The organism is Aurantiacibacter odishensis, assembly GCF_003605195.1.
Lineage (GTDB): Bacteria > Pseudomonadota > Alphaproteobacteria > Sphingomonadales > Sphingomonadaceae > Alteraurantiacibacter > Alteraurantiacibacter odishensis.
Window position 1 is genome coordinate 437890 of sequence record NZ_QYOS01000024.1, and the last position, 56277, is coordinate 494166.

Consider the following 56277-nt stretch of genomic DNA (forward strand, 5'->3'; position numbering starts at 1 on the left):
CGGGCGTGGGCGGCAGCGCCTTTGCCGGTCGCCTGCCGGGCGAACTGCGCAGTTGGACGGCGTTCGGTTGCCTCGCCTCTGCGCTCGCCCTGGCTGGGCTGGCGATCGGGGCGCAGGTGGGGCCTGGCTGGCCGATCGAGGCCAATGTCTTTGCGCTGGGTTTTGCCAACGGACTGTTCGCCGTCTCCGCCATCGGTTCCATGATGGGCCTTGCCGGAGCGGGCGAGCGAACGCGCGAGGGCGTGCGCATGGGCGTGTGGGGTGCAGCGCAGGCGATTGCCTTTGGCACGGGCGGGCTGCTGGGTGCACTGGGCGTCGATTTCGCGCGCCGCGCGCAGGGCCACGATGCCGAGGCATTCCAGCTGATCTTCGCGATCGAGGGCGGACTGTTCATCGTGGCAGCTTGGCTGGGCCTGCGCGCTGCGGTGCGAAAAAAGTTGGTGGAAGCGGAGGTGGCGGGAACATGACAGAAGAGCTTTTCGATGCGGTGGTGGTCGGCGGCGGGCCGTCGGGTGCGACGACCGCGTGCGACCTCGCCAACATGGGGCACAAGGTCCTGCTGCTGGACAAGGCTGGGCGGATAAAGCCGTGCGGCGGCGCCGTGCCGCCGCGCCTGCTCGCCGATTTCGACGTGCCCGAAAGCCTGCTGGTCGCGCGCGCCCGCTGCGCCCGCATGATCGCCCCTTCTGACCGCAAGGTGGACATGCCGGTGGGCGAGATCGGTTATGTCGGCATGGTCGACCGCGACGTGTTCGACGAATGGCTGCGTGATCGCGCAGCGAATGCCGGGGCAGAGCGACGCACGGGTATTTTCGAAAGCGTAGAACGCGATGGCAGCGACGCGCCGCTGGTCTGCTACCGCGAAGGCCGCGGCGGCGAATTGCGCAAGGTGCGCGCCAGGGTGGTGATCGGTGCCGACGGTGCCCGCTCTGCCGTGGCGCGGCAGAACATTACCGGGGCGGAGAACATGAAATGCGTGTTCGCCTACCACGAGATCATCCGTTCGCCCGCAAGCACGGCAGAGGGCTTCGACGGGGATCGCTGCGACGTTTTTTATCAGGGCAAGCTCTCGCCCGATTTCTACGCCTGGGTGTTCCCTCACGGAGAGACCGCCAGCATCGGCGTCGGCAGCGCGAACAAGGGCTTTTCCCTGCGCGGTGCGGTGAAGACGATGCGCGGGGACCTGGGCCTGACGCAGTGCGATACCGTGCGCACAGAAGGCGCGCCGATACCGCTCAAGCCGCTGAAACGCTGGGACAACGGGCGAGACGTTCTGGTGTCCGGCGATGCCGCTGGCGTGGTCGCCCCGGCTTCGGGAGAAGGCATCTACTACGCCATGACCTGTGGCCGGATCGCCGCCGGTGCAGCCAACGATTTCCTCGTCACCGGCAATCCCGCCATGCTGCGCCGCGCCCGGCGTGATTTCATGCGCGAGCATGGCCGCGTGTTCTGGATCCTGGGGATCATGCAGCACTTCTGGTATTCCAGCGACAAGCGGCGTGAGCGTTTCGTGGAGATGTGCGCCGATCCCGACGTGCAGCAGCTCACTTGGCAGGCCTACATGAACAAGCGGCTGGTGCGGGCCAAACCGATGGCGCACGTCCGTATCTTCATGAAGGATTGCGCGCACCTGCTGGGGCTGCGCCCGGTTGCGCAATGAGCCGTAGCTGGGTCATGCCGGTGATCGTTGCCGCGCTGGCCGCGGTGGGGATCGCCATGCTGGGTGCCACGATCACCGATCTGGGGCCGTGGTACCAGTCGCTGGAGAAGCCGGCCTGGACGCCGCCCGGGCCGATGTTTCCCATCGCCTGGACGGTCATTTTTGCGCTGGCAGCGTGGTCTGCGGTGACGGCGTGGCGCGCTGCGCCGAACGCGCGGCAGGCGGATTGGCTGATCGGCCTGTTCGCCCTCAACGGCTTCCTCAACATCCTGTGGAGCCTGATGTTCTTCCGCATGCAGCGGCCCGACTGGGCCTTTGCCGAGGTCATGCTGCTGTGGCTCTCGATCCTCGCGCTGGTGGTGGTGTGCTGGCGCCATTCGCGCCTCGCCGGGGTGCTTTTGCTGCCCTATCTCGCGTGGGTCAGCGTCGCCGCCGCACTCAACTGGCGCGTGATCGAGCTGAACGGGCCGTTCTGATCCGTCATGGCTGAATTCTTCGCCAGCGGCCACGCGGTGGATGTCGTGCTGGCGGTGCTGATGCTGGAGTTTCTCTGGCTGGCCTTGCGTCAAAAGCGCGCGCTGGAGGCATTGCTGATGCTCCTGCCCGCTGCGCTGATCCTGCTGGGATTGCGCGCGGCCCTGACCGGCGCGGCGTGGTACTGGGTGGCCATCCCGCTGACGCTGGCCTTCCCGGCGCACCTGGCGGACCTTGCCCGCCGGATGCGCCGCTGAGGCTTTTTGCTTACTCGGTGCTGGCTACGCCGTCCTCCGGCTCGTCGGCGCCCGTGCCCATCACCATGTCCATCGCGGCCTGCGAAGGCAGCCAGCCCGATTGCGGAGCGCGCTGCAGGGCAGGGTAATCCGCCACCATCGCCACGCCGCCGAGTGGCAGGTTCTGTCCCTGGTGGCAGGTGGTGCAGTTGACCTTGTAGGGATCGCCCATCGGACCGACGCGATTATCCGGGAAGATCGGTTGCAGCGGCGTGATGTATCCGCCGTTCAGGTTGCGAACCATGCGGATGCCGTGCCACGCGGTTGCGCGCGGCGGGGTGGAGATGTTCCAGTCCGCGAAGCTTTGCGTGTTGTGGCAGTAGGTGCAGTTCACGCCGAGCGAATCCGACATGTGCATCATCAGGGCATAGCTCTGCTCGGTTTCCATCGTGCTGAGCGTGTTGGCCTCGGTGGGATGCATGGTTTTCGAGACAACCCGGATATCCTCCGGTTCCACTTCGCCCAGCAGGTAGCGTGCGACGGAGTATTGCGGCAGTGAGGAGTAGGCCGTGTTGCTGACCGGCTCGTTCTGGCCGTTGCGGTTGCCCACGATACCGCGCTGCGGTTCGCCCGGCAGCGTCCATACCGCTTCGGGAATATTGTTGCCCCGGTGGCAGGTCCAGCAGGTGACGCCGGTGGTGCCGACGTGGTCGGACCAGTTGGTGTTCGCCGCCTGCGTCATCTGGATCATGCTGCGGGCAACGGACTTGGTGTAGATCTCGTCCGAGGCCATGTTGGCCGGGTTGTGGCAGTAGTTGCAGCCCTGTTCGGGCGAGACCCATTCGGTGAGCGCCGCCATCAGGTAGTTGAACTCGTCCACCGACACGTTGGAAAGCACCTGCACGTTCTCGTAGAACTCGCCTGCCGTCTGGCCGCCGGGTGGCGGCAGTTCGTAGGGCGGGCCCGGCACTTCCTCGCGGATCTCGCTGTCGGCGACATAGATCTGGTCCATGCCGGTGCCGCGATAGCCGTTCTGCTGCGACACCTTGGGTGCAAGCTCGCACCCGCCCAGTGCCAGGGACCCCGCGACCACGGCCAGCGCTGCCAGCGGAAGCCGTGTGCGTGTCAAATCACCATCCTGGGTCATTCCACTATACTCCCTAGCCCGGCGGGATCGGCTATCCCGCTGTCGGGATAGGCGGGCGCGTAGCCGTGTTCCTGCGCCCAGAGATACCAGTTATCGACCACCGTGCCGGTGAGCAGGATGCCGATGCCGCCGGTCAGCGTTACCAGCACCGCGAACCACCAGGCCCAGCGGTGGATCGATTCCATCGTGGCGTTGAAGCCCATGGTCCAGCGCCAGAACAGCGCCGCGCGTTCCGAGGCGGTGCCGCGATCGGTGATCTGCTCGATCTCGCGCTCCCCGCCGTAGCGGCCGACCGCGAGGATCGTCGCCCCGTGCATCGCGAACAGCAGGGTAGAGCCGTAGAGGAAGGCGATCGAGAGGGCGTGGAACGGGTTGTAGAAGAGGTTGCCGTACCGGATCGAGAAGGCCGCGGTCCAGTCGAGGTGGGGGAAGATGCCGAAGGGCACCGCTTCCGACCAGCTGCCCATGAAGCCAGGGCGGATGAAGCCTAGAACCAGGAACAGCCAGATGGCGGAGAGGAAGGCCCAGGCAACATGCGTGCCCATGCCCAGCGCGCGGGCGCGGCGATAGGTGCGCACCCACCACAGCAGCACGGACGCCGTCAGCAGCATCCCGGCCATGATCCACCAGCCACCCTCTGCCAGCGGCACGAAGGGGCTGAAGCCGTATTGCGGCCCCGGCGGTTCCAGCGCCAGCCAGGGCAGTTGCCGCATGAACTGGATCGGGTCCCAATTGACGGAGGCCAGCATGTTGAGGCCGATGATCTCGAATGCCAGGAAACCGCAGATCAGCGAGGCAACGCCCAGCCAGCCGAGGTAGATCGGCCCGATCTGCGCCTGGCCGATGATCCCGGCCCAGTGGTTGAAAGTGGTCCCGCCGCTGCGTTCCTCGTCGCCGGCGGGAAGGGCGATGCCCGTCTCCGGTGCCGAGCGCAGCTGGACCTGGGTGAAAATGTTTTGATAGCGTGCCATCGTCTATTCCTCCCTCAGGACCAGATCGGCAGGTTGAGCCACCAGGTCCACCACTCAGGCCAGCCCTTGGTCCACAGCGGGCCGCTGATGATGATGCAAACCGCGCTCCAGAAACCGGCGTTCAGCGCCAGCAGCAGGCCCAGGCGGTGAATGCCCAGCGTGCCGATGGAATAGCCGATCAGGTCGCGGAAGAAGGTGTCTTCGTATTCGGGGCTCTTCACGTCTTCTCCCGGAGCGGGATTGACCGCCGAGAGCACGAGCGCCCCGTGCAGTGCCAGCGCCAGCGCGGTGGTGAAGAAGAAGCTCACCGCCAGCATGTGCGCCGGGTTATAATGGAAGTGCAGGTATTGGTATCCGGTGTTGGATACCCAGTCGAGATGGCTGAAAATGCCGTAGGGAAAGCCGAAGTGCCAGCCGCCCAGCAGCACCGGGCGGATCACCACCAGCGAGACATAGGCGAAAATCGCCACGCCGAAAGCAACGGGCACATGGTATCCCATGCCCAGCTTGCGGCATATCTCCACTTCGCGCAGCGCCCAGGCAGTGAACGATATGATCGCGCACACGGTGATGACTTGCCAGAAGCCGCCCTCGCTGAGCGGCGCGAAGCCGAGGCCGTAGCTGAGGTCTGGCGGGGCGATCGATATCAGCCAGGGGTTCCAGGTCGGCCCCTGCGAGGCCGCGTAGAGGATAAGCGCCGTACCCAGCGAGGCGAAGATCGCCGTCACCACACCGAAAAAGCCGACGTAGAAAGGTCCGACCCAGAAGTCGAACAGGTCTCCGCCAAGCAGCGTCCCTCCGCGCACACGATACTTTCGCTCGAAACTCAGGAGCGCCATAGCCCTATCCTCCCCCGACGCATGGCGACGGGACTAAAGTTGCCAACCGGTTGAGCCGGCGGCGACCGAAGCCGCCGCCCCTCGCAAAGCCGGTATGTCTACGGTGTGGCCACAGCGGCCGCAGCGGCGCCCTGCGCCGAGTTGGGGCCATCCAGCCAGTTGTAGGTGTCTGTGCTCAGCAGGATGAAGTGAATCACCAGTGCCAGCACGAAGAGGAAGATGAACAGTGCCACCAACGCCCTTCGCGGATCGAAAATAAGCCACATTCTCCACATGGTATTTTTCCTTGTTCTAGTTCTTGTCGGGCCGCGCCGATTTGCCGTCAGGCGTCACCGGCAAGGCGTGCGAAGTGAGCGTCAGAGCCAGGGGCGCCAGGCCCACACGAGGATGTGTGCCACCACTGCCACGGCGGTGAAGCCGAGGAAGCTGCCCATGAAGAGCTTGTGGAATTCCTTCGCTTCCTCCGGGGTGAGGTAGGTCCTCAGCCCGAGGCGATCGTCGGGATCACTCATAGCGTTTTCTCCAGTCTTGCTTTGGTTGCGAGGGGCGACGTGCCCCGGCGAGTACCCACGCAGGAAAGCCTGCGAGGATGGCGTGTCCCGGCGGTCCGGGCGGAAAGGTTGGCCGCGCTCATGCGAGTTGGCTTTCAAGCAGGGCGTCGGCGAGGTGATCGGCGCTGACGCGGGCCTCCCCGGCGAGGCGCGCGGCGCGCTCGGCCGCATCGCGCAGCCGCTTGGCGGCGGAAATTCGCACGAGGACGGGCTGGGCCTCGATCAGCTGGTCGAGGCGGGTCTTGGCATCCTCGTCCCAGGCCAGTTCCTCGTGGCTGCGCACGGGCGTGGGATCCACGCGGTCGAGGTCGGTGCCCAGTGGCAGGATGTGGAACAGCGCATCGAACAGCGCATTGCACACCTCCTGCACCAGGTAGGTCGCGCCGGAATAGCCCATGAACGGGGTGCCGGTGTGGCGGCGGATCGCCGCGCCGGGGAAGCTGGCGGGAATGTAGGTGCCGCGCGCCCCGCACTCGGCCATGTACATCCGCTCGTTATAGCTGCCGAACACCACCAGCGGCGGGTTGGCGTGAATGGCGGCGCGCACGTCCTCGTTCTTCGGCTTCACCCCGGCAGAGCGGGAGAAGGCGAAGGAGCAGGGCAGGCCCATGTCGGTTTCCAGGAAATGGCGGATGCCGCGGGAATAGGTCTCGGTGGCGACGATGCCGAAGCTGGCGGTGCCGAAGAAATCCTGCGTGACGGAGCGCCACAGGTCCCACAGCGGCTTGATTGTCGTATGCTTCTCGCGGGTGATAAAGGGCTCGGGGTCGAGGCCGAGTTCTTCACCAAGCGCGCGCAGGAAAGCGGTTGTCGAGGACAGGCCGACGGGTGCCTGGAAATAGGGCCGCTCCATCAGTTCCGACAGGTTGCGGCCGTATTCGCGGTACAGGCAGACGTTCGCCTGCGCGTTGGAAAGCTGGCGGATTTCCGCGAGATGCGTGCCGAGCGGGAACACCATGTTCACCTCGGCACCAATGCCTTCGATCAAACGCCGGATTTCGGCGAGGTCGCTCGCCATGTTGAACATCCCGTAGGCAGGGCCAATGATGTTGACGCGCGGCTTCTCGCTCTCGCGTAAGGCCTTGATCGCGGGCACTTTCTTGGGGCCGAACTCGGTCCACAGCCACGACAGCGCGCGATCAGCGCATTCCCACTGGTCCTCGTCGATGGTGCGCGGCAGGAAGCGCTTGATGTTCGTGCCCTCGGGCGTCACGCCGCCGCCGATCATCTCCGCGATGGAGCCTGTCACGACTACGGCTGGCAGGTCCGGGTCGAGCGTCTGCCACGCGCGTTTCATCGCGCCTTCGGTGCCGGTCTTGCCCAGCTCTTCCTCACCCAGGCCGGTGACGACGATGGGCAGTTCGTGCGGCGGCAGGCCGTCCGTGTAGTGGAGCACGCTGGTAACGGGCAGGTTCTCGCAGCCCACGGGTCCGTCGATTACCACCTGTAATCCCTTCACCGCGGTGAAGACATAGACAGCGCCCCAATATCCGCCTGCGCGATCGTGATCGAGGACGAGAGTCATGACCCCACCGCCTCCGCCGCCTTGCGTGCTGCTTCATTCTGCGCGGCGTACTTGGCCTTGAACTTGGGATGCGCGGTGGGGACGTCTTCCCAGACACCCGCATTGTCGCCGCTGCCCACGTCGCCGAAAAATTCGTGCATCGCGGCAAAGCGTTCGCGGTTCGCCAGCGCGCCGTTGATGACCTGTGCCAGGCTTCCCGCTCCGGCCGGGCCCATCAGCGGACGGGCCGAAATCAGGTTGGTGAAATAGAGCGCCGGGATCGCCGCCTGCTTGGCGTGCTGCACGACCGGCGTGGTGCCGATGGCAAGGTCCGGCCTGTATTCATCGACGGCGGCAATGTCCTGCTCCAGGCTGGCGCGGTACTGGATGTGCACGCCCTTTGCTTCCAGCCATTCACGGTCAGGGTCCGACCACTGCGTGCGCGGGCAGGCGGTACCGACGTAGGGCACGTCTGCGCCGCTCTCCACCAGCAGGCGGGCAACCAGCAGTTCCGATCCTTCGTAACCGGCTACGGTAATGCGTCCGCGGATGGGGTTGGCGGCGAGCGCGCCACGGATGGCGGCGACAAAGCGGTCCTTCGCGCCATTCACCGTTTCTTGCTTGATACCGCAGGCCGAGCCGATAGCGTCCAGCCACGCCGCCGTCCCCTCCGCACCCACGGGTGCAGATCCGATGATGGGCCGCCCGGCACCGGCAAATTCGCGGATGCTGGCGGTGTAGAAGGGATGAATCGCGGCGACTGCGGCGCAATCGAGCGCGGAATAAAGCTCGCGCCACTCGCGCGTGGGAACGACAGGCCCTGCCGCGAGGCCCAGCGGCTCCAGCATCATGCCGATGCCGACAGGATCGGCGGGGAACATCTCGCCAAGCAGGCTGATCGTCGGTTTGTCCGAACGTTCTTTCGGCGCGGCGACGGGTCCCTGCTCCACCTCCTCGCGCGCATAGGCGAGCATGGCGCCTGCCAGCACGTCCTTGGCCTCGGCATGGGTCGGGATGCCGAATCCCGGCACGTCGATGCCGATGATGCGCACGCCGTTGATCTGCTTCTTCAGCAGCCGCAGCGGCACGCCGCTGGCGGTGGGCACGCACAGGTTGGTGACGACGATAGCGTCGTAGTTTTCAGGATCGGCGAGACCTTCGACCGCTTCCTTGATATCCTCGAACAGCTTGCCGGTAACGAGCGTTTCGGAGTTGAACGGCACATAGCCCACGGTGCGCCGTGCGCCGTAGAAATGGCTGGTGAAGGTGAGGCCGTAAACGCAGCAGGCGCTGCCCGAGAGCACCGTCGCCGTGCGCCGCATCCTTAGGCCCACGCGCAGCGAGCCGAAGGCGGGACACATGCTTTGCGGCTGGTCATGCGGGCCGACCGGGTAATCCTGCTCGTAGCGGTCGAGCACTTCGCTCTTGCCCGCCTTGCGCGCGGCATCCTTCAGCGTTTCCCCGCTGGAACACGCGCCGCCTCCCACGCTCCCGATATCGAGAGTATCGCGTTCGCGGACAGGCGTGCCGAGGTCGGTCATGCCGCCCTTACCTTTGCCGGGAGCAGGCGATCAGACCTCGTCATAGATAACCTCCAGCGAGGGCTTGGGTTCGTACGAACCGCCGCGCATGTCCGCCTGGGTGGCGGGCACGAGCTGCACGTTGCCGCCGGTGTCTTCCGGGCTGAACAGTCCGAGCAGGTCTTCCTGTTCCAGCGGGGTAGGCTGCTGCGGCGGGGCCTTGGCGACGTTTTCCGCCAGTTCCTCGAACAGGCTGGCCCATTCGCTACCGGGCTTGCCGATGATCTGGTAATTGGCCGACTTGCGGCGAATGTCCTCGTCAGCCGGAATTGCGCAGAGCACGGGAATGTCGACGGCCCTGGCGAAAGCCTGCGCTTCTCCGGTGCCATCGTCCTTGTTGACGATCATACCGGCCACGCCGACGTTGCCGCCCATCTTGCGGAAATAGTCGACCGCCTTGCACACGTTGTTGGCCACGTAGAGCGACTGCATGTCGTTGGAGCCGACGACGATCACCTTCTGGCACATGTCGCGGGCGATCGGCAGGCCGAAGCCGCCGCACACCACGTCGCCAAGGAAATCGAGCAGCACGTAGTCGAAGCCCCATTCGTGGAAGCCCAGCTTTTCCAGCAGTTCGAAGCCGTGGATGATGCCGCGCCCGCCGCAGCCGCGGCCTACTTCGGGACCGCCCAGTTCCATCGCGAACACGCCGTCGCGCTGGAAGCAGACATCCTCGATCGTCACTTCCTCGCCAGCCAGCTTCTTCTTCGAGCTTGTCTCAATGATCGTAGGGCAATTCTTGCCGCCGAACAGCAGGCTGGTGGTGTCGGACTTGGGATCGCAGCCGATCAGCAGCACGCGCTTGCCCTGCTGCGCCATCATGTAGCTGAGGTTGGAAAGCGCAAAGCTCTTGCCGCTGCCGCCCTTGCCGTAGATCGCGATGATCTGCGTCTCGGACTTTACCTCGCCCGTGTGCACGGGATCGGGTTCGATGCCCGCTTCCTCGCGCAGGGCGGCATCATTGCTTGTCTGGATGTCGAGCATGTTCATGCGCTTGCGCTCCAATCGAGAACCATCTTCAGGCATTCAGGCTCGAGCAGCGCCTTGCGATAGGCACAGGGTGCTTCGGCAGCAGGCCGGATGTCCGAGACGAGGCCGGTAAGGTCGAGCGCGCCGCTTTCGATCAGCGCGCGGGTGGCGGGCAGGTCTTCGGCCTGCCATTCGGCGGCGACCCGCATCCGTGCCTCGGCCTGGAAAGCGGGCGCGAAAGCGAAGTTGATGCGGTTGGAATAGAAGCCCGCCAGCACGATCTCGCCGCCTCTCGCCAGCTTGCCGACAAGGGTATCGATCCCGTCGGCATAGCCGCTGACGTCGTAGATCGTGCGATAGTCGCGGCAATCGTCGTCCTTGGGCGCGATCACGCTGTAACCTTGCGCGCCTTCGCGGCGGCATTCCTTGTTGTCCCACACCACCGGTGCGGGCGCACCCATGGCGATGGTCATGCGGGCGAGCAAGCGACCCAGCACACCGTGGCCGACAATAAGGTCGGGCGGGGCACCTCCGGCCAGCGCGTGCCTGGCGGTGGCGGCGAGGGCGAACAGCACACCGTTCGCCCCCAGCGACTCGGAAACGGCGAAAGCGCGGGCGGAGGGGACGATAAGATGCGCGGCGGAACCTCCGAACAGGCCGCGCGCATCGGCAAAGCAGGTGGAGCCGGGCACGAACACCCAGTCGCCGATCCGCTCGCGGACGTCGTTTCCGGCATCGACCACGCGGCCTACCGACTCGTAGCCGGGAACCAGCGGGTATCCCATGCCGGGAAAATTGGGCATGTGGCCGCTCCACAGCAGCTTTTCGGTGCCTGAGCTGATGCCGCTCCAGAGCACTTCCACGATTACGTCGGATGGTCCCGCCGGCTTGAGAGTCAGCGGCCTTACGGCAATCTGCCGCGGGGCTTCCATAATGACAGCCAGTGCATCCATCCTCCGAGCCGACTCCCTTCGGTTCTTGTCTCGGTGCCAATCCCGAAAGGGGATTTGGCGCAAGCATACCTTAGGCTAGTTGACCAAAGTGTCAAACCAGAATGACATTCAGGAGTGTAAAGGCGATGCGACAATAAGCGAGCAGACGACCGGTTGCGACGTAGAAATCTGTCGGAAAGAGTCGAACCCCGCAGCCTGAAGCATGGATGCGATTTCCTTCCCGCTGCGCGGTCGGCCGGATCGCATCGCCCAGAGATAAAGGCCGAAATACGCATCGCCCATCGCTTCGGCATGAGGAGTTGCTGCCATGGGTTCGGCAATGATCAGACGTCCGCGCGGCGGCATCGCCTGCCGTATCCGGGCGAGCAGTTTTATCGCAGGCTCGTCATCATGATCGTGCAGGATCCGTACCAGGGTGAGGCAATCGTAACCTTCGGGGATCGGGTCGGTGAAGAAGGTGCCTGGATGTAGCGCGAGTCGTTTCTCGGCAATCAGGTCGGCGCAGGCCTCTTGCGTGTTTGCAGTAACGCCCGGCAAATCCATCAGCCCCAGCTGCGGCTTGCGGTATAACTGCGCCAATGCGCGCACAAAAGCGCCGTGCCCGCCGCCGATGTCGAGCACACGGGAATGACGGTCGAAGTCATAGGCGGCCATGACCTGCTCTGCGATCATGGCCTGCGATGTCGCCATCAGTTCGGAGTAAGGCGTGACGCTATCGGTCCCCTCGATTGCCGGGTCGTCACTTGCGGCATAGCGCCAGAAGTCGCTCAGCGCCGTGGGGCTTCGGCGGTCGTCGCGCAGCAGGCCGAGCGGGTCGGCAAGATCGGCGTAGAGCAGCTTGTGATGCCGGATCATGGCCTGTGCCCCGGCATTGCTGCTGAGCGCCGCACCCTGTTGGCCCAGCGTCCACCAGCCCGGCTGCACTTCTTCGGCAAGGTCCAGCGCCGCGGCGGCACGCACGAGTCGCTCGGTTGCGGACGCGGAAAGCTGCGTCCGGGACGCGATGGCCTCGAAATCGAACGGCCCTTCGCGCAGCAATTCGAGCAGCCCGCTCTCCACGCTGGCGAGCAGCACTTGCGTGTAGGTGAACCCCGCCACCAGGTCGAAAAGCGCGGTGGCTTTCCTGCGTGCAACCGGACGCAACAACGGCATTCGCGCTGCGAAGGACTGGAACCGCTTGCTGGCCAGCAGGCGATTGCGCCAGGCCAGCCACCGGACGCGCCATCCCGAAGGGACGCCTGTCTCGAGTGAAGGAATCTCGCGGCTCATATGTCAATTGAACTGGACATATGATATGTAAAGGTCAACTGATTGCTCATCGGGAGCAGGAAACGATGACCGCGCGGACCATCATCATCGGAGCAGGAATGGGCGGTCTCGCCTGTGCCGCGCGGCTGGCAAGCGCCGGGCACGATGTCACCGTGCTGGAAAAGGAAGGCTGGGCGGGCGGCAAGGCCCGTCAGGTCGCGATCGACGGTGCGATGGTGGATGCCGGGCCGACCGTGTTCACCCTGCGCGACGTATTCGATGATATCTTCCAGACCGCAGGGCGTGATCTCGACGATTACGTCACCGTGCGCCCTGCCGAGGTTCTGGCCCGCCACGCTTGGGACGCGGACGGCCAGCTCGATCTCTTCGCGGACCCGGAGCGCAGCGAGGACGCCATTGGCGCCTTCGCCGGCGGGGATGCCGCCCGCGGATACTGCGCCTTCCGCAAGGAAGCGGCGCGCATCTATGGCATTCTCGAGAATTCCATGCTGCGCGCCAGCAAGGTTTCGTGGCCGCTACCGCTCATGTGGCGCATCGGCCTCTGGCGCGTGGGGGACTTGCTGGCGATTCGGCCTTACGAGTCCATGTGGAAAGTGCTGGGCGAGCATTTCGCCGACCAGCGCCTGCGGCAGTTGTTCGCCCGCTACTCCACCTATTGTGGCTCCTCGCCCTTTTCGACGCCCGCTACCCTGATGCTGATCGCCCATGTCGAGGCACGGGGCGTGTGGTTGATAGAGGGCGGGATGAGCGCGATGGCCGACGCCCTTCGCCGGCTGGCAGAGGAGAAGGGCGCGCGAATACGCTTCGGCGCGAAGGTCAGCAGGATCGAGGTGGACCGAGGCCGGGCATGGGCCGTCACTCTCAATACCGGAGAGCGGATCGCCGCAGATGCCGTGGTCGCCAATGCCGATCCCGCCGCTCTTGCCGATGGCCGGTTCGGCCAGGCTGCCAGTGGCGCCGTCAACGCCCCCAGGGCGAAGAATCGCTCGCTTTCGGCGATGGTCTGGCTGGCGCACGCTCGCACGTCCGGCTTTCCCTTGTCGCGCCACAACGTGATGTTCTCGCCCGACTACCCGCGCGAATTCGCCGAAATTCGCGATGGACGCCCGCCAGCAGATCCCAGCGTCTACGTCTGCGCGCAGGATCGCGATGCGAACGGCGGCCCGGCCCCGCGAGGCCGGGAGCGGCTACAGATCATCGTCAACGCGCCCGCCAACGGCGACACCCACAGCTACACCCAGCAGGAGATGGAACAATGCACCACGGCCATGATGCGCAGCTGCGCCCGGGCGGGCCTCATGCTGGAGGATCCGCTGCCGCATTCGCTGGCAACGCCGAATACCTTCGAGGGTCTGTTCCCGTCGACGGGTGGGGCCCTTTATGGACGGGCCTCGCACGGCTGGGCGGCGTCCTTCCTCCGGCAGGGGACACGAACCCGGATCGCTGGGCTCTACTGCGCGGGTGGAAGTACCCATCCGGGGGCGGGCGTCCCGATGGCCGCCTTGTCGGGCGGCCTGGCAGCGACGGCCGTGGCGCAAGACCTCGCTTTGATGCGCCGGTTCCACAAGGTGGTTATGCCTGGTGGTATGTCGACGCAGTCAGCGACGACGGGAAGCACGGCCTGACGATCATTGCCTTCCTGGGCAGCGTATTCTCACCCTATTACAAACGTAGCGGACGCGCCGAGCCGCTGGACCACAGCGCGCTCAACGTGGCGCTTTACGGACCGCGCGCCCGCTGGTGCATGACGGAACGGGGCCAGGGACAGGTCTCTCGCGAGCAGGACCGTCTGCAACTGGATGCCAGCTCCGTCCGCTGGGAAGGCGATGCGTTGGTGATCGAGATCGTGGAGCGGGACAAGCGCCTCGGCATCCCCTGGCGGCGCGCCGTTCGAGGCACCGTTACCGTCAGGCCGGAGGCGCTGAACGCGCGCAGCTTCGCGCTCGATCCGGAAGGCAGGCACGTGTGGCACTGCATCGCCCCGCGCGCCCGGATCGAGGTGGAAATGGAGAAGCCGGACCTCTGTTGGACAGGCGCCGCCTATTTCGATTCCAATCGAGGCGAAGAGTCGCTGGAAGAGGGCTTCCGCATCTGGCACTGGTCGCGCGCGCATCACGGGAAGGAGGCGTCCGTCTGCTACGAAGGCGTGCGGCGAAACGGTTCCCATTTCGCCAGTGCCCTGAAGTTCGATCGGCACGGCACTCCGGAAGACGTGGACCTGCCGCTGGTCGCTCCGCTGCCCAACACCCTGTGGCAGATGGAGCGCAAGACCCGGGGCGATCGCGGCCACGCCAGCGTTATCCGGACCTGGGAGGATGCGCCGTTCTACGCCCGCTCCACTCTTTCCACGCGCCTGTTCGGGCAGGAAGTCGTCGCGGTGCAGGAGAGCCTCGATCTCGACCGGTTTGCCTCACCGATCGTCCAGTTCATGCTCCCCTACAGGATGCCTCGCAGGACCTGAATCGCGCTCCTTCTTCTCCTTGTCGCGGGCAATCTCACGGTTGACCGACCAGAGCTGGTAGAAACCGAAGCCGAATGCGACGAGGGCAACGAAGACGATCTCGATCCAGCCGAAATTCTCGGTGAAGTTTTCCATGTCAGCCCTCCCTGCTCGCAGCTTCGGGCGCGACGATAGCATGGCGGGCGGCGAACCGGCGAATGCGCCGGACCGCATCCTCGGGCCGCTCCTCGTGCGCGAGATGCCCAAGACCCGCCAGCTCCTCGACATCGCACCGGGGCAAGGCCCGGCAAGCCTCCTTGACGGACGACAGCGGCACCGCGCTGTCACGGGAGCCGTGGAGGAGGTGCACGGGCACTGTCACTTCGGAAAAGCGCTCCGCCAGCGCCTCCAGGTCCCAGTTCGCCATCAGCGCCAGCGCCCCTTCGCAATGCCGACTATTGCCGAGCAAGACTTCGTAGCAATGCACGCCCGCTGCATCGATGCGCGAACTGGTGGCGCGGTAGAGGAAACGCCCCGTCTCGCCCGATTGCCGCGCCATGTGCGCGAAGATGCGCGGAACGAACGGATTGACGAACAACACCTTGGCCATGGCCGGAAACAGCCGGGCGGCAAGGCCGGGGAAGGGCATGATGGCGGGGCTGAGGCCGACGACGGGGGCTGCCGATCCTTCCAGCGCAAGCTGGATGGCGATGGCCGCGCCTGCGGAATGGCCCACGACGAGGCTCGGCGAGGTTTCGAGCTGGTCGAGCAGCCTCGCCACTTCGCGCGCCACCGCAGGCAGGCTCGGCCCGCCGGGCACGCGCCCTTCGGTGAAGCCGTGACCGGGGAGGTCCGGCGCGATCACGGTGAAGTCTTTCGCCAGCAGCGGCATCACGTCCCGCCAGCTGTGCGCGGAGGCACCGGTGCCGTGGAGCAGCAGCAATGTCGGGCCGCTGCCCATCTGCTGCACGTGCCAGGTGAGCGACCCTGCCTTGACGAAGCGGCTTGCCTCGCGGTGGGGAAAGACGCGTCCCTCGCGCTCCCAGTCCAGTGGGCCGCTCATGCCGCCATACCCTTCGGCCGCGCGGCATCGACTGCGGCGCTGAGCGTTCTCGCGTCGGCCATGGGTAGCGGCAGGTAGCGAGCGGCCATGGCCGCGGCGAGGTCCCGCGCTTCGGGACGCGGGCGCGGCGCGATGTCGACCACGACGGCGGGCAGACCGGCACTGGCAATTGCGCTTGCAGCCTTGTGCGCGTCCGCCTTCGCCTGCGCGCGTCCCGGCGATCCGTCCGCCGCCACGTTGGCGCTGCCATCTGTCAGGAAGACGAGGAACGGCGTGCTGCCTTTCGCGGCTACGCTCTCGCCCAGCTGGCGCGCGGCGGTAAGCCCGGTGGCCAACGGCGTGCCGCCTCCACCCGGCAACCCGGCCAGTGCGCGGCGGGCGCGGGTGAGGGAGCGGGTGGGCGGCAGCAGCATTTCCGCCCCGTTGCCGCGAAAGGCGATCAGCGCGACTTCGCTGCGCGTGACGTAGGCCTGCGCCAGCAGCATCTCGACCGCGCCCTTGGCTTCCGCGAGCCTAGCCATGGCCGCCGAGCCGGAGGCATCGACGGCGAAAATGGTGACACTGGTGCTGCGCTCCTCGAACCGGCGGACTCGCAGGTCCGACTTGCGCACCAGCACGCCTTCGCGCGGCTCACTTAGTTCGCGCTGGCGTAGCGCCTGCCACGGCACGGCGGCACGCAGGGTATCTACCAGCGCCAGCCGCGCGCCGCCGCGCGGCATTCCGGGACGCGCGCCCAGAGGCTTCCCGCGCAGCTTCGACTGCGCCTTGCGGCCGCCGCCACCACCCGCGCTGCGGCGCGTCTTTCCGCTTGCCAGCATGGCCAGCACACCGGGGGGGATCGCCGCCAGCGCGGCTTCCAGCACCATGTCTTCGGGCGGCTGACCGCTGGTCTGCTGCTCGCCCGCTGCTTCGTCGGGGGAGGGCGCCTCTTGGGCGGGCGGGGCTTCGGGTTCCGCCTCCGGCAGGCGAGTGGCGCGCGGGGCAAGGACGAGGCGGGCTGCGGCGTGCAAGTCCTCGTCGGCCACCTTGCCACGGCCATGCAGAGCAGCATGGGCACGCGCGGCGTTGTGGGCGAACAGCGGTGCGCGCATCGTATCGACGCCCAGTGCCATGGCGGTGACCGCGAGCGTTTCGAGCTGGTCCCTGCTGGCGGGCCGGACTTCGGTGAAGGGCAGGAGAACGTCCTCGCCGGGCGACGGCGGATCGAGTGGACGGATCGTCGACAGATCGACGTGCAGTGCCGTTCTCTCCCGCAGCGAATCTGGCGCGCGTTCGTCCGGCGTGGTCCCGTCGTCCAGCAGGACAAGACCGAAGCCGCCATCGTCGCCATCGATGGCCTGCGCGATCTTTCCCGCCACGTCATCCCGCAGCCGCTCGGCCATCGGCACCAACAGTACGCCGCCGCGCGCCTCGCGCAGCAGGCCGCTCTGGCGCACGCTTTCGCCAGCGGTCAGGCTGGCGGCGATATCGATGCCGCCCATCAGCCGCTCGTCGTCGATGTTGGCGGGCAGGCGGCGGAAGGCTCGGTCCGGCATGGCCTTGCCCATCGCATCGAGCAGCAGGTCGCGCGCCGGACCTGCTCCGCGCAGGGTGATGCCGCCGAGTTGGCGCGGGGCGAGAGCGAACAGGCGGACCGCGAGCAGGGCATCGGCGAGCGGGTCCATTGCCATTGCCGACCTAACCGAACAGCTCTTCGATCGCCCGCTCGATCCGCACAGTGGAGCCGGTTTCGTCCAGCACGTCGCGCCGCAGGCGGTGGCGCAGCGCCATCGGGGCGACCTCGAGCATGTGCTTGCGCTGCACCGATTTCGCACCCTGCAAGGCGGCCGAGGCCCTGGAGGCGCGCATCAGCGTGAGTTCGCCGCGCATCCCGTCGGCATTCACCGCGCGGCACAGGCTGGCGGCATCGCGCAGCACCTCTTCGGGCACTGTCAGGCTCGCCAGCTTCTTCTGCCCTCGCGCGATCTGGCGCAGCACCTTCTGGTCCTCTTCGTGCCAATCTTGCGTAAAGCCATCGGGGTCCGCCTCCTGCGCGGCGCAGCGGCGCATGATCTCCACCCGGTCGTCCAGCTCCACGGGCGTGCGGACCTCCACCGAGAGGCCGAAACGGTCGAGCAGCTGCGGGCGCAGTTCGCCTTCTTCCGGGTTGCCGCTGCCGATCAGCACGAAGCGCGCGCGGTGGCGCACGGACAGTCCCTCGCGCTCCACCAGGTTTTCTCCCGATGCAGCGACATCGAGAAGCAGGTCGACCAGGTGATCTTCCAGCAGGTTGATTTCGTCGATGTAGAGGAAGCCGCGGTGGGCCTTGGCCAGCAGCCCCGGCTCGAACGCCTTCTCTCCAGAGCGCAGCGCGCGTTCGAGGTCGAGCGCGCCGACGACGCGGTCCTCGGTCGCGCCGAGCGGCAGGTCGACGAAGGGGACGGGCACCTTGCGGGTACGGCCCGAGGTGCACGGGTCCGGGCAGGTGCCCTGCTGTTCGGGCAGGCAGTGATAGCGGCAGCCCTCGGCCACCGGCATGGGTGGCATAAGCGCGGCAAGGGCGCGCGCGGCGGTGGACTTTCCGGTGCCGCGGTCGCCGAACACCATGACCCCGCCGATGGCAGGCTCTATCGCTGCGATGAGCAGGGCCCGCTTCATCTCGTCTTGACCGACAATCGCGGAGAAAGGAAAGCGAGCCATAGGCCGGGCAGTGTGGCCAAGCAGGGGCATCAGGGCAAGCGCCATTTTCGCGCATTCGAACGCCGGGGAATTCAGTGGATCAGGACACCGTTCCCGGCGCGCCAACTGCCGAGTAGAGATCGATGTAGGAGGCAGCCAGCGCCGCCTCACTATCAATCAGCGACTGGCGACTGCTGATGAGCTGGCGCTGGGAATCGAGCACGTCGAACAGGCTGGCAAGGCCCTCGCGGTAGAGCGCGTTGGACTGTTCGAATGCGCGTTCGCTTTCGGCGATGGCCTGCTGCAAATCCGCATTGCGGTTGGAATAGGCCTCTATCCCCACCAGCGCGTTCTCGACTTCAGCCATCACGCCCAGCACGCCCTGCCGGTATTCGAGGAACCGCGCCTGCAATTCGTATTGCGCCGCGTCCACTTCCGCGCGCCTGCGCCCGCCGTCGAACAGCGGCAGGTCGAGGGCTGCACCAAGGCTGCCGAGAAAATCGGAGACGATGCCCCCGAACGATCCGTCGCCCAGCAGCACCTGCCCGCTGATCGTGAGCGAGGGCAGCAGGTCCGAACGCTCGATCCCGACATCGGCGGCAGCTTCCAGCAGGTCGGCCTCGGCCACCAGCAGGTCCGGACGGCGGCGCAGCAGGTCGGCAGGCATGCCGATGGTAGGGCCACCGTCGAAAGCGGGCACGTCGCCCGATTCCTCGTCCACCGGCGGTGCTTCGCGCGGCATGTCCCCTGTCAGCACGGCAAGCGCATGGGCGGCGCGGGCGCGTTGCAGTTCCAGCAAGCCGCTCTGCGCGCGCGTCTGGGCAAGGTCGGCAGCGGCGCGGCGCACGTCGAGATTGGCGGAGAGGCCCGCTTCGAAACGCAGGGTGACGATCCGCAGCGTCTGTTCCTGAAGCCGCGTGGATTCGCTCAGCAGCACGAGGCGTTCGCCGGTGCGCCGCAGTTCGATGTATTGCCGGGCAACTTCGGCGGCGACCAGCCGCTCCCGGTCGGCGACAAGATATTCGGCAGCGGCGGCGCGGGCGGCAGCGGCTTCGATCTGGGCCGAGAGGCGGCCCGAGACGTCGGGGTCGAACAGTGCCACCGCGCCTGCGGAAAGCGAGTCTCCCACGTCGCCCGAGGTCGCATCGATGCCCACATCGGCCACCCCGTCCACCGATGGCAGCCGGTCTCCGCGGGCCGCGCGAAGCAGCGCGCGCGAGGCGGCGAGGCGTTCGCGCGTGGTGGCAATGTCGAGATTGGCGGCAAGCGCACGCTGGACCAGTTCATCGAGGCGGGGATCGCCAAATCCTTCCCACCAGCGCGCATCTTCGTCCACCGGCGGGCGATAGTCGGCTGCGAATTCTTCCGGCATGGCGATATCGGCAGGGCCGGGCGCGTCCGGCACCGTCGTGGCGCAGGCCGAGAGCGCCAGGGCGCTGGCAGGTGCAAGCAGGAAAGCGCGCATCATGTGGCCGACAGCGCCGCTGCCTCGTCCGCGCTGTCGATCTCCTCGCGCACCCGGTCGAGGTCCACGCTGCGCGGCTTACCGAAGCGGGCAATGCCCATGTAGATTACCGGCGTCAGGAACAGGGTGAAGACGGCGGCGATGCCGAGGCCGCCAAAGATCACCCAGCCGATCGACTGGCGCGCTTCCGCCCCGGCACCGCTCGCCAGGATCAGCGGTACGGCGCCGATCACCGTGGAGACCAGCGTCATGGCAATCGGGCGCAGGCGGATGGCGGCGGCTTCCTCGATGGCCTTGCGAAGCTCGCGCCCTTCCTGCCGCAACTGGTCTGCGAACTCCACGATCAGGATGCCGTTCTTGGCCATCAGGCCGATCAACATGACAAGGCCGATCTGCGAATAGATATTGAGCGAGGTGCCGGAGATGAAGAGCGCGAAGACGGCGGCGGCGAGGGCGAAGGGCACGGTGAGCATCACCACCAGCGCGCTCGTCACGCTTTCGAACTGGGCCACCAGCACCAGCAGCACGATCACCAGCGCGAAGAGGTAGGTCAGCAGCAGGTCGTTGCCGGTCTCCTCCAGCGACTGAGCCTCGCCTTGCAGCAGAACGTCGACATCGTCGGCCACGGTCTCGTCCGCCAGCTGTTCGATTTCTTCCACGGCATCGGCCAGCGCCACGCCGGGCGCGATGGCGGCTTCCAGCTCGATGGCGCGGCGCTGCTCGGTCCGGTCCAGCTCCGCGGCGATGCCCTGTTCCACGATGGTGGTGACGCTGGAAATCGGCACGAGAGCCCCGCCGTTGCCGCGCACGTAGAGGCTGCGCAGGTCTTCGGGATTGCTGATGGAGACCGTTTCGGCGGTGAGGAAGATCGGGATGGACTGGTCGCCCACGTTGAGGTCCACCACCTCGTCCCCGCCCACCATGGCGCGCAGGGTGAGCGAGAGATCGTCTAGATCGACCCCCACGTCTGCGGCGCTGCGGCGGTCGATCTGCATGGAGATCTGCGGCTGGGTCGGCTGATAGGAAATGTCGGGGTTGGAGAGGATATCGGATTGCGCGTCGATGGCTTCGGCCAGCGCGCGTGCGGATTCGTAGATGCCCTCGTATTCCGCGCCGGTCAGCGCGACTTCAACGGTGTCGTTGCCGCCCCCGCCGAAGCTGAGTGTGCCGCGCCCGCTGGCATTCACTCGGGAGCCGGGCAACTGGTTAAGCGGTTCGCGCAACTGCTCGACAACCTCGGTCTGCGTAAGATCGCGCTCACCCCAGTCGACGAGTTCGGCGTTCACCTGCACGCGGTTGGGATCGTAGCGCCCCACGATGGACAGCATCGAGGTGATGACGCCTTCGTCCACCAGCGGCTGGAGCACGGCTTCGACCTCGTCCAGTTCTCGGTCCATGAAGTCGAGGCCCACGCCGTCCGGCCCCTGCGCCCACACGCTGACGGAACCGCGATCCTCGTCCGGCACCAGCTCGTTCTGAAGCTGGGTGTAGAGCAGGCCCGCGGCTCCGGCGACCACGACGGAAATGCCCACCGTCAGCCACGGCCTGCCGAGGCACCGGCCAAGCGCGCTGGAATAGTTGTCGCGAATGCGCCCGCCGACATTGGCCGTCCATTCCCGCAGGTCGTGCAGGCGGCCTTCCGGGGCGTCGTCCTTGCCGGTGAGGTCGATGCGCGCGGCAAGGGCGGGGACGAGCGAGAGAGCCACGAAGGAAGAGAGGATTACCGCGACGGCAAGCACGAAGCCGAATTCGCGGAACAGCCGCCCGGCCTGCGAGGGCAGGAAGGATATCGGCACGAACACCGATACCAGCACGGCAGTGGTGGCGACCACGGCGAAGAACACCTGGCGGGTGCCCAGCACGGCGGCGGCGCGCTTGCCGAAGCCCTTCTTCTGCAATCGCTGGGCGTTCTCCAGCACGACGATGGCATCGTCCACGATCAGGCCGGTAGCCAGTACCAGCGCCAGCAGGGTGAGCAGGTTGACCGAGAAACCCATCAGCCAGATGCCCGCGATCACGCCCATCAGCGCGACGGGGATGGAGGTGCTGGGGATGATCGTGGGGCCGAGCGCGCCGAAGAACAGCAGCATCGTCAGCACCACCACCAGGATGGTGAAGCCCAGCGTGATCAGCACTTCGGTGACGGACGTCTTGATGAATTCGGCATCGTCGGAGATCACGCGGATATCGATGTCCTCGAACCGCTGGTTCACGTCCTCGACCGCTTCGTTCACCGCCGTGGAAATCTCGATGGTGTTGGAACCTGCCTGGCGGATCACGCCAAGGCCGACAACGGGCTCTCCATTGAGGCGCACGAAGTTGGTGGCATCGGCGGGCGCGAAGTAGGCCTCTGCCACGTCGCCCACGCGCGTGTTGCCCTGGATCACCACGTCCTTCACCTGCTCGGGATTGGCGGCCGTGGCTTCGGCGCGCACGATCAGTTCCTGCGCGTCGCTGCGAAAACTGCCTACCGGCACGTCGAACGGCGCGCGTTCCAGCGCGGTGGCAACGTCGGAAATGGTGAGGCCGAAGCGGTTCAGCCGTTGCGGATCGATGGCAACGCGCAGTTGCAGCGGCCGGGCGCCAAACTCCTCGATGCTGGCAACGCCTTCCGCCGTCAGCAATTCGGGGATGATGTCGTTCTGCACCATCTGCGTGAGCCGCGCCGTGTCATAGGCCCTGCTGGAGACCGCCAGCGTGAGGATGGACTGGGCATCGGAATCGGCTTTCACCACCCGCACCTGCTCCACCCGGTCGGGCAGGTCGCGGGTCACGCGGGACACCGCCTCGCGAACGTCGGAGGCGACGGCATCGAGATCCGTTCCGGGGTTGAACTCCACCCGGATGCGCGAATTGTTCTCCTCGCTGGAGGAGCGGATCTCGCGCACGCCGCTGACGCGCGCGACGGCGTTCTCGAGCACGCTGGTGACTTCGGCATCCATCGTCTCGGGCGCGGCACCTGGCAGGTTCGCGCTGACGGTGACGATGGGCCGGTCGACATCGGGCAGCTCGCGCACCTCGATGCCGAAATAGGCGGCGACCCCCGCCAGCACGATCAGCAGGTTCATCACGCCGATCAGCAGCGGGCGCTTGACCGCTAGCAGCGGGAGGTCGTTGACGTCGGCCTTCATTCGGGCGGGCTTTCCGTCTCGGCCTGCTCCCGTAGCTCGACCGGCTGTGCGGCCTGCTCCAGCGGCTGTACGATTTCCACGGCCTGTCCCTCGCGCACCTTCTGCACGCCTTCCACGATCACGAGATCGTCCTCGCCGATGGCCGCATCGACCAGCGCCATGCCATCGCGGCGCGAGACGATGGTGAGCGGCACGCGCTGCGCCGCCCGGTCCACCACCTGCCACAGGTACGAACCCTCGCCACCCCAGACGATCGCCTGTTCGGGTACCGCCGGGCGCACTACGCCGGAACCGGCGAAGCGGACGCGGAAACTCATGCCGGGGCGCAGGGTGTCGTCCGAATTGTCGATGGCCGTGCGCACGGTGAAGGTGCGCTGATCGGTGGCGATGGAACTGTCGACCGTCACGATGCGCGCCTCCACTGTACGGTCCGGGTCGGAGAACGGCGTGACTTCCACCACGGTGCCCGGTGACAGGCGCGAGAAGGCGGCTTCGGGCGCGGGAAAATCGACGTAGAGCGTGCCGCGCTGGTCAAGCTGCGCGATCAGGGTGTCCGGGCCGACCCGGTCGCCGATGTCGATTTCGGTCAGGCCGATATGACCGCTGAAGGGAGCGCGCACCGTGCGATCGGCGAGCGCTTCCTGCGCTTGCTGCAATTCCACGCGGGCGGAGGCGAGGGCGGTTTCGCCCGCCTCGATCTGGCTATCGGAAATCGCCCCGGTATCCTCGATCCGGCGATAGCGGGCGAGAAGCTGCGAGGCTTCCTGGACCTGCACTTCGGCGAATTCCACCGCCAGGCGCTCCTGGCGGCTGTCGAGCACCAGCAGCGGCTGTCCGCGCTGCACGTAATCGCCTGCCGCAAAGCGCACGGCACTCACCCTTCCGGCAGTCTCCGGATAGATATCGGCAGAAGTCGCTGCCCGCGCGGTGCCCACGGCTTCCACCTGCAACACCTCGGACAGCATCACGGGATTGTCGGCAACTACGGCCACGGCCTCGTCACCGCCGCGTTCTTCGCGTTCGGAACAGGCGGACAGGACCAGCAGCGCCATGAAAAAACAGGCTTTGCGAATGTTCATTGGCTGGGCTTGTAAAGACATTCCCTGCCAAAGAAACCCGCACCTTAGGTCTTGGTACTCTTTGTTACAATTGGGCCGGGATGGGCCATTCCGGACTTTGGGCAGGCCAGCTCTGAAAGCCCCTGACCCAAAGGCCGGGCTTGTCTTTGTTCAGTCGAACGAATAACAGGCTGGAATGCGCGACAAGCTTATCCACGCGGCCATCGAACGATTCGGCAAACGCGGCTTCGATGCCGTGGGAACGCGGGAAATTGCGGCGGCTGTCGATACGCCCATGTCTTCAATTACTTACCACTTCGGCGGTAAGGAGGGGCTCTACCTCGCGGCGGCGGAGCATATCTTCGATCACATTCACGACGTCGTGGGTATGGCGGGCCACGAATTTCCGGGCGAGGGCGCAACCCGCGAAGAGCGGATCGCGGCCATCTGCGCCATGATCCGCTCCGTCGGTACCTTCATGCTGAGCGAGACGAGCGCGCCTTTCGCTCTGTTCATCGGACGTGAGCAGCAGGCCCCTTCGCCCGAAGTGCTGGCGCTGATGGAAGCGAAGATCATGCCGATGATGCAGGCGCTCGCCCGTCAGGTGGCGATCCTGCGTCCCGAGCTTTCGGAAAGCGAGGCGAAGGCGGTGAGCGTATTCCTGTTCGGCATGGCCATCACGCTGCGCCATTCGCATGCTTCGCTCGGCCTGCTGATGAACTGCAAGACTTTCGACGCGCCGACGCGCCAGATGCTGCTCGATCAGCTTGAGCAATCGGCGCGCGCGGTGCTGGCGGGAGGCGGAGCATGAAGCGCCTCACAGCTCTCGTCCTGTTCGCCGCCCTGGGTGGTTGCGTTTCGCTTGCGCCGGAGCCGGAAGTGCCCGCCGTCGTCGCAGACCTGCCACCTGCCTTCCCGGACACGGACACGCCCGGCGACTATCGCCCCGCCGCGTGGTGGACGGGCTTCGAGGACCCGGTGCTCGATACGCTCGTCGCCGATGCGCTCGATGCCAACCTCGACATTGTCCAGGCCGCCGCGCGGGCGGAGCGGGCTGCGGCGCAGGCGCGGGTGGCCCGCGCAGGGCTGCTCCCCTCTCTGGAAGGCAGCGCGGGCGCCAGCTATTCGGACACCCCCGTTTCCGGCGGGGCTTTCGCCAACTTTCCCGGCGCGCCGTCGCGTATTGTCAATGAGACCTATTCGCTCGGCCTCGCCGCCGCCTACGAACTCGACCTGTTCGGCAGGGTCCGCAACGACCTTGGCGCAGCGCGGTCGGACGCGGTGGCGGCGGAGTATGACCTGCGCGCAGTGCGACTGGCGACGGCGGCGGAAGTGATCTCTGCCTATTTCGACATCGTCGATGCGAGATTCCAGATCGAGAACACGCTGCAAAGCGTTGATATCCTTGCAGAGCGAACCGACAGGACCGAGGAACGCTACCTGCGGGGCCTGGCCCAGAGTTTTGAGCTGTACCAGGTGCGCGAGCAGCTACGCGCCGCAGAAGCCAGCCTGCCCGCGCGCGAAGTGGCGCTGACCAGTGCGGAAGGGCGGCTTGCCACGCTGCTGGCGCAATATCCCGAAACGCTGTCCGAAGCCCTGCGGCGACCATTGAAGCCGGAACTGGTGTTCGATCCCGTGCCCGCCGGACTTCCCGCCGAATTGCTGGCCCAGCGCCCCGATGTGGCAGCAAGCTGGCAGCGGCTGGAGGCGGCGCGCCAGCGTATAGGCGCGCGCCGGGCGGAACGCTTCCCCGCGCTGCGCCTGTCTGCCAGCACTGGCACGCAGGGGGCATCGCCCGTTGACGTGGTGGACGTTGGTCAGAACTGGCTGCTGTCGCTGGGCGCAAACCTCGTCGCGCCGATCTTCGACGGTGGGCGCATCTCCGCGCAGGTCGCCGCCGTCCGCGCTGCCTATGACGAAGCCGCTGCCGCCTATGGTCAGTCCGTCCTCACCGCCTATCGCGAGGCGACGGTCGCCATCGAGACTTACGAGGAACAGCGCCAGCGCTATCGTCTGATCGCCGCGCAGGCGACGGAGGCGCAGGCCGCGCTGGACCTGCAGGCACGGCGCTTCAACTCGGGGGTTGGCGACTACGTCGGCTACCTCGATGCGCTGCGCAGCTACACCCAGGTGGAAAGCAGCCTTTCGGCCGCCGGGCGCGATGTCGCGCTGGCGCGGCTGGGCGTTCACCGCGCGCTGGGCGGGGACTGGTTCCTGCGTCCTGAATTCGAAGAGGAAACGAGCGAATGAGCAAGCAGGCACGTTGGGCAATCCTGCTGTTGGTGGGTGCGGTGGCAATCGCTGCGCTGATGATCGCGCTGCGACCCGAGCCGGAGGAGCAGGAAGTGGTGACAGGCGCTCCGCTGGTGCAGACGGCCGCCTACGAAGTCACCACCGGGGCCATCGAGATACAGGGTTCGGGCACCGTGCAGCCGCGCGAGGAAGTGACGCTTGGCGCGGAAGTTTCCGGCAAGCTCGTTTACGTGAACCCGGCATTCCAGGAAGGTGGCCGGGTGCCGAGCGGCGCCGTACTGTTCCGCATCGACCCCTCCGACTATAACAACCGCGTGCGCAGCGCCCGCGCCGATATCGCGGCGCAGGACGTGGCAGTGCTGCAAGCGCAGGAGGAAATGGCGATTGCCGAGGCGGAACTGGAGCGGTTTGCCCAGCGCCAGTCGTCGCGCGAGGCGCTGAGCCAGTCCATCGACAGCAACGATTACGCCGCACGCATCCTGCCGCCCGAGGGGCTTCGCACTTCGTCTGCGGCGCGAGCCTCTGCGTCGGCCGAGGAGCCCAACATCCTCGCCACGCGCGAACCGCAGCTACGCTCTGCCCGCGCCGCGCGTGAACGTGCCGAAGCGCAGCTCGCCGATGCCCGCCTGGCGCTGTCCCGCACGGTGGTGCGCGCACCATTCGCGGGCATCGTGCGCAGCGAGAGCGCGTCGGTCGGCACGCTGGTGCAGCCCGGCCAGTCACTCGGCACAATGGTGGCGAGCGGGGCCTACGAAGTTCGCATTTCGCTGACGGAAGCCGAAGCCGCGCTGGTGCCTGCGCTGTTCAGTGCAGGCAGCACCCGCGTACCCGCACAGGTCATGCTGGACTACGGCGATACCACCTGGCGCTGGGACGCCTATGTCGACCGGGTGGACCCGATCCTCGACCCCGAAACGCGCACGATCGACGTTTTCCTGCGCGTGAACAATCCGATGCGCGGCGGTGTTGCGGTGGGTTCTGACGCCGAGGCCACCACCGCCGGCCCGCCGTTGCTGCTGGGCAGCTTCGTCAATGCAACGATTACCGGCGGCAGCGAGCAGCCCTATGCCCGCATTCCGCTCGCCGCCCTGCGCACCGATAACCAGGTCTGGGTATTGCGTAGCGGCAAGCTGGCGATTGTGCCGGTGGACGTACTCCAGCGCACCGACGACTACGCATGGGTCAGCGGCGAGGGACTGGGAGAGGCAGGCCATGTCGTCACCAGTCCGCTGCGCACGCCGGTGGAGGGCATGGCCCTACGCCGTGAGGGCGGCGCGCAGTGACCGAAGGCGCTTTTCCGCCAGCTGAGGGAGCAGGCGAGTCTCCCAAGGACCGCTTCGGCAAGCCTGCCGGAGACCGCGCCCGCGACCGCAAGGGCGTGATCGCCTTCATGGCGCGCAACGGCGTGGCCGCAAACCTGCTGATGGTGTTCATGCTGATCGCGGGGATCGCCTCCTACAACACCATCGTGCAGGAGGTTTTCCCGGAGATCAGCCAGGACGCGATCACCGTCTCCGTCACCTATCCCGGCGCAACGCCGGAGGAGGTGGAGGAATCCATCGTCCAGAAGGTTGAGGAAGCCGTCCAGGCCATCGACGATGTGAAGAAGGTGATCGGCACGGCAGCCGAAGGCGTCGGCACGATCACGGTGGAGCTGGAGAACGGCGCCGACGTGAACCGTGCGCTGGACGACGTGAAGAGCGAGGTCGACCAGATCCAGACCTTCCCCGTCGATGCCGAGGAACCCGACGTGCGCGAGGTGACCACGCGGCAGAGCGTGATGCGCATCGCCCTCTACGGCGACGTGCCCGAGCGCACGCTGAAGGAAACCGCCTACCAGCTGGAGGACCAGCTCGCCGCCCTGCCGGAGATCAGCTATGTTTCCACCAGCGCGGTGCGGCAGTACCAGGTCTATATCGACGTGCCGCAGGAGCGGTTGCAGGCGCTCGGCCTCTCGCTCACCGATATCTCCCGCATCGTCTCGCAAAGCAGCCTCGACAGTCCGGCAGGCTCCATCGAGACCGACCGCGAACAGGTGCGCGTGCGCACCGTGGGGCAGAACTACAACCAGCAGGATTTCGAGAACATCGTCCTGCGCACTCGGCCCGACGGCACGATCCTGCGGCTGGGCGACGTTGCGACCATCACCGACGGGTTCGAGGACAACGACCTCATCACCCGCTTCAACGGCGAACCTGCCGCTTTCGTGGACGTGTACCGTACATCGGACGAGCGCGTGCTGGACGTGGCCGATGCCGCGCTCGCCTACATGGAAGAGGATGCTCAGCGCATCCTGCCACAGGGCGTCGACTACGCGATCTGGGACGACAGCTCCGAACTGTTCGACGACCGCCTGTCGCTGCTGGTGAAGAACGCCGGGATCGGCCTGGTGCTGGTGCTGGCGGCGCTGACCCTGTTCCTCGACGTGCGGCTGGCGTTTTGGACGGCGCTGGGCATCGGTGCGACCTTCGTCGGCGCGATCTACGTGATCGAGCTGATGGGCACCTCGATCAACATGTTCTCCCTCTTCGGGTTCATCGTGGCCCTCGGCCTCGTGGTGGACGATGCCGTGGTGGTGGGCGAGAACATCTATGCGGAGCGAGAGCGCGGGCGGACGGGTGTGGGCGCGGCCATCGCCGGGGCGCAGCGCGTGAAGGTGCCGGTGATCTTTGCAGTCGCCACCACCATCGTCGCGTTCTCTCCGCTGCTTGCCGTGGGCGGCACCATCGGCAAGGTGCTGGCCGATATCCCGCTGGTGGTGATCGCCGTGCTGGCGCTGTCGCTGGTGGAGGCGTTGCTGATCCTGCCCTATCACCTCAGCCACCTTCCTGCCGCGGGCACGCAGACGAAGAACCGGTTCCTTGCACGCTTTGAGAGCGTGCAGCGCGGTTTCGACAAGCGCCTTCAGGCGTTCGTCGACGGCCCGCTCGACCGCGCGCTGAATTTCGCGGTGAACATGCCCTACCTCGTGCTTTCGGGCGCGCTGGCGATCCTGATTCTGATCGTGGCCCTGGTGCCCGCCGGGATCATCAAGGTGCAGTTCTTCCCCGAGATCGAGGCCGACGTGATCTCCGCCCAGCTGGAAATGCCTGCCGGGACGTCGGTGGAGAGGACGGCAGCTGTCACGCAGCGTATCGAGGAAGCAGGGGAGAGGGCGCTCGCCCGGTTCTCCGAGCAGGAGGAAGGCTATGACGACGTGTTTGTGGCCTCCTACACCACGATCGGACTGATCGGTAGCGGTGCCAACCCGATCAACAACAACGCAACGGTTCGCCCCGATGTCGCCAATATCCAGTTGAGCCTTGTTCCCGCAGCCGAGCGTGAGTTCTCGGCCAGCGAGTTCGAGCAGGTCTGGCGCGAGGAAATGGGCGAATTCCCCGAAGCGCGCTCGGTCTCGCTCAACTCCAGCCTGATTTCTGCAGGCGCGCCGGTGAACGTGCGCGTGTCGCATCAGGATCGCGAAGTTCTGGAGGAGGCGACGACCAGGCTCATGAACGAGATGGGCACCGTGGCAGGCGTCTTCGATATCGAAAGCGACCAGGACGACGGCGTGCAGCAAGTGGACCTGACGCTGAAGCCCTCGGCCCGCACGCTGGGCATCACCCTGCAGGATCTGGCCGGGCAGGTGCGCGCTGCCTTCTTCGGCGCAGAGGCCGTGCGCGTGCAGCGCGGGCGCGAGGACGTGCGCGTCTACGTGCGCCTGCCCGAGGAACAGCGCGATTCCGTGCCTGATATCGGCAATTACCGCGTGCGCGTGCCCGGCGGGCAGGTCCCGCTGTCCAGCCTTGCCGATGTCTCCATCACCAGCGCGCCGACCTCCATCCAGCGCGAGGACGGTTTCCGCATCCATACCGTCACGGCGGACCTCGATACCGACACCATCACCAGCCAGGAAATGGCGAACCTGCTGACGAACGAGATCATGCCCGAAATCACTGCAGACTATCCCGGTCTGCAGTTCGAATTCGGCGGGGAGCAGGAACAGCAGCAGGAAAGCTTCGGCGATATCGGCGGGGCATTTCTGCTGGCACTGGCGGGTATCTACGCACTGCTCGCCATCCCGTTCAGGTCCTACGTGCAGCCAATCATCATCATGGCTGCCATCCCCTTCGGAATGATCGGCGCATTGATCGGGCACCTCCTGCTCGGCATATCGCTGGGCATCGTTTCGCTGTTCGGCATCATCGCGCTGTCGGGCGTGGTGATCAACGGGGCGCTGGTCCTGATCGATTTCATGAACGAGAACCTGGAATCGGGCATGGACCGTGAGGACGCGATCATCGATGCCGCCAAGTCGCGCTTCCGCCCGATTATCCTGACCGCGATCACCACGTTCCTGGGCGTTGCGCCGATCACCTTCGAGACGAATCTACAGGCACAGTTCCTCATCCCGATGTCCGCCAGCCTCGGTTTCGGCATCCTGTTCGGCACGGTGATGCAGCAGTTGCTGGTGCCCGCCCTTGCCATGTTGCAGATGCGCGCGGTGGACCGGATCAAGGGCTGGTTCACCAGCGACGCCCGGGACGAGGGCAGCGAGCCCGAGCCGCGTACGGCGTGACCCTGGCGGATAGGCGATTGAGAGATGGGCGCTAAATTGCTAGCGAAGAAACATGGCTGCTTGTGACACCTGTGTCGTGCGCAATCGCGCAATCTGCGCCGGACTGGCGGGCGACGAGCTTGCCGCGCTCAACGCTATCGGCCGCCGCCGCACGCTGGAAGCGGGCGAACCGCTGATCTGGGAAGGCGACGAGAGCGTGCTGGTCGCCAATGTGATCGAGGGCGTGCTGAAGCTTTCCTCCTCTACCGAGGACGGACGCGAGCAGATCGTGGGCGTGGTCTATCCCTCCGATTTCATCGGCAGGCCCTTTGCGGGTGCTGCGGGCCATTCGGTCACGGCGCTGACCGATGCGCGCGTGTGCGTGTTCGCCCGCGCCGATTTCGACCGTTTCGCCAGCGAGCACCCCAAGCTGGAGCACAAGCTGCTGGAGCGCACCCTGGGGGAGTTGGACCGCACCCGCAAATGGATGCTGCTGCTCTCGCGCAAGACCGCGCAGGAAAAGGTCGCCACTTTCCTGCTGGAAATGTCCGACAGGCTGCTGGAAACAGGCTGCGAAGGCCCCTCCATCGGGCCGCTGCGCAAGTTCGACCTGCCGTTCTCGCGCCAGCAGGTGGCAGACGTGCTGGGCCTGACGATCGAGACGGTCAGCCGCCAGATGACCGCACTGAAGCGCGATGGCATCATCGGCCTGCCGACGCGCCGCTCGGTCGAGATCATCGACCGAACGACGCTGGAGGATATTGCCGGCTAGGCGGCAGTCAGCCCGTCAGAAGCGATAGCCAACGCCCGCGCTGATTACCCACGGATCGAGGTTGTGCTCGGTCTGGATCACCGGCGCGCCATTGGCGAACCAGGTGGCCGTGGTGTCGATGAAGTAACGCTTGGCATCCACGGAAACGAGAAAGCTCTCGCTCACCGGCACATCGAAGCCTGCCTGCAGTACGAAGCCGAATTCGTCGCTGAGCGAGAAATCGTCCGCACCAAGGGCCACCGCCGTTTCGCCGGGCTCGTCGTCCAGCCAGATGAAATAGGCAACCCCCGCGCCGACATATGGCTTCACACCGCCTGCGTTCAGGTGAAATTTGCCCGTCACGGTCGCGGGCAATAGCAGACCGTCCGCGACCAGCTCCGTCCCGGCGGCGCCATCCACCCCGTCGACATCGTGCTGGGTCACGCAGCAGATCGTCTCGATCGAGAAATTGTCGGCCACGAAATACTCGATCGCGACGGTGGGCACGACATTGTCGTTCGCTTCGGTCTGGGTGCCAGCGGGCAGGCCGACCAGGTCGAGATTGACGGTGTCGATCTCGCCATCCGGCAGGACGGCGGTGGCCATGATCTTGGCCTGGAAATCTCCGGCTTCCTGCGCAGCGGCAGGCAGGGCAGCAAGGCCGGCAGCAGCGGCGAGGGCCATCGCGCTCGCCTTCGAAACCATAGCAGTTTTCATCGATACTTCTCCATCATCGCCGCCACGGTTGCCCGGTTGCTGGCCCCTTCAAGCGGCGTGAGGCTCATCTGCGCCCGACATACCCGACGCGCTTTGACCAAACGCAATTTTCGAGCACGAAAATTTCTTTTCGGCGAAACGATGTTTTTGACGCAGGTCAACGAATCCGGTGCTGCACTGCGGCAAGGGCCTCTTGTTCTGAAGGGGTCAAACTATGGACGCTACACTCTCCCGCACCGGCATGTGGTTCGCGATACTGCTGCTGTGCCTCGCCGCGCTGGCGGGCGCGCAGGACGCGGCTTTTTCCGCGCACATGCTCGTCATCTCGATCGCCGCCTTCATCGGGCTGGTCGCCACAGTCTGGAACACCGAGTTCGACGCGAAGACGCGCGACGTGTTGCGCCTGCCGGTGGACGATTCCCGCTATGACGATGCGCCGGTGCGCTGGGGCGTCATCGCCACGGTGTTCTGGGGGATAGCCGGTTTCCTGGCCGGGCTGTTCATCGCGCTACAACTGGTCTGGCCGGAACTGAATTTCGAGCCCTACCTGAATTTCGGCCGCGTTCGCCCGCTGCACACTAGCGCGGTGATATTTGCCTTCGGCGGCAACGCGCTGATCGCCACCAGCTTCTACGTCGTGCAGCGCACCTGCCGCGCGCGGCTCGCGTTTCCGGGCACGGCACGCTTCGTGTTCTGGGGCTACCAGCTGTTCATCGTGCTGGCGGCGACAGGCTACCTGTTGGGCGTCACCCAGTCGAAGGAATATGCCGAGCCCGAATGGTACGTCGACTGGTGGCTGACCATCGTCTGGGTCGCCTACCTCGTCGTCTTCGTCGGCACGATCCTGAAGCGTAAAGAGCCGCACATCTACGTGGCGAACTGGTTCTACCTCGCCTTCATCCTGACCGTGGCGATGCTGCACGTGGTCAACAACCTCGACGTGCCCATCAGCCTGCTCGGCTCCAAGAGCTATCCGCTGTTCGCAGGCGTGCAGGGCGCGCTGGTGCAATGGTGGTACGGCCACAACGCGGTGGGCTTCTTCCTCACCGCCGGCTTCCTGGCGATGATGTACTACTTCGTGCCCAAGCAGGCGGAGCGGCCGGTCTATTCCTACCGCCTGTCGATCATCCACTTCTGGTCGCTGATCTTCCTCTACATCTGGGCAGGGCCGCACCACCTCCATTACACCGCGCTGCCCGACTGGGCGCAGACGCTGGGCATGGTGTTCTCGATCATGCTGTGGATGCCCAGCTGGGGCGGCATGATCAACGGCCTGATGACGCTGAACGGCGCATGGGACAAGATCCGCACCGATCCGATCATCCGCATGATGGTGATGGCGCTGGCCTTCTACGGCATGAGCACTTTCGAAGGGCCGATGCTGTCGATCAAGAGCGTGAACAGCCTTTCGCACTACACCGACTGGACCATCGGCCACGTCCACTCCGGCGCGCTGGGCTGGAACGGCATGATCACCTTTGCCGCGGTCTATTTCCTCGTGCCGCGCCTGTGGAAGCGTGAGCGGCTTTACAGCTTGCGCATGGTCAACTGGCACTTCTGGCTCGCGACCGTGGGCATCGTTTTCTACGCCGCCAGCATGTGGGTGGCGGGCATCACCCAGGGCCTGATGTGGCGTGAATACGGCATCGATGGATACCTGGTGAACAGCTTCGTCGACACCGTGGCAGCCTTGCACCCGATGTTCCTGCTGCGTGCGCTGGGCGGCCTCATGTACCTCGCCGGTGCCCTGATCATGGTCTTCAACGTCTGGATGACCATCGCCGGCAAGCTGCGTGACGAAGCTCCCATGAACGATGCGAAATACGACGAAGCGGCGGACCGCCCGTTCGTCGCTACGCCTGCCGAATGAAAGAGACGGACATGACCGACAAAGACAATGTAACGTCCGCACCGCCGCTCTCCGAAGTGCCGCCCGATGTCGCGGCGACGGTGAAGGGCCACCAGCGGCTGGAGCGCAACGTCACCCTGCTGGGCGCGATTTCGCTGGTGGTGGTCGCCATCGGCGGCATCGTGGAAATCGCGCCGCTGTTCTGGATCGACAACACCATCGAGGAAGTGGAGGGCATGCGTCCCTACACCCCGCTGGAGCAGGCCGGACGCGACATCTACGTGCGCGAAGGGTGCTACACCTGCCACAGCCAGATGATCCGCCCCTTCCGCGACGAGGTGGAGCGCTACGGCCACTACTCGCTGGCGGCGGAATCGATGTACGATCACCCCTTCCAGTGGGGCTCCAAGCGCACCGGGCCGGACCTGGCGCGCGTGGGTGGCCGCTATTCCGACGAATGGCATGTGCAGCACCTGCAGAACCCGCAGAGCGTGGTGCCGCAGTCGATCATGCCGCAGTACGGCTTCCTCTCGGAAACGAGCCTGAAGGTGCCCGATCCCGAGGGGATGCTGAAGGCGCTGCGCATCGTCGGCGTGCCCTACACCGATACCGATCTGCAAATGGCGGAGCAGGACCTGATCGCGCAGGCCGATCCCGACGTGCCCGCAGGGGACCTGGAGGAACGCTATCCCGGCGCGCAGGTGCGCGATTTCGACGGCGATCCTGGCCGCGTCACCGAAATGGATGCGCTGGTCGCCTACCTCCAGATGCTCGGCACGCTGGTGGATGTGAACAGCGCGGCTGCGCAGGAAGAACTGGCCACGGAGACAGGGCGATGAGCGACCACTCCACCTACGAATTCCTGCGCCAGCTGGCCGATAGCTGGGGCCTCCTGGCCATGGTCCTGCTGTGGCTGTTCTTCGGCCTGTGGGCCTTCCGCCCGGCTGCGAAGCCGCACCACGACAATGCCGCCAGGATGATCTTCAAGGACGAGAACGATGGGTAACAAGCGTATTGACGAGCCCACCGGCACCGAATTTGTCGGCCACGAATGGGACGGCATCGAGGAACTGAACACCCCTCTGCCGCGCTGGTGGCTGTGGACCTTCTACGCCACCGTCGTGTGGGCGATTGGCTACGTGATCCTGTTCCCGGCCTGGCCGCTGATCGAGAAGGGCACCGAAGGCGTGCTCGGCTGGACCAGTCGCGGCCAGTTGGCCGAGGAGATGGCCGTTGCCGACCAGGCCCGCGCCACGGTGCGCGAGGAGATCGCTCGTATCCCGCTGGAGCGACTTTCCGAGAACGCCCCGCTGATGCAACAGGCTGTCGCCGGTGGCCGCGCCGCGTTCCAGATCCACTGCATCCAGTGCCACGGTTCCGGCGCGGCGGGCAGCCAGGAACTCGGCTACCCCAACCTCAACGATGACGACTGGCTGTGGGGCGGCGATATCCGCGCCATCGAATACACGCTGACGCATGGCATTCGCCAGCCGGGCGATAACCAGACCCGCTTCAGCGTCATGCCGGCCTTCGAGGGAATCCTGAGCCAGCCCGAGGTGAACAGCGTGGTCGATCACGTGCGCTCGCTGAGCGGGCTGGGCGAACCCAATGCCGCAGGCGCGGCGGTGTTCGAGCAGAACTGCGCCGTCTGCCACGGCCCGAATGGCGAGGGGATGCGCGAATTCGGCGCGCCCGACCTTGCCGACGCTATCTGGCTGCGGGGCAGCAGCAGGGAAGCAATCACGGCGCAGATCCTGAACCCGAAGATGGGCATGATGCCCAAGTGGGAAGGGCGTCTCGACCCGGTCACCATCTCGATGCTGGCCGCCTATGTCCACTCGCTCGGGGGAGGTGAGGACTTCATCGAAGTTGCCGAGGATCCCGAGGTAGAGGTCGATGAACAGCCCTGATCCCAAGCTCCACCACAGCCTGTTGGGCACTTACGAGGCCCGCAGGACCGTGCATCCCAAGCGGATCGACGGGTTTTTCCGCCGCTTCAAGTGGCTGATCATGCTTGTCACCCTGGCGATCTATTACGGAACGCCGTGGATCCGCTGGGACCGGGGCCCCTACGCGCCGGATCAGGCGGTGCTGGTCGACCTGGCGAACCGCCGGTTCTACATGTTCAATATCGAGATCTGGCCGCACGAATTCTATTTCGTGGCGGGCCTGCTGATCATGGCGGGCGTGGGCCTGTTCCTCGTCACCAGCATGGTGGGCCGCGCGTGGTGCGGCTATGCCTGCCCGCAGACGGTGTGGACCGACCTGTTCCAGCACGTCGACCGCTTCGTGGACGGGGACCGCAACAAGCGCATGAAGCTGGACGCCGCGCCGTGGACCGCTAGCAAGATTGCGCGGCGATTGTTCAAGTGGACGATCTACCTCGTGATCGCCTTCTGGACCGGCGGCGCGTGGATCATGTATTTCGCCGATGCGCCCACACTGGTGCGCGATTTCTGGTCGCTGGAAGCGCCCTTCGTCGCCTATGCCACCGTCGGCATCCTGACCGCGACCACCTTTATCTTCGGCGGTTTCATGCGCGAGCAGGTGTGCATCTACATGTGCCCCTGGCCGCGCATCCAGACCGCGATGATGGACGAGAAATCGCTGACCGTCACCTACAAGGACTGGCGCGGCGAACCGCGCGGCAGCCTGAAGAAGGCCGAGAAGAACCCCGGCGAATTCGGCGACTGCATCGATTGCAACCAGTGCGTGGCCGTGTGCCCGACGGGTTGGGACATCCGCAAGGGGCCCGACATCTCCTGCATCACCTGCGCGCTATGCATCGATGCCTGCGACCGGGTAATGGACGAGGTGGGCCGCCCGCGCGGGCTGATCGACTATCTCACGCTGGAGGATTCCGAAGGCGAGATCCGCGGACAGGACCATCGCCCCACCTGGAAGAAGGTTCTTCGTCCACGCTCGGTCCTGTATTTCTTTGTCTGGGCAGGCATTGGCCTCGGCCTGCTGTTTGCACTTTCCGCCCGCACGCACACGGAAATCAGCGCCGCGCCCGATCGTAATCCGCCCTATATGCTGATGAGCGATGGCGAGGTGCGCAACAACTTCACCGTGAAGCTGCGCAACATGGAAGCCCGCCCGCGTGAAATGCGCGTGGGGATCGAAGGGCTGACTGGTGCCGTCATGTGGTCCGACACGATGTCGGGCGACGATGCCGCCCGCACGATCGACGTGCCCGTTCCTGCCGACGCCACCCAGACCGTGCGCCTCTACGTGCGCGCTCCTCAGGGGACGGCGGCACAGGATTTCAGCCTGTCGGTCGTCTCGCTGGACGAGCAGGCAGAAACCGACGCGGTGGAAGTCCGCTTCGTGACCCCCGGAGACGAATGATGGCCCATAACCCTCGCAAGCAGTTCACCGGCTGGCACATGACCGGCATCCTCGTCGCCTTCTTCGGCAGCGTGGCTGCGGTGAATTTCACCATGGCGAGCTATGCCAGCTCGACCTTCGGCGGCATCGTGGTGGAGAACTCCTACGTCGCCAGCCAGGAATTCAACGGGTGGCTGGAACAGGCGCGCGAAAGCGAGGCGCTGGGCTGGCAGGCGGTCACGACATGGAGGCCCGACGGGCGGCTGGTCGTCTCCGTCGACGGCGCGCCGGATTACCTGTCCGTAACGGCAACGGCTCGCCACCCGCTCGGACGCAAGCCCGACCAGGCGCTCGGCTTCACGCGCATCGGCGAGGGCACCTACCTCTCCGACCAGGCTCTGCCCGAAGGTCGCTGGACCCTGCGACTGGAACTTGCCGACGGCGTCTCGACCTGGCGGCGTGAGGATGACCTGTCATGAACGCAGCCCGCCAGATTACTGAAGAGCATACCAGCGTCCTGGCTGTCCCGGCGATGCATTGCGCCGGCTGCATGAGCAAGATCGAACGCGGTCTCCTGCGCCGCGAGGGCGTGATCGCGGCGCGCGTGAACCTGTCCTCGCGCATGGTCACGGTCACGCACGACGAAACCGTCGACGAGAACGACCTGACCCGCTTCATTGCCGAGGCCGGGTTCGAGGCGCAGCCGCGTCGCAGGCAGGCGGAGCGGCCCTACAGCGCAGTGAAGCCGCTGCTCGCCCCGCTGGCCGTGGCAGCATTTGCGGCAATGAACGTCATGCTGCTGTCGGTCAGCGTGTGGTCCGGTGCGGAAGGCTCCACCCGCGAGCTGTTCCACTGGATTTCCGCGCTGATCGCCTTGCCCGCCATCGGCTTTGCCGGGCGGCCCTTCTTCAAATCCGCATGGGGCGCGGTGAAGCGCGGCACCACCAACATGGACGTGCCGATCTCGCTCGGCGTCATCATCGCCAGCGGTCTCAGCCTCTACGAAACATGGGTCGGCGGCCAGCACGCATGGTTCGACGGCGCGCTGATGCTGCTCACCTTCCTGCTGGCGGGCCGCGTGCTCGATGCGATGATGCGCGACAGGGCGCGCAGCGGCGTGGAAGCACTGGTGAGCCAGGCGGCCAAGGGCGCGCAGGTCGTTGGCGCGGACGGAACGCTGACCTACCTTGCCGCAGAAGAATTGCAGCCCGGGATGGTGATGCGCATTGCCACGGGCGAACGCCTTGCTGCCGACGGGGAGATCGTTTCCGGCTCCAGCAAGTTCGACCAGTCGCTGCTGACGGGTGAAAGCCGCCCCGTTGCGCTGGCACAGGGCGAGATGGCGCTGGCAGGCACGCTCAACTTGGAGGCGCCGGTGGACGTTCGCGTCAGCAGTGCAGGGCACGACACCACGCTGGCCGAGATCGCCCGGCTGATGGAAGCCAGCACGCAGGACCGCAGCCGCTACGTGCGTTTCGCGGACCGGGCCGCGCGGCTCTATGCACCTGCCGTCCATTCGCTCGCGCTGCTGACGGTGGTGGGCTGGCTGGTGGCCGGGGCCTCGCTTTACGAGGCGCTGGTGATTGGCGTGGCCGTGCTGATCATAACCTGCCCCTGCGCGCTGGGTCTTGCCGTGCCGGTGGCGCAGGTGGTGGCCAGCGGCGCGCTGATGCGGGCGGGCGTCATGGTGAAGGACGGCAGCGCTTTCGAACGGCTTGCCAGCGTGGACCGCGCGCTGCTCGACAAGACAGGCACGCTGACGCTGGGGCGGCCCGTGCCCGATGCGGTGGCTCTCGCTGCGCTGAGCAACGAGGAAGCCGGAATAGCGCTTGCACTCGCCTCGCACAGCCGCCACCCGCTTTCGCGCGCAATGGCGAAAGCGCTGGCCACCAGGGGCCTAGCACCCGTCGCGCTGGAGAACGTGGTCGAGCGTGCGGGAGAGGGCGTGTTTGCCACCAGCCATGGCCGGGCGGTTGCGCTGACGCGCCCCGAAAGCTCCGGCACCACCGCCGTCCTGCTGCGCACGGGCGACGGCGCGGATCGGCTGATCCCGATTGCCGACACCCTGCGGCCCGACGCGCGCGAGGCGATTGCGCAGATGCGCGGGCAGGGCATCGAATGCTCGATCCTGTCCGGCGACACCGCGCGGGCGGTTGCCGCCGTCGCGCACGAGACGGGCCTCACCGCGCAGGCCAATGCGCGGCCCGAGGACAAGCAGGCGCTGGTGGGCCGCCTGCGCGCGTCCGGTCACAAGGTGCTGATGGTGGGCGATGGGCTGAACGATGGCCCAGCGCTCGCCGCCGCCGATGCCTCGATCGCGCCCGGCTCCGCGAGCGATGTCGGCTTGCAGGCTGCCGACTTCGTCTTCGTGCAGGATTCGCTCTCCGCCCTGCCGCGCACGGTGCAGGTGGCACGGCGCACAATGCAGGTGGTGAAGCAGAACTTCGCGCTCGCGATCGTCTACAACGTTTTCGCCGTGCCGCTGGCGATTGCCGGGCTGGTCACGCCGCTGATCGCCGCTGTCGCCATGTCCGCCAGTTCGCTGCTGGTGGTGGCCAATTCGCTGCGGCTGGTGAGGGCGGCGAAATGAACGGCGTGCTCATCCTCCTGCCCATCGCCTTGCTGCTGGGCCTTGCGGGCCTGGCGGCCTTTTTCTGGGCGTTGCGCAACAACCAGTTCGACGATCCCGACGGGGCTGCCGCGCGCATCCTGATCGACGAAGAAGAGGATGGCGCCGCATGAGCATTCTGGGCGAAATGCTCGGCATTGCCGCGCTGGTTCCTGCCATGGCGGGATCAATTGCCTTGCCCGACGATGGCGGGCCGAGCCAGCTGGTGCTGGCCATGTGCCGAGGCGGCGCGCTGGCCATTCCAATGGACCGCGACGAGCGCCCGGCGATGCCTGCCACCATCTGCTGCGCCAAGGGGTGCCGGCGGCGCGACAAGCGCAATCCTCTTGATCCAGAACAATGAAACCGCGCCCCGAAAGGCCGAGGGACAATCGCATGTGGCCCTATCATCCAGACCTGCTCGCGGTGCCCGTTCCGCGCTACACCAGCTTCCCAACCGCTGCCGAATTCGGTGACGACATCGGCCCGGCAGACCTTGCCGATGCCATTTCCATGGCGACGGGCGAAGTCTCGCTCTACGTCCACATCCCGTTCTGCGAGAAGATCTGCTGGTATTGTGGGTGCAACACCGCCGCCGCCAACCGCAAGCAGCGGCTCGACAGCTACATGGACGCGCTGCACCGCGAGATCGCGCTGGTCGCCGCGCTGCTGCCCGCCAATGCACGGGTGACGCGCATCGCCTTCGGTGGCGGCAGTCCCAATGCACTGGCGCCTGTCGATTTCGTGCGCCTGTTCGAGCAGCTGGTGATCAAGTTCCCGCTCGATGCGCCCACCGTTTCCATCGAACTCGACCCGCGCACGCTGACGGGCGAGTGGCAGGCGGTGCTGCGCGGCATCGGGGCGACCCATGCCAGCATGGGGGTGCAGACCTTCGCGCCGCGCCTGCAGGAAGCCATCGGCCGCGTGCAGCCGGTCCAGATGATCGACAAGGGCGTGGAAATCCTGCGCGCCGCTGGCATCACCTCGATGAATTTCGACCTGATGTACGGCCTGCCCGGCCAGACGATGGACGACCTCGAGGACTCGCTCGATAACGCGCAGCGTTTCGGCGCGGATCGTATCGCGCTGTTCGGCTATGCCCACGTGCCCGGCATGTTCCCGCGCCAGCGCCAGATCGACGCGACGGACCTCCCAGGCGGCAAGGCGCGCTTCAACATGGCGGCCATGGGTTACGAGCGGCTGCTGGCGGCAGGCTATCAGGCCATCGGCTTCGATCACTTTGCCCTGCCTGACGACCCGCTGGCCGTGGCCGCGCGCCGAGGCAGGCTGCGGCGCAATTTCCAGGGCTTTACCGAGGATCAGGCGACCGCGCTCATTGGCATGGGCGCATCGGCGATCAGTTCCTTCCCCGGCTTGCTGGCGCAGAACGAGAAGAATTCGGGCCGCTACCGCATGATGCTGTCGCAGGGAGAGCTGACAGCCACACGCGGCAAGCGGCGCAGTATAGAGGATCGCCGTTGCGGCGCGATCATCGAGGAACTGCTGTGCCGTGGCCGCGCCCGCGTCGATGCCGCCACGCTGGACGGCGCGCACGAAAGGCTTGCACCCTATCTGGAGGCGGGGCTGTGCTCGCTCGACAACGGCCAGGTCGTGATCGGCGATCACGCGGTGCCCTATGCCCGCAGCATCGCCGCCGCTTTCGATCCCTATCGCCAGCACAGCGCCCGCAAGTTCAGCAGCGCGATCTGATCCGTCCCGAAAAAAAAGGGCCCCGCAAGCAGCTTGCGAGGCCCGTGAAGGCGGGAGATGTCCGTGTTGTGTCAGGCGCGGACGGTCGCCCGGTTCTCCAGCAATACCGTTGCCGCCGCCGTGTTGGAGATCGGCACGTGGTAATTGCTGGAAAGTTCTCGCACGCTGCCGCGCAGGGCGCCGCGTGCGGCAATCCAGTTGAGAATCTCGACCCCCTGGCTCCCGGCCAGTTCGACGATGTCGAGCGTATCGTGCTGCAACAGCGCCTCCGGATCGGGAGCGAGGTTGCGCAGGCAGAACTTGTCGTAGTCCACGTTGATATGGCCCGCCCGCTCGCCTTCCAGCTGGTGCGAAAGGCCGCCGGTGCCGAACACCACCACCTTCTGGTCGCTGTCGAAGCTCTCGATGGCGCGGCCCACGGCCTTGCCAAGCTCATGGCAGCGTTTCGGGCTGGGGAGGGGGTGCTGTACGGTGTTGATGGCGATGGGCACCAGCTTGGTGGTGAAAGGCGCATCGCCCGGCCAGCACAGTTCGAACGGCACGGCAACGGCATGGTCCACCAGCATGGACTGGCACATGACGGGGTCGAACTCGCTTTCCACCACCTGCTCGATGATGTGCCACGAAAGGTCCTGATGGCCGGGATAGGGGCGCTTGAAAGCGATGCCCCAGCCTTCGTCCTCGTGCCGGTATTCTGGCGCTGCACCGATGGCGAAGGTCGGCATCTTGTCGAGGAAGAAGTTGAGGCCGTGATCGTTGTAGAACACCACCGCGACGTCGGGCTTCTCGGCAGCGAGCCACTTGTGCACCGGACCGAACCCGTCGAAGAACGGCTTCCAGTACGGGTCCTGCTGCAGGCCCTTGGCAATGGCCCCGCCGATGCCGGGCACGTGGCTGGTGAAGATACCTCCGCAAATCCGGCTCATGCCACGATCCTTTCATCGTCTCCCACGCGAGTCTCGGTCATCGAGTGGTCCATCAGCGCGGCCTTGAAATCGTCCACCGACATACCGGTTTGCAGCGCGCCGAGGTCCTGCACGTTCAGCCCGAGGATACCGGCCAGCTTGGCGAGGTAATAGACGTTGCCGCCCGCGTTCAGCATCGCGATCACGTCGCGCGCACGCACGGCCCCGCGCTGGGCGGGGGTCAGGCCGAAGCGGTCCATGTAGGCTTCCTCGTCCGCGGCGAAGGCCGCGCGGTTGGCGACATCGTTGAACGAATAGCACATGGCGTTGAGGGCATAGCCCGCCTGCGCCGCATCGCCATCGAACACCAGCGTGCCGGGAATGGCTCGCTTCCCACCGCCGGCATTTCCTGTCTGCTTGAGCATTGTCATGTCTCCTTGCGTGAGGATACCTCTGCCGCGCCGTAAGAAGGCGCGCATTGTGCAAAATCAAATTTCGGCGAACGGATCGGCTATGCGCTGGCAGCGCCGCAGCGATTGCGATAGCCTCCCTTGGCAAAGGGGAGGACGGCATTGGACGAGACTGACAACGAAGCGGAGCGGCTTGAGGCAGCCAAGAAGGCCTACTGGCGCGCCAACATCCGGCTGCTGGCCGTGCTGATGAGCGTTTGGTTCGCCGTATCGTTCGTTGCGGGCATCCTCTTTCGCGATTTCCTCGACCAATTCAGCATCGGTGGATATCCGCTGGGCTTCTGGTTCGCGCAACAGGGCGCGATCTACGTCTTCCTTGCCCTCATCGCGATCTATGTGGTCGCCATGCACCGGATCGAGCGCAAGTTCGATCTCGACGACGACGACAGCTGAGGCGGAGCGATGGAAACGCAGTCGCTGATCTACCTCTTCGTAGGGCTGAGCTTCGCTCTCTACATTGCCATCGCCATCTGGAGCCGGGCGGGCTCCACGGCTGAGTTCTACGTCGCGGGCGGCGGGGTGAACCCGGTGGTGAACGGCATGGCGACGGCTGCCGACTGGATGAGTGCGGCCAGCTTCATCTCGATGGCGGGCCTCATCGCCTTCCTCGGTTACGACGGCAGCGTCTACCTGATGGGCTGGACCGGCGGCTACGTGCTGCTGGCGCTGCTGCTGGCACCCTACCTGCGCAAGTTCGGCGAGTTCACTGTGCCCGATTTCATCGGCACGCGGTATTATTCCAAGGCCGCGCGCGTGGTGGCGGTGATCTGCCTGATCTTCATCAGCTTCACCTATATCGCCGGGCAGATGCGCGGCGTGGGCATCGTGTTCAGCCGCTTCCTCGACGTGCCGATCCTGTGGGGCGTGGTGATCGGCATGGGCATCGTATTCATCTACGCCGTGCTGGGCGGAATGAAGGGCATTACCTACACGCAGGTGGCGCAGTATTGCGTGCTCATCTTCGCCTACATGGTGCCCGCCTTCTTCATCAGCTTCATGCTGACGGGCAACCCGATCCCGGCGCTGGGGCTGGGCAGCGAGGTGAACGACGGCAGCGGCATGTACGTGCTGAAAAAGCTGGACCTGGTGCTGACCGATCTCGGCTTTGCCGCCTACACCGACGGCAGCAAGTCCACCATCGACGTGTTCTGCATCACCATGGCGCTGATGGTGGGAACGGCGGGCCTGCCGCACGTGATCGTGCGCTTCTTTACCGTCCCCAAGGCGTCGGATGCACGCAAGTCAGCGGGCTGGGCGCTGCTGTTCATCGCGCTGCTCTACGTAACAGCTGGCCCGGTGGGCGCCTTTGCCCGGCTGAACTTTACCGAGACGGTGAACGAGCAGGCCTATTCCGAAGCGCCCGAGTGGTTCACCAACTGGGAAGCGAACGACCTGATCGCCTGGCGCGACAAGAACGACGATGGCGTGATGCAGTACCGTCCCGGAGACGCTTTCGAAGGCGCGCCGGTGTTCAGCGAAGTGGGCGAGGGCGCATCGGGAGAGCGACTGCTGGAGAACCCCGCCACGGCCAACGATAACGAGGTCTACGTGGACCGCGACATCATGGTGCTGGCGAACCCGGAGATTGCGAATCTGCCCGGCTGGGTGATCGCGCTGGTGGCGGCGGGTGGGCTGGCCGCCGCGCTTTCCACGGCTGCGGGGCTGTTGCTGGTGATCTCGTCCGGGGTCAGTCACGACTTGCTGAAGAAGACATTCAGACCCGAAATATCGGAAAAGGGCGAACTGCTGGCCGCGCGAGTCGCGGCGACGGCGGCCATCGTGGTGGCGGGCTACCTCGGCGTCTATCCACCCGGCTGGGTGGCGCAGGTGGTGGCCTTTGCTTTCGGGCTGGCGGCGGCGAGCCTGTTTCCGGCGATCTTCATGGGCATCTTCTCCATGCGCATGAACAAGGAGGGCGCGATTGCGGGCATGGTGAGCGGCCTTGCCTTCACCTTCCTCTACATCGCCTGGTTCAAGCTGTGGGAACCTGCCGCGAACGTGGAGGCCAACTGGCTACTGGGCATTTCGCCCGAGGGGATCGGGGTCGTCGGCATGGTCATCAACTTCGCCGTGGCCATCGGCGTGGCGAGCCTCACCAAGGCCCCGCCCGCCGATATCCGCAAGCTGGTCGACAATATCCGCGTGCCGCGCGGGGCCGAAAAGCCGCACATGCACTAGGGCATCCGCGCCTTTCCTACTTGCAGGATCGTGGCCAGCACGAGGGCCATGCATACCGCCAGTCCCCAGACGCGACGATTTTCCGGAAGGTTACAGGTCCAACCGGAGAAATCGCCTCAAGCTCTTGTCAGGACTGGGAAAAGTGGCCCGATAAAGTTTTACGAAACGCCCCTGTCGGCGTTCCACGATCCCCGCTCAGCGGTTCTGTCGCCCTTCTATCAGCCGATCAACCAGCGACGGGTCTGCCAGCGTCGAGGTGTCGCCCAGCGAACCGTAGTCGTTCTCCGCGATCTTCCTGAGAATGCGGCGCATGATCTTGCCGCTGCGGGTCTTGGGCAGGTCGTCGGTGAAGTGGATGTGGTCGGGCGTGGCGACGGGGCCGATCTCCTTGCGCACCTGCTGTTTCAGGTCCGCCTTCAGGTCGTCCGTGGCCTCCTCGCCTTCCATCAGGGTGACGTAGCAGTAGATGCCCTGGCCCTTCACGTCGTGCGGGTAGCCCACCACGGCGGCTTCGGACACCTGCGGGTGCAGCACCAGCGCGCTCTCGACCTCGGCAGTGCCCATGCGGTGGCCGGATACGTTGATCACGTCGTCCACGCGGCCCGTGATCCAGTAGTAGCCATCCGCATCGCGGCGGCACCCGTCGCCGGTGAAATAGTGGCCGGGGAAGGTGGAGAAGTAGGCCTCGATGAAGCGGTCGTGATCGCCGTAGACCGTGCGCGCCTGCCCCGGCCAGCTGGCGGAAATGCACAGGTTGCCCTCGGTCGCGCCGTCGAGCGGCTGGCCCTCGTTGTCGACCAGCAGCGGCTGCACGCCGAAGAACGGCTTGCCTGCGCTGCCCGGCTTCATGTCATGGGCGTAGGGCAAGGTGGTGATCATGTGGCCGCCCGTCTCGGTCTGCCACCAGGTATCGACCACGGGGCAGCGGCTTTCGCCCACCACCTCGTAATACCAGCGCCATGCCTCGGGATTGATCGGCTCGCCCACGGTGCCGAGGATGCGCAGGGAAGAGCGGTCGTGCTTCACCACCCACTCGTCATGCTCGCGCATCAGGGCGCGGATCGCGGTGGGGGCGGTGTAGAAGATGTTGACCTTGTGCTTGGCGACGACTTCCCAGAATCGCCCGAAATCCGGGTAGTTGGGCACGCCTTCGAACACCACGCTGGTGCCCGCGTTCAGCAGCGGGCCGTAGGTGACGTAGCTGTGGCCCGTCACCCAGCCGATATCGGCGCTGCACCAGAACACTTCGCCGGGCTGGTAATCGAAGGTGTAGTGGAACGTCGCCGCCGTCCACAGCGCATAGCCGCCGGTGGTGTGGAGCACGCCCTTGGGCTTACCGGTGGAGCCGGAGGTGTAGAGGATGAACAGCGGGTCTTCAGCGCCCATCTCCTCGCACGGGCAATCCTCGTCGCTAGCGAGGTCGTGATACCAGCGGTCGCGGCCTTCCCGCATCGTGATCTCGCCGCCCGTGTGGCGTACCACCAGCACCCCGTCGACCTGCACCCCGTCATGGTCCAGCGCGGCATCGACATTGGCCTTGAGCGGGATTTTCTTGGTGCCGCGCAGCCCCTCGTCGGCGGTGATGACGAAGCGGCTCTCGCAAGCCTCCAGTCGGCCCGCCAGCGCTTCGGGAGAGAAGCCGCCGAACACCACCGAATGGATTGCCCCGATGCGTGCGCAGGCGAGCATGGCGAGCAGCCCCTCGATCACCATCGGCATGTAGAGCGTCACGCGGTCGCCCTTCGTCACGCCGAGCGCCTTCAGCGCATTCGCCATCTGCACCACTTCGGTGTGCAACTGGGCATAGGTGAGGGTGCGGCCCGGCGCTGCGGGATCGTCCGGCTCGAAGATCAGCGCGGTGCGCCCGGCATGCTCGGGCAAGTGACGATCGACGCAGTTGTGGCACAGGTTCAGCGAACCGTCGGCGAACCACTTGATGTCCACGGGGTCGAACGACCATTCACCCGCCTTCGTCGGCTCCTGATACCAGTCCAGCCGCTTCTTGGCCTCCTCCAGCCAGAAAGCGTCCGCATCCTCGACGGAGCGCCGGTAAAGCGCCTTGTAATCCTCCGGCGAGCAATGCGTGTCGGGGGAATTCGCGGGGTTACGTACGATCTCTTGCATATGAATGCCTCTCCTTCGCCAGCCTATCTAGCGGGCATGACGATGGGGGCAAGGCTGCCTTTCAAGCTAGGCGCCCGGCGCGTCGGGCTGGTTGTCCGGGTGGGCGCGCTGGAACTCCGGCAAGGCAATGCACGCCTGCTCGATGCGCACCATCTTGTCGCAGGCGTCGAGCTCGAAATCGAAGCGCCGCGCGTTGTAGAGCTGTGGCACCAAAACGGCTTCGAACAGGCCGGGACGGTCGAACAGGAAGTCGCCCGTATCGAGCTGCTTCAGCCGCTTCTCGACCGGCACCAGCGTGGCGGCGAGCCAGTGGCGATACCAGATGTCGATCTCTTCCTGGTCGTGACCCAGCGGGTCCTTCAGGTATTTGAGCACCTTCAGGTTGAGCGGCGCGTGCAGCTCGGTCGCCACGGCATAGGCAAGCTCGCGCGCGGTGAAACGCTGTTCGATGTCCGCCGGCAGCAGCGGCTTGTCGGGATAGCGTTCGTCCAGCCAGGCGATAATGGCCATGCTCTGCGCCCGATCGCGGCCATCGGCCTCCAGCATCGGCACCCCGGCAAAGGGGTTGCGCGACGTGAAGCTGTCCTCCTTGTGGCGCGCCTCGATCAGGCTGACGGGATCCTGTTCGTATTCGAGGCCCTTCAATTCGAGCGCGCAGCGCAGGCGATAGCTCGTCGAGCTTCGCCAGTATCCATACAGCTTCATCGGCACCTCCTGGGGTTTCGGTCGTTGTCGTCCTACGAGCATTGATCATACGCGCGAAGCGAGGCATTGAGCCTGAAAAGAAGTTTCAGGTGAGACTAACAGATGCATTACCAGACGGGATTTCTCAACCACTTCGCCACCGAGGCTGTCGAGGGCGTGGTGCCGGAAGGGCGCAACAGTCCGCAGCGGCCCGCGTTTGGCCTTTATGCAGAGCAGTTCAGCACCACCGCATTCACCGCCCCGCGCGTCGAGAACCGTCGCAGCTGGCTTTACCGTATGCGGCCCACCACGGCGCACGGTGCGTTCCGGCCTTACAGTGGCGCGAAACTCCTCGCCGCGCCCGATGGCAGCCACACCACGCCAAACCGGCTGCGCTGGGACCCGCTGCCCATGCCTGAAGGCCACGTCGATTTCGTGGATGGCATGGTGACATTCGGCGGCAACGGCGATCCCTCGACAAGCGGGATCGGCATCCACCTTTATGCCGCGAGTGCCAGCATGGACACGCGCGCCTTGCAGAACAGCGACGGCGAGATGCTGATCGTGCCGCAGGAGGGCGATTGTCGTATCGTCACCGAGCTTGGCCGGATGGAAGTCTCCCCCGGCCACATCGCGCTGATCCCCGCCGGAATGCGCTTCCGCGTCGAGATCCACGAGCCGGTGCGTGGCTATATCTGCGAAAACTTCGGCGCGCCCTTCCGCCTGCCCGACTTGGGCCCCATCGGCGCGAACGGCCTTGCCAATCCGCGCGATTTCGAAACGCCCGTCGCCTGGTTCGAGGAACGTGACGAGGACTTCGAGATCGTCCAGAAGTTCAACGGCAAGTTGTGGACGACCACCATCGACCATTCGCCGTTCGACGTCGTCGCCTGGCACGGCAATTCCGCGCCCTGCCGCTATGACCTTGCGCGGTTCAACACCATGAACACGGTCAGCTTCGATCATCCCGACCCCTCGATCTTCACCGTGCTCACCAGCCCGTCCGACACGCCGGGAACGGCCAACTGCGATTTCGTGATCTTCCCGCCGCGCTGGATGGTGGGCGAGGACACGTTCCGCCCGCCGTGGTTCCACCGCAACGTGATGAGCGAGTTCATGGGCCTGATCCACGGCGTCTACGATGCCAAGGAAGGGGGCGGTTTCGTGCCCGGCGGCGCATCGCTCCACAACCAGTTCAACGGCCACGGCCCCGATGCCGACAGCACGCGCAAGGCGATGGAGGCCGACCTCAAGCCGACCAGGATCGAGGACACGCTGGCTTTCATGTTCGAGAGCCGCGCTATCATCCAGACCACCGACTTCGCCATGAACGGCGGAACCCTGCAACCCGATTACGATGCCTGCTGGGAAGGCTTCGAGAAAGCGAAACTACCCAAATGACCGACACGACCATCGAAACCGATTTCACTCACGATCCCGACGCGAAAAGCTGGGTGGAGAGCGCCAATGGCCACCCGGATTTCCCGGTTCAGAACCTGCCATTGGGAGTGTTCTGCCCCAGCGACGGCAATCCGCGCGGCGGCATGGCGATCGGTGACATGATTCTGGACCTTGGCGACATCGCCGGCCTGCTGGAGCTGGAAGCCGCGACGGCTGCTCGCCTCGCTGGCCAGCCGACGCTGAACGATCTGCTGGATCGCGGCCCGGATTCGCTGCGCGCGCTGCGCCAGGGCGTGTTCAAGCTGTTGACCGACGATGACAAAAAAAGCGCCGTGGAGGCCGCGCTGCACAAGGCCAAGGACTGCCAGCTCTACGTTCCGGTGACGGTGGGCGACTACACCGATTTCTACACCGGCATCCATCACGCAGAAAACATCGGCAGCCTGTTCCGCCCGGACAATCCGCTGCTGCCGAACTACAAGTATGTGCCCATCGGCTATCACGGTCGGTCCTCGTCCATCCGCCTGTCCGACGTGGACGTGAAGCGCCCCAGCGGCCAGAAGAAGCCTGCCGAAGACGGCGCGGAGCCCCCATTCGGCCCGAGCGAACGGCTCGATTACGAGCTGGAAATGGCAATCTGGGTGGGCAAGGGCAACGCTTTGGGCCACCCCATTCCCATCGGCGAGGCGGAAGAACACATCGCCGGGATTTCGATCCTGAACGACTGGTCCGCACGCGACATCCAGGCATGGGAATACCAGCCCTTGGGACCGTTCCTGGCGAAGAACTTCCATTCCAGCATTTCGCCATGGATCGTCACCATGGATGCGCTGGCCCCGTTCCGTACCGCACAGCCCGCGCGGCCCGCGGGCGATCCGAAGCCGCTGGAATACCTGTTTGACGAGCGCGACCAGGCAACCGGCGCTTTCGGCATTACGATGGAGGTTTCCATCGCGACCGCCAAGATGCGCGAGGACGGCGAGGCGCCGCACAAGCTCAGCAGCGGCCCGATGACGGCCATGTATTGGACGGCGGCGCAGCTTATCGCCCACCACTCGGTCGGTGGGTGTAACCTGCGTAGCGGAGACCTGCTTGGCACTGGTACCCTGACCAGCGGCGAGGAAGGCGGCGAAGGCAGTCTGATCGAACTGACGGAAGGCGGCAAGAAGGCAATCACCTTGCCCAATGGCGAAACGCGCTCATTCCTGGAAGACGGTGACGAAGTCATCATCACCGCCTTTGCAGAGAAGGAAGGCTTCGCGCGGATCGGCCTTGGCGAATGCCGTGCGGTGATTCGCGACTGACGTTGCAAGGCTAAAGCCTGGCTTGAGGGTGCCCAAGAAGCGGCGACATTGCGCGTGCTCGTCGTCGCACCATCTCTTGTACAAAGGAGACAGGCGATGATTGAAGTTCGCAAGTTCGATAGTCTGGGCAAGGCTAACCACGGCTGGCTCGATGCCAATTTCCATTTTTCCTTCGCGGAGTATTTCGACCAGCGCCGGATGCACTGGGGCAAGCTGCGGGTGTGGAACGATGATATCATCGCGCCGCGCTCCGGCTTCCCGCCCCATCCGCACGAGAATATGGAGATCATCACCTACGTTCGCAAAGGCGCTATCACGCACAAGGACAGCCTCGGCAACGAAGGCCGCACCGAGGCCGGTGACGTGCAGGTCATGAGTGCAGGCACCGGTATCCAGCACGCCGAATACAACATGGACGACGAGGAGACCCACTCCTTCCAGCTCTGGATCCTGCCCGACAGGCAGGGGCACAAGCCGAGCTGGGGCACCAAGCGTTTCCCCAAGGATGCGCGTTCGGGCCGGTTCGACGTGCTGGCGAGCGGGCGCGAGGAAGACAGCGATGCCCTGCGCATCCATGCCGATGCCCGCGTGCTGGGCGCCACCATCGCGGCGGGCGAGACTGCGACTTACGACCTTGGCGGCCGCAAGGGCTACCTTGTGCCCGCAACTGGCAAGCTGGAGATCGAGGGCAAGGTTGCGGAAGCGCGCGACGGCGTGGCCATAGCCGATCTCGACACGCTGACGGTGAAGGCGCTGGAGGACAGCGAAGTCGTCCTCGTCGACACCGCCTGACGATCAGGGCCGCGCCCCGAACCGGGCGCGGTCCTACTCGTGCCTGAGCGCGTCGATCGGGTCCAGCCTGCTCGCCCGGTGCGCGGGGTAATATCCGAAGATGATCCCCATTATCGCGCTGAACACAAAGCTCAGGATGTTGACTGCCGGATCGAAGATGAAGGGCAGGTCCGCCACGCCTGCCAGCACGATAGACAGGCCCAGCGCCAAGAGAATGCCGATCAGCCCGCCGAAGCAGCAAAGCACCACGGCTTCCATCAGGAACTGAAGCCGCACCTCGCGCGCAAGCGCACCGATGGCGAGGCGAATGCCGATCTCGCGCGTGCGCTCCGTCACTGAGACCAGCATGATATTCATGATGCCGATGCCGCCCACCAGCAGGCTGATCGCGGCGATCATCGTAACGACGGCCGTCATGGTGCCGGTCACGGTGTTCACGGTGTCGTTGATCTCTGCGGTGTCGACGATGTTGAAATCGTTATCCTCACCGTCCTGGATAACGCGGCGTTCGCGCAAAAGGTCGATCAGCTGTTGCTGGATCACGGACGTTTCGTAGGCCGGATCGTATTTCACGACGAAGAACTGGACGTTGTCGGCATTGCCGATGAAGCGGCGCTGGACCGTTTTCAGTGGCATGAAGACGACGTCGTTGGCATCGCCGCCGCCCACCGAGTTGCTGCGCTCGTCGATCACGCCTACAACCTGGCAAGACACGTTGCCCACGCGCATCTGTTCTCCGATCACCCGGTCGGCGACGAAGATTTCCTCCACCACCTTAGGGCCGACGATGCACACGCTTTCGCCGCGGGATTCTTCCTCCGCGTTGAACTCGCGGCCCTCGATCACGTCGATTGACTGGGCGGCGAAGAATTCGCCGTCCGCGCCTTCGAGGCTGGTCGACCAGTCCTGCCCGTTGTGAAAAGCCGTGACGTTGGTGCTGACGGAGCCTGCAGTGTTCTCGATCCCGGCGATCTGGTTCTCCACTGCGCGGATATCGGCCTCGTCGAACGGCGGCGGCGCCACGTTGGGATCGGCCTGCTGCGGGAACACGATAAAGACGTCAGACCCGAGGCCCGAGACCTGTTCCTGCACATCGGCAGTGAGGCCCTGTCCCAAGGTTACCATGGTGATGACGGCGGCAACGCCGATGATGATGCCGAGCGTGGTGAGGAAGCTGCGCAGAAGGTGACGGCGAATTTCCCGCAGCGCCAGCAGCATCGTCGCGCCGATCATGCCCAGCCTGAGACGAAGGCTCTGCAACATCAGACGCTCTCCTGCATGGCGTGCGCGGAGCGCGATCCGCGATCGATGCGTTCCACCAGCCCGTCGCGGAAATGCACGATGGTCTTGGCGAACTCCGCCATCTCCGCCTCGTGCGTCACCATCAGCACGGTGATGCCCCGCGCGTTGAGCTCGGTCAGCAATTCCATGATTTCGACCGAACGCTCGGTATCGAGGTTGCCGGTGGGCTCGTCCGCCAGCAGCACGTCGGGATCGGTGACAAGAGCGCGGGCGATCGCCACGCGCTGTTGCTGGCCACCGGAAAGCTCTGCGGGCGTGTGATCCGCCCACCGCAACAGGCCGACAAGGTCGAGCGAACGCTCTGCGGCTTCGCGCCGCATCCTCTTGCTCTCGCCGCGATAGAGCAGGGGCAGTTCGACGTTTTCCAGTGCCGAGGTCCGCGCAAGCAGGTTGAACCCCTGGAACACGAAACCGAGATAGCGCCGCCTGAGCAGGCTGCGCTGGTCGCGGCTCAGGTCCTGCACCTCGACGCCTCGGAAACGGAATCGTCCGCTGGTGGGCACGTCCAGGCACCCGAGAATGTTCATCGTGGTGGACTTGCCGGATCCCGAAGGCCCCATCACGGCCACGAAATCGCCGCGCTCGATCGTCAGGTTCACGCCCTTCAGTGCCTGGAACGCTGCCGCGCCCTCGCCGAAGGTCTTGGTGATCCCTTCCAGTTCGATGAGCGGCGCTTCACTCACTGGCGTCCTGCCCTGATCCCGGTGACGACTTCCATGCCGACTTCGAGTTCGTCCGACGTCACCACCGTTTCGCGTCCATCGCTCTGGCCCGTGACGACTTCGATTGCGCGAAGGCTGCCGTCGGCTTCAACCACATATACGGTCTGGCGGCTGCCGACACCGATGGAGGCGCTGTCCTCACTGTCGAGGCCGAATTGCTGCGGTCCGAACACGCCGCCTTCTTCCTCTTCCTCGTTCGGATCGAAGCGGAGCGCGCCGTTTGGCACCAGCATGGCGGTGCCGGTGTTGGTGGTGGCGATAGTGGCGGTTGCCGTCATGCCGGGGCGCAGCAGCCCGTCGTCGTTCGCCACGATCAGGCGCGCTTCGTAGCTGACGACCTGCTGGCCCTGCTGCTGTTGCTGCTGGGCAACGGCGATATTGTTCGAAGCAAGGTCAACCCGCTCGACGCGGGCGGGGAAGCGGCGGCCGGGATAGGCGTCGACGGTGAAGGTGGCTTCCTGCCCAGGCTCCACCTGACCAACGTCCGCTTCGTCGATATCGACGCGCAGCTGCATGGTGCCGAGGTCTTCTGCCAGGACGAACAGCGTGGGCGTGTTGAAGCTGGCAGCCACGGTTTGTCCCGGCTCCACTTGCCGCGCGAGCACCACGCCCGAAACGGGTGAGCGGATCACCGCGCGGTCGCGGTTGGTCTGCGCGCTGGAAAGCTGCGCCTGCGCGGCAGAGACATTGGCGCGTGCGCTGGCGACGGCGGCCTGTCCGCGGCTGACGGCGGCCTCGGCCTGCTCCAGTTCGGCCTGGCTGGGCACGCGGCCATCGGACAGGCGGCGCACTTCACGAAGACGCTCCAGCTGGGCGGTATCGGCCTGCAAGGTCGCCTGCGCTTGCAGCACGGCAGCGCGGGCGGCGTTCAGGTTGGCCTGTCCCTGCTGGATCTGGTCCTCGATTACGTCGGTGTTGATCCGCGCCAGAACCTGTCCGCGTGTCACCACGTCGTTCACATCGACATAGATATCGTCGATCCGGCCAGAAACTTCGGAGCCGACTTCCACCTGGTTGGTGGGGCGCAGGTTACCCGTGGCCGTCACCGTCAGGTCAAGCGAGCGTTCCTCCACCTCGGCGGTGATATAGTCAGGGCCCGCATCGTCGCCGGAGAATACGGTGGACGCGAGGATCAGGACGAGCACGATAGCCGCGACCACCCAGACCCAGCGCTTCTTGTACCACTTGCGCGGTTTCCCGGTCGCGAGGTAATCGCCAATGTCCTGTTCTGTCTCGGTCTGGCTCATTGCGCGGTCCTGTTGCTGTCCGCGGGGCTGCTGGCCACCGGCGGGAGATCGTAATCGGAAATACTCCACCCGCCGCCCAGCGCCTGTGTCAGGCGAACGAAGGCGATGGCCCGGTCGGCCTGGGCGGAAACGAGCTGGTTGCGGGCGGAAAGCAGCTGGTTCTCTGCCGTCAGCAGCGTTCGGAAATCGGTGAGGCCAGCCTGGTACTGGCTGCGCGCCAGCAGGGCGGAGTTGTCGGCGGCGTCGAGCGCTTCCTCGTTGATGGCGACGCGCTCATCGGCGGTGCGCTGGTCGACGGCGGCGGTCTCCACGTCCTCCAGGGCGTCCAGGATGGATTGCTCCCACGCGGCGAGCGAGGCGTCGGCCCCGGCTTCTGCGATATCCACCTGTGCTGCGGTGCGGCCGCCGTCGAAGATGAGCTGGCTTACGCCCGCAAAAAGCCCGCCGGTGATGATGTCGAACAGGTTGCCCGCCGTCGCTGCCCCCGTGCCGATGCTGCCGGACAGGCGCACCAGCGGCAGCAGTTGCGCGCGCGCGACGCCGATGCGCGCCGTGCTGGCAAAAAGGCTCGCCTCCGCCGCGCGCACGTCTGGGCGGCGGCGCAGCACTTCGGCAGGCGCTTCGAACCCTGCCAGCATCGGGGGGGAGGGTACAGGCTCCGGCTCGTCCGCGACAATCGCTGCCAGCACTGGTCCCGGCGCCTCCCCGATCAGGGTGGAGATGGAGTTGGCCGTGGCGGTCAGGCTGCTTTCCAGCAACGGAATGGTCGCGGCGGTCTGCGCGCGCTGGGTGCGGGCCTGCTCCACGTCCAGACTGGAAACCAGCCCCGCTTGGTTGCGCCAGCGCGCGATCTGCAGGTTGTCGTCCTGGTAGGCGAGCGTGGAGCGGGCAATGTCGAGTTGCTCCGCCGTGGCGCGGGCGTTGATCGTGGCAATCGCCACCTGACCGACGATCAGGCGCTGCAGGTCTGCCAGCGAGTATCCCTGCGCGGCCAGCTCGCCCTCGGCCGCGGCGACATTGCCGGAGATCTGGCCGAACAGGTCCATCTCCCACGCGGCATCGGCGCCTAGCGAGAATTGCACACCGTCGCGGGCCAGATCGCCGATGTCGCGGTTTACCCCGCCCGTTGCCGAAAGAGACGGCAGGTAGCCCGCACGGGCTTGCAACAGCGAGGCGCGTGCCTGATCGAGCCGGGCGGCGCTTTGCGCGAGATCGCGGTTGTCGAGGATGGCCTGCTCGACGAAAGAGGTAAGGAGCGGATCGTCCAGCAGCGTCCAGTATTGCGTGATATCGGCGGAGACGGGAGCAGGATCGGAAATTTGCCATTCGGCAGGGACGGCGATATCGGGCTGCGCGATGTTCGCAGGCTGCGTGGCACAGGCGCTGGCCACCAGCGGAAGGACAGCAACGAACAGACTGCGCCGC

General features: G+C 65.6%; 52 protein-coding genes (2 of these 52 cut by a window edge). 26 read left to right on the forward strand and 26 right to left on the reverse strand.

What is annotated here, in order from left to right:
* The 4 genes in view from D4Q51_RS11425 to D4Q51_RS11440 are tightly spaced (at most 6 nt apart) and all read left to right on the forward strand, a layout consistent with a single transcriptional unit that may run on beyond the window.
* Positions 1 to 467, forward strand: partial view of a BCD family MFS transporter gene (locus D4Q51_RS11425; RefSeq protein ID WP_120077875.1) — the final stretch only. The gene continues 859 nt to the left of window position 1, outside the view; only the last 467 of its 1326 coding nucleotides appear in the window; the start codon falls outside the window, past its left edge; its stop codon occupies positions 465 to 467.
* Positions 464 to 1660 (forward strand): geranylgeranyl diphosphate reductase, encoded by a 1197-nt coding sequence (locus D4Q51_RS11430; RefSeq protein WP_120077876.1) that lies wholly within the window; start codon positions 464 to 466, stop codon positions 1658 to 1660. The genes D4Q51_RS11425 and D4Q51_RS11430 overlap by 4 nt, the downstream gene beginning before the upstream one ends.
* On the forward strand, positions 1657 to 2136 hold the full coding sequence (locus D4Q51_RS11435) for a TspO/MBR family protein (protein WP_120077877.1): 480 nt from the start codon (positions 1657 to 1659) through the stop codon (positions 2134 to 2136). Before D4Q51_RS11430 ends, D4Q51_RS11435 begins: the two co-directional genes overlap by 4 nt.
* Before the next feature lie 6 nt (positions 2137 to 2142).
* Complete coding sequence (locus tag D4Q51_RS11440; protein ID WP_240624691.1) at positions 2143 to 2391, forward strand: hypothetical protein; 249 nt, start codon at positions 2143 to 2145, stop codon at positions 2389 to 2391.
* 10 nt (positions 2392 to 2401) lie between these two features.
* On the opposite strand, the gene pufC is transcribed toward D4Q51_RS11440, so the two are convergent.
* The 10 genes from pufC to D4Q51_RS11490 form a co-directional block, all read right to left on the reverse strand.
* Entirely contained in the window at positions 2402 to 3499 is a 1098-nt protein-coding gene (gene pufC, locus D4Q51_RS11445) for a photosynthetic reaction center cytochrome PufC (protein ID WP_205689489.1), read from the reverse strand.
* A gap of 14 nt (positions 3500 to 3513) precedes the next feature.
* Positions 3514 to 4488 (reverse strand): photosynthetic reaction center subunit M, encoded by a 975-nt coding sequence (gene pufM / locus D4Q51_RS11450; RefSeq protein WP_120077879.1) that lies wholly within the window; start codon positions 4486 to 4488, stop codon positions 3514 to 3516.
* A gap of 14 nt (positions 4489 to 4502) precedes the next feature.
* Positions 4503 to 5327, reverse strand: a complete 825-nt coding sequence (pufL, locus tag D4Q51_RS11455) for a photosynthetic reaction center subunit L (protein WP_120077880.1) — start codon at positions 5325 to 5327, stop codon at positions 4503 to 4505.
* Between the two features lie 98 nt (positions 5328 to 5425).
* Positions 5426 to 5602: a light-harvesting antenna LH1, alpha subunit gene (pufA, locus tag D4Q51_RS11460; protein ID WP_120077881.1), complete on the reverse strand. Its 177-nt coding sequence runs from the start codon at positions 5600 to 5602 to the stop codon at positions 5426 to 5428.
* An 81-nt stretch (positions 5603 to 5683) separates the two neighbouring features.
* Entirely contained in the window at positions 5684 to 5839 is a 156-nt protein-coding gene (pufB, locus tag D4Q51_RS11465; protein WP_120077882.1) for a light-harvesting antenna LH1, beta subunit, read from the reverse strand.
* Between the two features lie 118 nt (positions 5840 to 5957).
* Complete coding sequence (gene bchZ / locus D4Q51_RS11470; protein WP_120077883.1) at positions 5958 to 7403, reverse strand: chlorophyllide a reductase subunit Z; 1446 nt, start codon at positions 7401 to 7403, stop codon at positions 5958 to 5960.
* On the reverse strand, positions 7400 to 8923 hold the full coding sequence (gene bchY / locus D4Q51_RS11475) for a chlorophyllide a reductase subunit Y (RefSeq protein ID WP_120077884.1): 1524 nt from the start codon (positions 8921 to 8923) through the stop codon (positions 7400 to 7402). The genes bchZ and bchY overlap by 4 nt, the downstream gene beginning before the upstream one ends.
* A gap of 30 nt (positions 8924 to 8953) precedes the next feature.
* Positions 8954 to 9952, reverse strand: coding sequence for a chlorophyllide a reductase iron protein subunit X (locus D4Q51_RS11480; protein WP_120077980.1), 999 nt, complete (start codon positions 9950 to 9952; stop codon positions 8954 to 8956).
* Positions 9949 to 10884, reverse strand: a complete 936-nt coding sequence (gene bchC, locus D4Q51_RS11485; RefSeq protein ID WP_120077885.1) for a chlorophyll synthesis pathway protein BchC — start codon at positions 10882 to 10884, stop codon at positions 9949 to 9951. Before bchC ends, D4Q51_RS11480 begins: the two co-directional genes overlap by 4 nt.
* 108 nt (positions 10885 to 10992) lie before the next feature.
* Positions 10993 to 12153 carry a methyltransferase gene (locus tag D4Q51_RS11490; RefSeq protein WP_120077886.1) on the reverse strand — a complete coding sequence of 387 codons (1161 nt, stop codon included), beginning with the start codon at positions 12151 to 12153 and terminating at the stop codon, positions 10993 to 10995.
* A 65-nt stretch (positions 12154 to 12218) separates the two neighbouring features.
* Between D4Q51_RS11490 and crtD the strand changes: the two genes are divergently transcribed.
* Both crtD and D4Q51_RS11500 read left to right on the forward strand, forming a co-directional pair.
* Positions 12219 to 13778 (forward strand): 1-hydroxycarotenoid 3,4-desaturase CrtD, encoded by a 1560-nt coding sequence (gene crtD / locus D4Q51_RS11495; protein WP_120077887.1) that lies wholly within the window; start codon positions 12219 to 12221, stop codon positions 13776 to 13778.
* Between the two features lie 119 nt (positions 13779 to 13897).
* The gene (locus D4Q51_RS11500) at positions 13898 to 14614 is read left to right on the forward strand and encodes a hydroxyneurosporene dehydrogenase (protein ID WP_120077888.1); all 717 of its coding nucleotides are present in this window, start codon (positions 13898 to 13900) and stop codon (positions 14612 to 14614) included.
* Here the strand turns inward: D4Q51_RS11500 and D4Q51_RS11505 are convergent.
* From D4Q51_RS11505 to D4Q51_RS11535, 7 genes are all read right to left on the reverse strand, one after another.
* Complete coding sequence (locus D4Q51_RS11505) at positions 14564 to 14749, reverse strand: hypothetical protein (protein WP_120077889.1); 186 nt, start codon at positions 14747 to 14749, stop codon at positions 14564 to 14566. The two genes, D4Q51_RS11500 and D4Q51_RS11505, sit on opposite strands and share 51 nt — an antisense overlap.
* Before the next feature lies 1 nt (position 14750).
* Positions 14751 to 15656, reverse strand: coding sequence for an alpha/beta fold hydrolase BchO (gene bchO, locus D4Q51_RS11510; protein WP_120077890.1), 906 nt, complete (start codon positions 15654 to 15656; stop codon positions 14751 to 14753).
* Positions 15653 to 17320 (reverse strand): magnesium chelatase subunit D, encoded by a 1668-nt coding sequence (locus tag D4Q51_RS11515; protein ID WP_240624692.1) that lies wholly within the window; start codon positions 17318 to 17320, stop codon positions 15653 to 15655. Before D4Q51_RS11515 ends, bchO begins: the two co-directional genes overlap by 4 nt.
* Before the next feature lie 13 nt (positions 17321 to 17333).
* On the reverse strand, positions 17334 to 18335 hold the full coding sequence (gene bchI, locus D4Q51_RS11520) for a magnesium chelatase ATPase subunit I (protein WP_120077981.1): 1002 nt from the start codon (positions 18333 to 18335) through the stop codon (positions 17334 to 17336).
* Between the two features lie 79 nt (positions 18336 to 18414).
* Positions 18415 to 19782: a TolC family protein gene (locus D4Q51_RS11525; RefSeq protein ID WP_120077892.1), complete on the reverse strand. Its 1368-nt coding sequence runs from the start codon at positions 19780 to 19782 to the stop codon at positions 18415 to 18417.
* A complete protein-coding gene (locus tag D4Q51_RS11530; RefSeq protein WP_120077893.1) occupies positions 19779 to 22910 on the reverse strand; it encodes an efflux RND transporter permease subunit in 3132 nt (1043 codons plus the stop codon). Before D4Q51_RS11530 ends, D4Q51_RS11525 begins: the two co-directional genes overlap by 4 nt.
* A complete protein-coding gene (locus D4Q51_RS11535) occupies positions 22907 to 23989 on the reverse strand; it encodes an efflux RND transporter periplasmic adaptor subunit (protein ID WP_240624693.1) in 1083 nt (360 codons plus the stop codon). Before D4Q51_RS11535 ends, D4Q51_RS11530 begins: the two co-directional genes overlap by 4 nt.
* Positions 23990 to 24164: 175 nt before the next feature.
* Between D4Q51_RS11535 and D4Q51_RS11540 the strand changes: the two genes are divergently transcribed.
* Genes D4Q51_RS11540 through D4Q51_RS11560 form a run of 5 tightly spaced genes read left to right on the forward strand, consistent with a single transcriptional unit; the run spans position 24165 to position 31530 of the window.
* Positions 24165 to 24779: a CerR family C-terminal domain-containing protein gene (locus D4Q51_RS11540; protein ID WP_120077894.1), complete on the forward strand. Its 615-nt coding sequence runs from the start codon at positions 24165 to 24167 to the stop codon at positions 24777 to 24779.
* The gene (locus D4Q51_RS11545) at positions 24776 to 26218 is read left to right on the forward strand and encodes an efflux transporter outer membrane subunit (protein ID WP_120077895.1); all 1443 of its coding nucleotides are present in this window, start codon (positions 24776 to 24778) and stop codon (positions 26216 to 26218) included. The genes D4Q51_RS11540 and D4Q51_RS11545 overlap by 4 nt, the downstream gene beginning before the upstream one ends.
* Positions 26215 to 27504 (forward strand): efflux RND transporter periplasmic adaptor subunit, encoded by a 1290-nt coding sequence (locus D4Q51_RS11550; RefSeq protein WP_120077896.1) that lies wholly within the window; start codon positions 26215 to 26217, stop codon positions 27502 to 27504. Before D4Q51_RS11545 ends, D4Q51_RS11550 begins: the two co-directional genes overlap by 4 nt.
* Positions 27501 to 30779 carry an efflux RND transporter permease subunit gene (locus D4Q51_RS11555; RefSeq protein ID WP_240624694.1) on the forward strand — a complete coding sequence of 1093 codons (3279 nt, stop codon included), beginning with the start codon at positions 27501 to 27503 and terminating at the stop codon, positions 30777 to 30779. The genes D4Q51_RS11550 and D4Q51_RS11555 overlap by 4 nt, the downstream gene beginning before the upstream one ends.
* Positions 30780 to 30831: 52 nt before the next feature.
* The gene (locus D4Q51_RS11560; RefSeq protein ID WP_120077897.1) at positions 30832 to 31530 is read left to right on the forward strand and encodes a Crp/Fnr family transcriptional regulator; all 699 of its coding nucleotides are present in this window, start codon (positions 30832 to 30834) and stop codon (positions 31528 to 31530) included.
* A gap of 15 nt (positions 31531 to 31545) precedes the next feature.
* On the opposite strand, the gene D4Q51_RS11565 is transcribed toward D4Q51_RS11560, so the two are convergent.
* Entirely contained in the window at positions 31546 to 32226 is a 681-nt protein-coding gene (locus tag D4Q51_RS11565; RefSeq protein ID WP_240624695.1) for an OmpW/AlkL family protein, read from the reverse strand.
* A 214-nt stretch (positions 32227 to 32440) separates the two neighbouring features.
* Between D4Q51_RS11565 and ccoN the strand changes: the two genes are divergently transcribed.
* The 10 genes from ccoN to hemN are packed head-to-tail and all read left to right on the forward strand — an operon-like array spanning position 32441 to position 41723.
* Positions 32441 to 34096: a cytochrome-c oxidase, cbb3-type subunit I gene (ccoN, locus tag D4Q51_RS11570; RefSeq protein WP_120077899.1), complete on the forward strand. Its 1656-nt coding sequence runs from the start codon at positions 32441 to 32443 to the stop codon at positions 34094 to 34096.
* Positions 34097 to 34107: 11 nt separating this feature from the next.
* Entirely contained in the window at positions 34108 to 34914 is an 807-nt protein-coding gene (ccoO, locus tag D4Q51_RS11575; protein ID WP_120077900.1) for a cytochrome-c oxidase, cbb3-type subunit II, read from the forward strand.
* Positions 34911 to 35081 carry a cbb3-type cytochrome c oxidase subunit 3 gene (locus D4Q51_RS11580; RefSeq protein WP_120077901.1) on the forward strand — a complete coding sequence of 57 codons (171 nt, stop codon included), beginning with the start codon at positions 34911 to 34913 and terminating at the stop codon, positions 35079 to 35081. Before ccoO ends, D4Q51_RS11580 begins: the two co-directional genes overlap by 4 nt.
* Entirely contained in the window at positions 35074 to 35985 is a 912-nt protein-coding gene (gene ccoP, locus D4Q51_RS11585; protein ID WP_120077902.1) for a cytochrome-c oxidase, cbb3-type subunit III, read from the forward strand. Before D4Q51_RS11580 ends, ccoP begins: the two co-directional genes overlap by 8 nt.
* A complete protein-coding gene (ccoG, locus tag D4Q51_RS11590; protein ID WP_120077903.1) occupies positions 35972 to 37426 on the forward strand; it encodes a cytochrome c oxidase accessory protein CcoG in 1455 nt (484 codons plus the stop codon). Before ccoP ends, ccoG begins: the two co-directional genes overlap by 14 nt.
* Complete coding sequence (locus D4Q51_RS11595; RefSeq protein WP_338068473.1) at positions 37426 to 37884, forward strand: FixH family protein; 459 nt, start codon at positions 37426 to 37428, stop codon at positions 37882 to 37884. The genes ccoG and D4Q51_RS11595 overlap by 1 nt, the downstream gene beginning before the upstream one ends.
* Positions 37881 to 39995, forward strand: a complete 2115-nt coding sequence (locus D4Q51_RS11600) for a heavy metal translocating P-type ATPase (protein WP_120077905.1) — start codon at positions 37881 to 37883, stop codon at positions 39993 to 39995. The genes D4Q51_RS11595 and D4Q51_RS11600 overlap by 4 nt, the downstream gene beginning before the upstream one ends.
* Positions 39992 to 40147 (forward strand): cbb3-type cytochrome oxidase assembly protein CcoS, encoded by a 156-nt coding sequence (ccoS, locus tag D4Q51_RS11605; RefSeq protein WP_120077906.1) that lies wholly within the window; start codon positions 39992 to 39994, stop codon positions 40145 to 40147. Before D4Q51_RS11600 ends, ccoS begins: the two co-directional genes overlap by 4 nt.
* Complete coding sequence (locus tag D4Q51_RS11610; protein WP_120077907.1) at positions 40144 to 40377, forward strand: hypothetical protein; 234 nt, start codon at positions 40144 to 40146, stop codon at positions 40375 to 40377. Before ccoS ends, D4Q51_RS11610 begins: the two co-directional genes overlap by 4 nt.
* A gap of 32 nt (positions 40378 to 40409) precedes the next feature.
* The gene (gene hemN / locus D4Q51_RS11615) at positions 40410 to 41723 is read left to right on the forward strand and encodes an oxygen-independent coproporphyrinogen III oxidase (protein ID WP_120077908.1); all 1314 of its coding nucleotides are present in this window, start codon (positions 40410 to 40412) and stop codon (positions 41721 to 41723) included.
* 71 nt (positions 41724 to 41794) lie between these two features.
* Here the strand turns inward: hemN and D4Q51_RS11620 are convergent, their stop codons facing one another.
* Positions 41795 to 42649 (reverse strand): class III extradiol dioxygenase family protein, encoded by an 855-nt coding sequence (locus D4Q51_RS11620; RefSeq protein ID WP_120077909.1) that lies wholly within the window; start codon positions 42647 to 42649, stop codon positions 41795 to 41797.
* Positions 42646 to 43053 carry a protocatechuate 4,5-dioxygenase subunit alpha gene (locus D4Q51_RS11625; protein ID WP_120077910.1) on the reverse strand — a complete coding sequence of 136 codons (408 nt, stop codon included), beginning with the start codon at positions 43051 to 43053 and terminating at the stop codon, positions 42646 to 42648. The genes D4Q51_RS11620 and D4Q51_RS11625 overlap by 4 nt, the downstream gene beginning before the upstream one ends.
* A 147-nt stretch (positions 43054 to 43200) precedes the next feature.
* On the opposite strand from D4Q51_RS11625, the gene D4Q51_RS11630 reads away from it, so the two are divergent.
* Both D4Q51_RS11630 and D4Q51_RS11635 read left to right on the forward strand, forming a co-directional pair.
* Complete coding sequence (locus D4Q51_RS11630) at positions 43201 to 43491, forward strand: DUF4212 domain-containing protein (protein WP_240624696.1); 291 nt, start codon at positions 43201 to 43203, stop codon at positions 43489 to 43491.
* Positions 43492 to 43500: 9 nt separating this feature from the next.
* Positions 43501 to 45276 carry a sodium:solute symporter family protein gene (locus D4Q51_RS11635; protein ID WP_120077911.1) on the forward strand — a complete coding sequence of 592 codons (1776 nt, stop codon included), beginning with the start codon at positions 43501 to 43503 and terminating at the stop codon, positions 45274 to 45276.
* Between the two features lie 195 nt (positions 45277 to 45471).
* Here D4Q51_RS11635 and acs read toward each other — a convergent pair whose 3' ends face one another.
* Complete coding sequence (gene acs, locus D4Q51_RS11640) at positions 45472 to 47400, reverse strand: acetate--CoA ligase (protein WP_120077912.1); 1929 nt, start codon at positions 47398 to 47400, stop codon at positions 45472 to 45474.
* A gap of 66 nt (positions 47401 to 47466) precedes the next feature.
* On the reverse strand, positions 47467 to 48105 hold the full coding sequence (maiA, locus tag D4Q51_RS11645) for a maleylacetoacetate isomerase (RefSeq protein ID WP_120077913.1): 639 nt from the start codon (positions 48103 to 48105) through the stop codon (positions 47467 to 47469).
* A 102-nt stretch (positions 48106 to 48207) separates the two neighbouring features.
* Here maiA and hmgA point away from each other — a divergent pair, with 102 nt between their 5' ends.
* From hmgA to D4Q51_RS11660, 3 genes are all read left to right on the forward strand, one after another.
* Positions 48208 to 49485 carry a homogentisate 1,2-dioxygenase gene (gene hmgA / locus D4Q51_RS11650; protein WP_120077914.1) on the forward strand — a complete coding sequence of 426 codons (1278 nt, stop codon included), beginning with the start codon at positions 48208 to 48210 and terminating at the stop codon, positions 49483 to 49485.
* Positions 49482 to 50789, forward strand: a complete 1308-nt coding sequence (gene fahA, locus D4Q51_RS11655; RefSeq protein WP_120077915.1) for a fumarylacetoacetase — start codon at positions 49482 to 49484, stop codon at positions 50787 to 50789. Before hmgA ends, fahA begins: the two co-directional genes overlap by 4 nt.
* Before the next feature lie 96 nt (positions 50790 to 50885).
* Positions 50886 to 51581, forward strand: coding sequence for a pirin family protein (locus D4Q51_RS11660; protein ID WP_120077916.1), 696 nt, complete (start codon positions 50886 to 50888; stop codon positions 51579 to 51581).
* Between the two features lie 33 nt (positions 51582 to 51614).
* Here D4Q51_RS11660 and D4Q51_RS11665 read toward each other — a convergent pair whose 3' ends face one another.
* The 4 genes in view from D4Q51_RS11665 to D4Q51_RS11680 are tightly spaced (at most 29 nt apart) and all read right to left on the reverse strand, a layout consistent with a single transcriptional unit that may run on beyond the window.
* Complete coding sequence (locus D4Q51_RS11665; protein ID WP_120077985.1) at positions 51615 to 52814, reverse strand: ABC transporter permease; 1200 nt, start codon at positions 52812 to 52814, stop codon at positions 51615 to 51617.
* A gap of 29 nt (positions 52815 to 52843) precedes the next feature.
* Positions 52844 to 53566, reverse strand: coding sequence for an ABC transporter ATP-binding protein (locus tag D4Q51_RS11670; protein WP_120077917.1), 723 nt, complete (start codon positions 53564 to 53566; stop codon positions 52844 to 52846).
* Positions 53563 to 54852 carry an efflux RND transporter periplasmic adaptor subunit gene (locus D4Q51_RS11675; protein WP_120077918.1) on the reverse strand — a complete coding sequence of 430 codons (1290 nt, stop codon included), beginning with the start codon at positions 54850 to 54852 and terminating at the stop codon, positions 53563 to 53565. The genes D4Q51_RS11670 and D4Q51_RS11675 overlap by 4 nt, the downstream gene beginning before the upstream one ends.
* Positions 54849 to 56277, reverse strand: the 3' portion of a protein-coding gene (locus D4Q51_RS11680) for an efflux transporter outer membrane subunit (protein ID WP_120077919.1). The gene runs 20 nt beyond the window's last position; the window shows 1429 of its 1449 coding nt (coding positions 21–1449); the start codon falls outside the window, past its right edge; its stop codon occupies positions 54849 to 54851. The genes D4Q51_RS11675 and D4Q51_RS11680 overlap by 4 nt, the downstream gene beginning before the upstream one ends.

Coding starts and splice junctions, on each gene's coding strand:
- acs (WP_120077912.1), bottom strand. CDS start 47,400: ATGCAAGAGATCGTACGTAACCCCGCGAATTCCCCCGACACGCATTGC.
- fahA (WP_120077915.1), top strand. CDS start 49,482: ATGACCGACACGACCATCGAAACCGATTTCACTCACGATCCCGACGCG.
- D4Q51_RS11600 (WP_120077905.1), top strand. CDS start 37,881: ATGAACGCAGCCCGCCAGATTACTGAAGAGCATACCAGCGTCCTGGCT.
- crtD (WP_120077887.1), top strand. CDS start 12,219: ATGACCGCGCGGACCATCATCATCGGAGCAGGAATGGGCGGTCTCGCC.
- bchO (WP_120077890.1), bottom strand. CDS start 15,656: ATGAGCGGCCCACTGGACTGGGAGCGCGAGGGACGCGTCTTTCCCCAC.
- pufB (WP_120077882.1), bottom strand. CDS start 5,839: ATGAGTGATCCCGACGATCGCCTCGGGCTGAGGACCTACCTCACCCCG.
- D4Q51_RS11500 (WP_120077888.1), top strand. CDS start 13,898: ATGACGGAACGGGGCCAGGGACAGGTCTCTCGCGAGCAGGACCGTCTG.
- D4Q51_RS11540 (WP_120077894.1), top strand. CDS start 24,165: ATGCGCGACAAGCTTATCCACGCGGCCATCGAACGATTCGGCAAACGC.
- D4Q51_RS11505 (WP_120077889.1), bottom strand. CDS start 14,749: ATGGAAAACTTCACCGAGAATTTCGGCTGGATCGAGATCGTCTTCGTT.
- D4Q51_RS11490 (WP_120077886.1), bottom strand. CDS start 12,153: ATGAGCCGCGAGATTCCTTCACTCGAGACAGGCGTCCCTTCGGGATGG.
- D4Q51_RS11430 (WP_120077876.1), top strand. CDS start 464: ATGACAGAAGAGCTTTTCGATGCGGTGGTGGTCGGCGGCGGGCCGTCG.
- ccoG (WP_120077903.1), top strand. CDS start 35,972: ATGAACAGCCCTGATCCCAAGCTCCACCACAGCCTGTTGGGCACTTAC.
- bchI (WP_120077981.1), bottom strand. CDS start 18,335: ATGGCTCGCTTTCCTTTCTCCGCGATTGTCGGTCAAGACGAGATGAAG.
- hmgA (WP_120077914.1), top strand. CDS start 48,208: ATGCATTACCAGACGGGATTTCTCAACCACTTCGCCACCGAGGCTGTC.
- ccoN (WP_120077899.1), top strand. CDS start 32,441: ATGGACGCTACACTCTCCCGCACCGGCATGTGGTTCGCGATACTGCTG.
- ccoS (WP_120077906.1), top strand. CDS start 39,992: ATGAACGGCGTGCTCATCCTCCTGCCCATCGCCTTGCTGCTGGGCCTT.
- D4Q51_RS11550 (WP_120077896.1), top strand. CDS start 26,215: ATGAGCAAGCAGGCACGTTGGGCAATCCTGCTGTTGGTGGGTGCGGTG.
- ccoP (WP_120077902.1), top strand. CDS start 35,074: ATGGGTAACAAGCGTATTGACGAGCCCACCGGCACCGAATTTGTCGGC.
- D4Q51_RS11675 (WP_120077918.1), bottom strand. CDS start 54,852: ATGAGCCAGACCGAGACAGAACAGGACATTGGCGATTACCTCGCGACC.
- D4Q51_RS11535 (WP_240624693.1), bottom strand. CDS start 23,989: ATGAACATTCGCAAAGCCTGTTTTTTCATGGCGCTGCTGGTCCTGTCC.
- bchC (WP_120077885.1), bottom strand. CDS start 10,884: ATGGATGCACTGGCTGTCATTATGGAAGCCCCGCGGCAGATTGCCGTA.
- D4Q51_RS11610 (WP_120077907.1), top strand. CDS start 40,144: ATGAGCATTCTGGGCGAAATGCTCGGCATTGCCGCGCTGGTTCCTGCC.
- D4Q51_RS11565 (WP_240624695.1), bottom strand. CDS start 32,226: ATGAAAACTGCTATGGTTTCGAAGGCGAGCGCGATGGCCCTCGCCGCT.
- D4Q51_RS11560 (WP_120077897.1), top strand. CDS start 30,832: ATGGCTGCTTGTGACACCTGTGTCGTGCGCAATCGCGCAATCTGCGCC.
- ccoO (WP_120077900.1), top strand. CDS start 34,108: ATGACCGACAAAGACAATGTAACGTCCGCACCGCCGCTCTCCGAAGTG.
- D4Q51_RS11440 (WP_240624691.1), top strand. CDS start 2,143: ATGGCTGAATTCTTCGCCAGCGGCCACGCGGTGGATGTCGTGCTGGCG.
- D4Q51_RS11595 (WP_338068473.1), top strand. CDS start 37,426: ATGGCCCATAACCCTCGCAAGCAGTTCACCGGCTGGCACATGACCGGC.
- D4Q51_RS11515 (WP_240624692.1), bottom strand. CDS start 17,320: ATGGACCCGCTCGCCGATGCCCTGCTCGCGGTCCGCCTGTTCGCTCTC.
- D4Q51_RS11480 (WP_120077980.1), bottom strand. CDS start 9,952: ATGAACATGCTCGACATCCAGACAAGCAATGATGCCGCCCTGCGCGAG.
- D4Q51_RS11620 (WP_120077909.1), bottom strand. CDS start 42,649: ATGAGCCGGATTTGCGGAGGTATCTTCACCAGCCACGTGCCCGGCATC.
- D4Q51_RS11635 (WP_120077911.1), top strand. CDS start 43,501: ATGGAAACGCAGTCGCTGATCTACCTCTTCGTAGGGCTGAGCTTCGCT.
- D4Q51_RS11525 (WP_120077892.1), bottom strand. CDS start 19,782: ATGATGCGCGCTTTCCTGCTTGCACCTGCCAGCGCCCTGGCGCTCTCG.
- D4Q51_RS11660 (WP_120077916.1), top strand. CDS start 50,886: ATGATTGAAGTTCGCAAGTTCGATAGTCTGGGCAAGGCTAACCACGGC.
- D4Q51_RS11530 (WP_120077893.1), bottom strand. CDS start 22,910: ATGAAGGCCGACGTCAACGACCTCCCGCTGCTAGCGGTCAAGCGCCCG.
- D4Q51_RS11435 (WP_120077877.1), top strand. CDS start 1,657: ATGAGCCGTAGCTGGGTCATGCCGGTGATCGTTGCCGCGCTGGCCGCG.
- D4Q51_RS11580 (WP_120077901.1), top strand. CDS start 34,911: ATGAGCGACCACTCCACCTACGAATTCCTGCGCCAGCTGGCCGATAGC.
- hemN (WP_120077908.1), top strand. CDS start 40,410: ATGTGGCCCTATCATCCAGACCTGCTCGCGGTGCCCGTTCCGCGCTAC.
- pufA (WP_120077881.1), bottom strand. CDS start 5,602: ATGTGGAGAATGTGGCTTATTTTCGATCCGCGAAGGGCGTTGGTGGCA.
- bchY (WP_120077884.1), bottom strand. CDS start 8,923: ATGACCGACCTCGGCACGCCTGTCCGCGAACGCGATACTCTCGATATC.
- D4Q51_RS11665 (WP_120077985.1), bottom strand. CDS start 52,814: ATGATCGGCGCGACGATGCTGCTGGCGCTGCGGGAAATTCGCCGTCAC.
- D4Q51_RS11545 (WP_120077895.1), top strand. CDS start 24,776: ATGAAGCGCCTCACAGCTCTCGTCCTGTTCGCCGCCCTGGGTGGTTGC.
- maiA (WP_120077913.1), bottom strand. CDS start 48,105: ATGAAGCTGTATGGATACTGGCGAAGCTCGACGAGCTATCGCCTGCGC.
- pufM (WP_120077879.1), bottom strand. CDS start 4,488: ATGGCACGCTATCAAAACATTTTCACCCAGGTCCAGCTGCGCTCGGCA.
- pufL (WP_120077880.1), bottom strand. CDS start 5,327: ATGGCGCTCCTGAGTTTCGAGCGAAAGTATCGTGTGCGCGGAGGGACG.
- D4Q51_RS11625 (WP_120077910.1), bottom strand. CDS start 43,053: ATGCTCAAGCAGACAGGAAATGCCGGCGGTGGGAAGCGAGCCATTCCC.
- bchZ (WP_120077883.1), bottom strand. CDS start 7,403: ATGACTCTCGTCCTCGATCACGATCGCGCAGGCGGATATTGGGGCGCT.